The organism is Brevibacillus sp. BC25 (assembly GCF_000282075.1).
Classification (GTDB): Bacteria; Bacillota; Bacilli; order Brevibacillales; family Brevibacillaceae; genus Brevibacillus.
In genome coordinates, this window is the sequence record NZ_AKIX01000110.1 from 57,672 (window position 1) to 115,342 (window position 57,671).

Sequence of the window (57,671 nt, forward strand, 5' to 3'; positions counted from 1 at the left end):
CATCAAACCGGCCTTATCTCTGGACTTGTGCGTGATTACGGGGTTGATGAATTCAAGAACAATGTTCTGGCTTTAGCAAAGACCGCGAAATTTTTCAATTTGCCTGTCATTCTTACCACGAGCTTCGAGAGTGGTCCAAACGGTCCATTGATCAGGGAACTCGTCGAACTCTTTCCAGACGCGTCTAAGATTGCTCGTCCAGGACAGATCAATGCGTGGGATAATGAGGATTTTGTAAAAGCGATCCAGGCAACTGGCAAGAAGCAACTTATCATTGCTGGTGTGGTTACCGATGTCTGCGTAAGCTTCCCCGCACTTTCCGCTCTTCATGCAGGATATGAAGCATTTGTCGTCACCGACGCTTCTGGCACTTTCAGCAAACAGGTAGCGGAAGCCTCGTTAATGCGCATGGCACATGCAGGCGCGCAGCTTATGAACTGGTTTAGTGTAGCGTGCGAGCTACAACGGGATTGGCGCAACGACGTCGAAGGTTTTGGTGCTTTACTGGCTGCCCACCTTCCCGGCTATCAAAATGTAATCGAAAGTTATCAAGCGCAGAACGAACTTGTCAAATAGAACCCACTTAGGGGTACCTCCATATTATTGGCGGTACCCCTTGCTATTACTTGCGTCCCTCATCCACCAAAAAGAAAGACGACAGAAGCAAATTTGAAAATTCTACCTGTATCGTCGCATTCTACATCCCAATTCATACCGTTAACCTTTGAGTGACTTAGGTATGACGGTAAAAAAATCCCCCACCATTTTGCCAATGTGGTGGCAGTACGGTGGGGGGAGCTGCTACTTCTTATCATTCATGCGCAATACAGCCATAAATGCTTCTTGTTGACCCAACGCATCATAATGCATCGTATCAAATCGAAGCGTATTCTGTAAACGTTGATGTGACAAGAATTTGTGAAGGCTTCAACATCATAGTGTATTTTTGCATATCGAGTCAATCCGTCATCTATCCACCAGAAACGGTGGCTGTAGGGTGGACAGATATTTTCAGCTATACTATATATATATAGATAGATTAATGAAGGAATAAAAACAACCCGCCCAGAAAAATGAGGCGGGTTGTTTGCTGCTATAATCCCTCTGTTCAGTTTATGCACGCCCGTTCGCCTGCTGCTTTGCACTGTATAGAAAATCGTAAGCCTTACCTAACATTCAGTTTTTAAATGATGCACATTGTAGACGCACTCTTCCTACCGGCCTCGAACAGTCACAAGGACACGGTATAAAAAACCAACAGGTGACTGTTGAGAGTGTATCTTGCCCCCGAACCGCCCGAACCAGCTCCGGTACTCATGGTGTTTCCGCTCTACCCACATCGAAACCATATCGAGCAGTATGCAAGTTGACGAGTTTGGTCAACAGTTCGTCAACAAATCGTCAACTTGCAACGAGCTCCGGCACACTTAACTGGCGCCTTTACTATGTTCACTAGTTAATGTTGTTTCATGACTAATTTGCTCATCTTTTTTTACTACCTCTTCCGTGTTTTTCTTCTGTACTTTTTTTAACTCAAGCACTTGGTCAAAAGCTACTAGATGGGGGCCAATTTCTTTTTCATATTTCCTTTGAGGGGCACGCTTATAGAGTCCCCATCCAATTAGTGTTAGTATCCCTACCATTATCAGAATAGAAAAAGCAATCCTTACTGAGTTGTCCATTATAAGTTTATAAGCTTCATTTATCATCTTATAGTCTTTTGAAACATTAACAGACCATCCAAATGCCAATATAGTAGCAGTAACAAACCAGCCTGCCAGATTACTTACTGTGGTCAACAATCCACTCATTAAAAATGAAATATCGAGTTCAAAATTGGTTTCTTTCTTATATATGTAATGTGCGCGCATAACCCAAAATTCTTCCTGATTTCTGTCGTACATTTCACTGTACTTTGAGATTAACTCTCTAAAGGTTTCTTGGTTTACATTTTTTATTTTCTGATTGGTCACATTATCCCCCTATTGAATGTATCAGTCTTTTTAATTGTAATGTTATAGTAAATATAGATACTTTTAACTATTATAAGTTCTTTCTCATTCTATTGGGTGGCTTGTTTGGTAATTTAATAAGGCGTCTTATTCAAATTTCGACCACTATTAAATGATTATAAAATTCTGATTTTTTCAATTACTTCATGCATTTACTTTTGTAATTCCATCAATAGAATCCACTTGCTATCTTCATCATTTACTAGTTTAATCCGCCCGCCTTGCTGATCACTCCATTCCACTACTACCCACATGCTACAGGTGTTTCCGATCCCGCTTTTTACAGGCCCCACCCTGTTACTGTAATTGCGTAATCCTCTCGAGCGGAATCCCGGATAATATAATGAAAGGATTCCAACTCATCCTGCTCTATATCTGGCACAGAGATCAGTTTCTCATCCTCTTTCATCTGTAGATACAATTCCCGTTGTTCCGGCAATACAAACCTCATTGACAGCGGACTTGTTTGCCATCTACCCGGCTCCTTTCTCTCCCATGCTTCAAGAACGGCCATGGTGTCAGGTTCAGAACGCTGCCCTTCAATGTAATCCTCTTTAGCTAGAACCTCCAACACAGTCATAATCCCTCCACGATTCCGTCCCGTCTTGGATGCACAATTCATCCACAGTTGGAGTCCTGCGCCGACCAGCCGAATAATTGGCGATTACACGCAAGATTTTTCGCTCGATATCAGACAGCCCGCTTCGGTCACCACCAGTTCAACAGCAATGATGTTTTCGATGGCAAAAACCCTTGGCGCTCTCCGGGTTAAACAATAAGCTTTCAGCCGATCCTCTAAAATCTCCAGTGTAAGCAAGAGTTGTTTCGTTGTTTGGCCCTGGCTACCCAGGTAAATGATTTGGATGTTTTTCTGTTATGTTATAGCACGTTGTATCTCCCAAACCACTTCGTTCGCCTCTGAGACCAGAACATTTGTTCCTGTTTTATATAGGAAGTAGCAACGTGCAAATAAAAAAACCTGGCTTGTCGTAAGCCAGGTCTGAATCATACAATTTATTCGAAGAAATGTACCATTGCGAAGTCTTGAGATTGATCATTCTTAGCTCCCAAATCCAGCCGCAATAACTCTAAAACGTATTCTGCAAAGTGGTCTTTATGATTTCCCTCACCTTGCTTTGGATGGTTTAGTACCCGTGAAATACATCCAGTGTACAGGTCTGCCATCTGGATGTATACGTTTTGGAATGAGGGAACCGAGTTAAAGAGGTCAAGGGTTAGCTGATCATCGAATGCCAATCGAAACTGGGAATGCAAATGTTGCTTTAGTTTTGTTTCATATAATGCTTCTTGACCATCTTCTTCATCCTTGAAGAAGTTTACGATTCGCGGCAAAGCAAGACGGCCATTACTTACTTCATGTTCAATGCCTTGATGGACAACTTGGTAATGCAAGTCCATTATTATCTCATCAATCGGTCTTTTTATTTTCGTTTTATCTACAACAACAGCTTTAAAGCCTAGTGCGTCAGAGTTCTTTATCACCTCATCGAAGAACTCCTTATACAAGTCTAATTGATGCTTTTTCATTTCTGTAAAATGAAATTCATCTTTTGCAGAAAGACCTTTCTCGGTTTTCCATTTTGAGAAATGGTCCCTTACTTGTGTTTGCCTTGCCTTATTGATAACCCAAAGACTTCCGACAATAGCAAAATTGCCTGTTTTTCCACTTTCATCACAGTACATTGAAATAAGCGGAATTTCCGGTTTTGTTGCTAATTGAATTTCTTTTTCTGTTTCTTGTCTACTGCGACGAGATACTTGAACTTCTTCGTCAGCTAAGAACATTTTGAATTCGTTTTGGATTTTTGCTCGGGCTCTTGCAATTGATGTGAGCCTCTCAAGCTTATACATATCTTTTGGATCAATTACTGACCCGTTGTATATATCACTCTGGAATACTTCCCAGTACCGAGTTTGTAAAGTGATATCTGAATTCCGAGTTTCCTGGTAATGGTTTAATACGGAAGCAACCCGCGTAAGAAGATGATCCATATTACCTTGTGCCAGTTTCGAAACAAGGTGTTTCCTTTCTTTTTCTCGTTTTTCAAACTTTTTCTTCTCCTGTTCACTTACCTTGTTGTCTTCACTGTGCGCTTCAACTTCTTGTTCAATCGGTTCCGCTAATGTTACATCATTTGGAGTAGATTCTTTGGTCAACTGGCACAGCCTCCAATCTGGTGTAAATACACAGTTTTACATATTATAGCACTATTTTCCTACAAGAAAAGACAAAAACTAATGATTGGGGGCTGTTGACAAAGACTGCTTGATAAATATTTATCTTTCTTTAATCTGGTTATAGAAAACCTACTTCATTATTTCAGGATGCCTGCGGTTTCTCGCAAATCATAAGCTGCGAAATGCGCCGTTCTACACGCGGGTCATCCTCCAAGTGAAGCCCTTGAATGCGTCCAGCCTCGCGGTCAACCTCCGGTGATAGGACAGCTCCTCACCAGATTTGTATGCCTGTAAAGCCTCCGCCCATATCTGGCCAATTTCATACTCAGTCAAATCGGCGAAGACGCTTTTTGTCCGCTTGTCCGGCTCCACGTTAACGGGCCAGAAGCGTCTATTCCCGGTCGGGTCCTTCAAGAAGTTCCAGTTATTTGTCGTTCCGAAAAACACGCACTTTCGCGGGAAATCCGCAATAACACGATCATAGGCAACCCGGTATTTATCGCTGCGCTTGGTAATGAACTGCTTGATCTCGTCTACCTCTGTTTTGTACATTCCGGCCAATTCCCCGAACTCAAACACCCATGCCGACTGTAGATGCTCTCCTGCCTCTTTGGTGTCAAAGGTTTTCAATGAGTCACTGAACCAGCGCAGCGCCAGGATTTGAATGATCGTGCTTTACCGAATCGTTGGGGGCCAACCAAAACCAGCATAAAATCGAATTTGCACCCAGGTTCATACAAGCGCTTAACGGCTGCAATCATCATTTTGCGGGTCACTTCGCGCACATACGGCGTATCAGCAGACCCGAGGTACTCCACAAAAATCCGGTCAAGACGCGATACTCCGTCCCACTTCTACGCCTCCAAATATTCGATAATCGGATGAAAACGGTTGATATGCGCCACCTCCGTAAAAGCATTTTTCAATGTTGTACCTGACTTGATTTCATACGTTTTGCCGAATCAGTGTTCAAGCCTACGGTCATCGGCACCAAGCCATGGCTCATAGTCTTCATATGGCCGTTCCCGTCCTCGCCAGGGTAATGCCTTTCGGATGACCTCCGTATTACCGAAAGCGTAGTATGCCAGCACGCCTTTAAATGGGCCATGGCTCAGGATGATGTCTCCGCTTTCTTGGCCGTTGGCAACAGAAGTCCGGTCTTCTCATGAGTTTTCAGCTTTCCTATCCAATCAGCCTCCGGCTCCTTGTCGTTCTGCCTCTGTTCCAGCAAAATCGTCCGATAGCTCCGCCAAGCCCTCACGTTTCACTTGCGTATCCTGTGTGGCAAATACGGTCATAGCTGTAAAACTCGGAAGCTTACTCACATTGGTTTTTTCACTGGCCTTGTCATCCAGCTTGCCGAACTTGTGTAGCCTTACAAGGTCAAAAGCGTTTATCTCTCGACCACTACACGGGTCACTTTCATGGTGGGCTGGTCGTATATGGCAAAGGTATCTTCGCCATATACGACCAGCCCACTATAACTCTGGAGCCAACAAAGGTAAAGCGAGACAAGCTGTCATCCGCTGGTTCGTATGCGTCTGGCAGAAAGGTTGCTATCGCCTCGCTGATCGAATAGCATCGGCAAAATGCCCCTATAACGCCTTGCTTTGATCGCGGGTCTTCCATCCGCTTTGCCGTCTGTCCCTGTGCCTTATCATCTTCACAGAGTGGTGATCACACCAATCGTCGTATTGAGCCAGCACGGCATCTACATTAACAGGATCGCCCTCGTAAACTTCTAATACTGGTTCAGCATCTATGGAACACGACGGTAGATACATCAAACGGTGGACATCAAATGTCGTCTTGTCGAAGTCTGCTAAGCCAATTTGCTCTGCCAGCTTGCGACTCACGGCAGCGTATTCGTCCGGGCTCATTGCACGATCAAACGGTACTTTGGCTTTTTGGGTCGGTGGCTGTGTGTGGAGTAGACAACATAAGCTAAACCACCAAGCACGAGCTCCATAGTGAACAGAAAGTCCTCGTTGGCATGATCGACGTCCAATGTATCAGGCTGCGAGTGTCGACGTTCTCTTTTTTCCGACGACAGCCCCGGACAAGCCCGCCCACAAAAGCAGGCCCGTCTTTAATCTTGCCACGGTCAATGTTGTGCATCTTGTTGTACTGAGCCATCGTCTCAGACGTCCGGCGCACCTCTCGCAGACGGTCAACGAACTCTACCCACGTCAGGTATTCCGGCTTCCAATTCGTGTCCGCACGATGCTTGCCGAATGATATATCAAGTTCGATGTCGTGCATTGGAGGTTCACCCTTTCTTGCAAATTATTTGAAACTGTTTTATTATTTAACTAGTACAAGGTTGCCACCGGCGTTGGTTCGATTCCAGCACTCTCCTGCCTTGCGGCTCTAATGCAAAGCAACTGGTTCCTCGCAAACTTTTATTCAGGTTTGCTCGGAGCTTCAATTGCAAACATCTTCTCTCTTTTACCAAAGAAAGGAATGGTGCTTATGAGCGCATTGATTACCTTGTTGTCCCTGGTGGCTTGTGGAGAGTTAGTGTAATTGGAAGCACGGGTTAACATAAGAAACTCAGGGGCAACACCAAACGCTATGCCGTCCATTATGGGCGGCTTATTTTTTTGTAACGCAGCAATTCGTCACAATAATGCTGACATTTCACTTCACATCAACTCCTTAATTGAAGATTGAAATATTTTTAAAAAATGAGTAATATTAGGTCGAAAGGAGTTATCCAAATATGTCTTTACAGCCACTTTTTAATCCCGATTGTCAGGTAGTTCTGATTGTCACCAACCAATAATGATTCCCAACTTAGTTCTAACTGTCCACCAGATTGTAACTTACCGAATCCAGAATTCCCGCCATCGAATGAAGTCCCTCATCCCCCAACTCCTGTACCACTGCCCCCAATCAATCCACATCCACCAGCGATACCACCTGTAACCAATCATCCCCAACCACCACATCCTTGGTGATCACTCGATCCTCCCCAAGGTCGAGTTTTCATGTCACCAGAACGGAATATGCCTAAAAGAAAGACGACAGAAGCAGATTTGAAAATTCTGCCTGCGTCGTCGCATTTTATATCCCATTTCATGCCGTTAACCTTCGAGTAACTTATGTATGAAAAAAAATAAATCCCCCACCATTTCGCCCATTGGTGGCTTTTTGGTGGGAGGAGAGCTGCTACTTCTTATCATCCATGCGCAATACAGCCATAAACGCCTCTTGTGGTACCTCTACGGAACCGACAGACTTCATGCGCTTCTTTCCTTCTTTTTGCTTTTCGAGCAACTTGCGCTTACGTGAGATGTCCCCGCCGTAACATTTAGCAAGAACGTTTTTACGCAACGCACTGATCGTTTCACGAGCGACAACCTTTTGTCCGATGGTCGCTTGAATCGGCACCTCGAATTGCTGACGTGGAATCAGTTCTTTCAGCTTTTCGCAGATGACTTTTCCACGAGGATAAGCCGTGTCTTTGTGTACGATAAACGACAGAGCATCCACCACTTCGCTGTTGAGGAGAATATCCATTTTCACCAGCTTGGAAGCCTTGTACCCTGCTAGCTCGTAGTCAAAGGATGCGTAGCCTTTTGTCCCCGACTTCAGCATGTCAAAGAAATCGTAAACGATCTCCGACAAAGGCATGTCGTACTTCAGCTGCACACGGGTCTCACCCATATACTGCATGTCAAGAAACTCACCGCGTTTACCTTGGCACAACTGCATAACATCACCGACGTATTCTTTCGGCACCATGACTGTCGCCGTAACGTAAGGCTCCTCGACCATTTCGATCTTTTGCGCTTCCGGCATTTTGGACGGGTTGTCGATCTCGAATACTTCGCCGTTCGTTTTGGTAATGCGGTAAATAACGCTCGGCGCGGTAGTAATCAAATTAATGTTGAATTCCCGTTCGATCCGCTCCTGGATGATCTCCATGTGCAGAAGTCCCAAGAAACCACAACGGAAACCAAAGCCAAGTGCTTGGGAAGTCTCCGGCTCAAACTGCAAGGACGCATCGTTTAGCTGGAGCTTTTCCAATGCATCGCGCAGATCGTTGTACTCGTTTGTTTCGATTGGGTACAAACCACAGAAAACCATCGGGTTGATCTTGCGGTAACCAGGTAGCGGCTCAGAAGCAGGGCGACTTGCATCTGTAATGGTATCCCCCACACTGGTGTCTCCCACTGTTTTAATGGAAGCAGCTACGTAGCCTACATCTCCAACCGTCAATTCTTCTACTTGCGTTTGGCGTGGAGTAGATGTACCAATTTCGGTTACCTCAAACGACTTGCCAGTCGCCATCATCTTGATCTTCATACCCTTTTTCAAGGTTCCGTTGATGACACGAATGGAGGCAATAACGCCACGATACGCATCAAAATAGGAGTCGAAAATCAAAGCTTGGAGAGGTGCATCCGGGTCTCCCTCTGGAGCAGGTACTTTTTGCACAACGGCTTCCAGTACTTCTTTAATCCCGATACCCGCTTTGGCAGAAGTCAGAACCGCATCGCTGGCATCCAGACCGATCACGTCTTCAACCTCTTGCTTCACGCGCTCAGGCTCTGCACTCGGCAGGTCGATCTTGTTCACAACTGGAATGATCTCCAGGTTGCTGTCCAACGCTAAATACACGTTAGCCAAAGTCTGCGCTTCGATCCCTTGTGCCGCATCCACGACGAGGATAGCCCCTTCACAGGCAGCCAAACTGCGGGATACTTCATACGTAAAGTCGACGTGTCCAGGGGTGTCAATCAGGTGGAGAATGTATTCCTCACCGTCATCTGCTTTATAGTTCAAACGCACGGCATTCAGCTTAATCGTAATCCCGCGCTCTTTTTCCAGCTCCATCGTGTCAAGAAACTGGGCTTCCATCTCACGTGCAGTCAAAGCACCGGTCAGCTCCAAAATGCGGTCTGCCAGCGTCGACTTACCATGGTCAATGTGGGCGATGATGGAAAAATTTCGTATCCTTTTTTGTCTTTCACGACGATCCATGTGTTGTTCGTTCCCTCCCACGCGAATCCATTCAAACGTTCAGATTGCGCCTCGCAAAAAATACACTAACAGTAATTATAACAAACCGATGATATAAAGAGCAACCAAAGAGAATCGGGCATTTGCCTCCTTTTTCTCGTATCCAAACTTTTCCTGTGCTAAAGTGGTAAATAGTATGGGGTGGTTGGAGTTACCATTTGTCAAAACGACGGTGCTTTCAACGAGCTGAATCATTTTCATATGCATGTCATCCCACGATTTCATCATGACGGGTTCGCGTGGAGTGATCCTATGAACACAAAGAAAGAAAGAAACGGAGAATGATCAAAGTGAATAGCGTTGACTCTTGCTTGCATTCCTTAACGATATCGGATATTCCCGGACTCATTGCCTTATCTGATTCCGTAGGCTGGGATTACGACGAATCGGAAATTCGCACAATTCTGTCTATCGGCACCGTATTCGGTCACAAAGATGCGAGTGGCACCCTACTTTCAAGTGCGGCTATCATCCCGTACGATGACAAGCTTATGAGCATCGGTATGGTGATTGTCCATCCCTCGTCGCAAGGCAAAGGATTTGGCCGCCAACTCATGCAGGCGTGCATGACGTCTGTTTCTACCGATACTACGATCATGCTCATTGCAACTCCAGAAGGAGAGCCATTGTACAAAAACCTTGGGTTCCAGACAGTGGATCATATTCGAAAGTTTATAGCTGAACGCTTTGTGCCTGAAGCATCACTGGAAAACGAAGCTAATGATGAGTTTAAAATTGTACCAATGGAGTTGGACGATCTCTCGAGCATGGTTGAATTGGACAAAGCAGCACTAGGAAGCAGACGCTCTCATTTTCTCGAGACACGTATGAGACAAGCTACTACCTGTCTGGTAGCTAAAAATCGCTCCGGCAAGGTTATCGGATATGGCTTCGCCGTTCAAGGCCCGGCCAATCTTATCGCCGGGCCGATCGTCGCAGAAAATGCCAGCATGGCTGAACACATCCTGTACAAGCTGACACAACATCATACCGGACGTGTGCGGATAGACGTACCGGATGAGCAATCAGCGTTTCACACTTATTTGGAGCAAAACGGCTTCACACAGGTTTCTCATCCGCCAGTGATGATCGCGAATGCTGAAAGCCTGCCACGCCGCGCTGGGACGTACTGGGCGATAGGTGCTCAAATATACGGATAGACATGAAAAGCAAAAAACGGACCTTCTTTTAGGCAAAGGTCCGTTTTGTCATTCTTACTTTGTTTTTGATCGATTGTGAACTTGCTCCAGCACTTTAGGTGGAAATAGTTTTTGCAGGCTGCTCTGGTAGTTGCTGCCACCCTCGGGCATTTCGAAGTCAGTTACCCGATAATCATTTCCATTGTAGACGATTTGAAAGGCCATCGGTGCACTGAGCGCAGAAGAATTGCTACCCGTTATTTTCACCCATGCGTATACGGTTCGCTTCGCAGCATCTGGCGCTTCCACACCGAGGAGCTCGACGTTAATCTCGCGATGTTTTCCCAGCCATCCCAGCTTGACGCTTTCCGTCTCCAAATACTGCTGAATGATAGGCCCAACCAGTTGACGGTTCGCAGGTGCTATCCCTTTTTTTACCTCGACAAAAACTTGTCCGAGATGTTTGCCTCCCGATCTTACTTCCAGCTTCCATTTTCCCGGTTCAGGTAACACGATCCCTGATGGAAAATGACCATCTGCATCGTATAACGGGTCCATAACCTCGTAACTGCCTAATGACAGACGGGTCCCATCGGTGTTGTAAGCAGTGATCTCTACTTTTTGTGCATAGTCCCCATTCAACAGCCATATCACGCGCTGCGTCTGCCCTTCGTAGAAACCGTCCTGATCTGTCATGATGCGGACAGGCTTTTCTCCCAAATAAGAAAAGGACTGATTGTCGTAAGTGGAAGACAAAGAAGGCGATAACTTCCACAAATCCGCTTCGACGATTTGGCCCCCTGGCAACAAGGAGGGTACTTGTGTCTCTTGTTGTGAAGGTCTCTCCTCATGCTGTGCAGATTGTCTCTCCTCCTGAATAGGGAGCCCGAACCACAATAGCAAGCCCATCGTCAGCACAACGCCCGGCAAGGCTAGCTTCTTCCAGCCAGTCATCCACCCAGTTCTGTGCCTCACCCTCTGCCGCACTCGCTCTTCCATCGATGCAGTGAACTGTACCTCACGAAAAATGGTCTGATCTGCCCGTTCCTTTAAGTCCGTGAGCCATCGGCTTTCGTCCATTCCCAGTCCCTCCCCTCTCCCATACTCTGCCGTAGCTGCTGTCTGGCCCTATGCAACCGGGTTCTGACTGTTCCTTCCGTTACCCCAAGCACATCCGCCACCTCTCCGATGGATAAATCCGCATAGTAATGAAGGACAATCACTTGACGATAGAGCGAAGGAAGCTGCAACACTTCTGTTACGAGCTGGTCCCTCTCGGCTTGATCGAGCACAAGACTTTCTGTAGAAAGCTCCCCATCCTGTCTAATCCACGAGCGGGGAAGGATATGGCGAAACGACCAAGAACGCAAATAACCTTTGCACTCATTAACCGCGATTCGATACAACCACGTGTGCACACTGCTCTCCTGCCGAAAGCGGGGAAGATGCCGATACACCTTAACGAATACATCTTGGGTAATATCCTCTGCCAAGCTACGATCTTTGACCAGAAAAGTGACGAATCGAAGCACGCGGGTCCCATATTCCCTCATGATTTGTTCAAACGCAGCATCTGTCGTTGGCTGCAATTTTTCCAAGGGCGCGACCTCCTTCACTCGTCTTAATACTGGTTAGATGCAGCAGCAGACGTTTTGTTACAAAGTGGAGGAAGATATTTTTTTCGCCAAAATCGTCCAGCGAGTAGCTCCAACCGGTGTCCCTACAGGTTCAGCGAATGGATACCCTCCATGCTGCCAACGATCCATATCATAACCCTCGTCCGCTTGAATCGGCTCGAAGTCTTTCTTGTGGAATACATTCTCTTTGCTATAAGTGACGTGAAAGCCTGATCCTTCCAATAACAGCTCAAGCTCTGTAGGCAAAAGCAGTGCCATCTCGCGCTCTACACGATACCTCGGCTGCTCAATCTGATCAAGAAAAGTCTCATAAGTAAGCGTGTAGCGGAACTTTTGATCCAAGAGCGAGGTTTCACCCTCTACCTTTTGATATACCATACGGTCCGGGAAAACGAATTTGCGTTGCATCGTTGTCCATTGATTTTTTACTGGCGGCAAGAGTAAGTCAATTGCCAAGGTTCCGTCCTCCGTTATGTAATCGTGGATGACCGAAAGCAATTGACGTTGCTTGTCTCTACAGGTGGCCTGCTGAAAAATCCCTTCTGGGAGAAGCACATGCGTAAATTGCCGATCAAGCTCCAGCTCCCACATATTTTGTTCTACCAGCTCCAGCAGTTCTTCTTTCCCTTTTAACATGCGCCGTTTCTTTTTGGAGGCCATCTCCAGCATATCCGGGCTCCAATCGATCCCGCAGACTGACAAGTCATTCCGTGCCAGCTCAATGGCAATTCTCCCTGTTCCGACACCCAGCTCCAGTACGGAGACTGGTGATTGCTCCGCTTCTCGCAGCAACCAGTTTCGATAAAAAGCGATGCTGGCCTTCCCGGCAAATTGATCGTAATAGGTAGCTTCTACGCTTGTGTACTTCGTTTCAGGAAGCGGCAAGTGCCGACCTTCCTCGTTCATCCCACAATCGGTACACACAGAGCCTGCTAAATGAGGAAAAGGCACCCCGGGCGGGACGCCATTTTTCGTATCACCTAGCCACTCGTCGTAACGGAACTTGCATATTCTGCAACTGTAAATAGTCATAATGCTTTAGATACCTCCTGAAGATTGCTTGCTTCCCCCAGAACGCAAGAGAGGGAGCTTGATATGACTCGGATACTGGCTGTCATGATAGACACGTTGCGAGGCGATGAGCGTCTCGGTTTCCGTTGCCAGATCGTTGCCTGTATTCGGATTGGGGAATGAGAAGTTCTCGGCGCCAGAAGTAACCGAGACGCGAATGCAGTGACCTTTTCGGAAGACATTGGCGATCTTAGTCATGCGAATCTCATAGCATTCGATTTGCCCAGGAACAAGTAACTCGGGCTCTTCGAATGAGTGACGATAGCGTGCGCAAATAATCCCGTCCGATAGACGAATCGAATTGCCTTCCTCATCTACATCACACAGCCGGACCAGCCAATCTGTATCACGCGCTGAGCTGGATGCATAGATAACAGCTGAGATTTCTCCCGCGATGACGACTTCCTCTTCCAATGGCTCTGAGGTGTAGACAAGGACATCTGCCCGTTCTTCCACATCACGATAGTTTTCAGGAACGCTATTTTCATTCTCGGACAAATCCAGCAGATACGGTGTTGCGTCTAGCGGGTCATAGCCATATGTATCCACCGCCTGTTCACCTGGGATAGACAGGGTCAGTGTTCCATCTCCGCTGCTCGTATTGGCGTTTCCCCCACTGCTCAGATACAGATTCGTCAGCGTCGTCTCCTCTGGCGGCCAAGTCTGCGAGGTCTTCCATTCGTTTTCTCCCACCATGTAGTACTCAACACGCGGCTCTTGATCGACGCCATTTTCTATTCCTTTTAAATAGCGGTCAAACCAGCGGAGCTGTGTCACATCCAGATCGTAGCGGATTGCGTTGTTTCCAAAGGGCACATGATGGATTTCTCGTGTCGTATTCGCCTTGTGATACCACGGCCCCAAGATGAGTCTGGCATGCCCTGGCACATTTCGGGAGACAACTTCCCACGATTCGCTCGTCCCCATCCCGTTGTCGTCATACCAGCCGGATACGAGAAGTGCAGGTACGTTTACCTGATCGGCATGCCGTTTCCAGTCTGACATAGCCCAGAACTCGTCTCCGTCCGGATGTTCCATCCACTTTGTCCAAAACGGGATTTCTTTCCCCAGCACTTTTTGCGGGATTTCCTTAATCGGGCGCACCTTGATGACCTCACTCCAGTCATCCCGAGAGAGAGCCGCGACATTTCGACGCTTCTCTGCCATCATGAAAATCCATGACAAACCACCAAGAATCGTTCCCCCTTTGCGTGGGATGTCCACGTATGGTGTCCCTACTGTCACGTAGCTGAAAATTGCCTTCAGATGTGGATTTCCACTTGCGGCCGCAGCCCACTGCACATACCCGACATACGAGCCGCCGAGCATCCCGATGTTTCCATCCGACCACTTCTGGCTCGCGATCCAGTTGAGGCTGTCGTCTCCATCATTGCGCTCGTGAACGAGTGGAATCCACTCTCCCTCGGAATCTTCACGTCCCCGCGTATCCTGAACAACCAGCGCATATCCGCGAGCTACAAAGGGTAAACGGCGAAAAATGCCATCCATTCGTCCATATGGAGTGCGCATAAAAATAGTTGGAACTCGCTGTCCTTCCGTCAAACCTGCGGGTAGCCAAACCTCGGTCGCCAGACGAATGCCATCTCTCATCTCTATATCATGCCTACCCAAATGATGTACACCGTAGTTAACTTCGGACAGCTGAGGGTCCTGCCACATCCTGAGCGGCGTCAAATCCTCCCACCCTGTTTTAGCCAATACAACGCTATCGCCACGACCTGTCAGCACAAAAGCGATGACTTCGTTCTCACAAATGATCAAGTCAATTGGCTGCGCTGCTTCGCGCACCGCCCAGATCCACGCTTGCTTTTGCCCTGAGGGACCTGTTCCTTCGATGGACAGGTGGCGTTGGTAGTGCCCTCCACTTTCCGGAAACACGACTTGATCGCTCTCCCAGTCGATTTGCTCCCATTCGAGCAGCTTTTGTGCCAGGGTGAGGAGAGGCAACTCATAGGCTGCTTCCCGTTCAGCCAGTTGTGCAAACAGACCTTCAGCGGCACCACCCGTATCCCAACCTGTGCCCCGATGCCAAACTTCCCCATCCTCAAAGCGTATATCAGCTACCTTGATGCCGGATTGATAATAGCCAAATGAAGCTTGTTTGTGCCCAGTCTGTGCCATCCGTCATTCCTCCTGTTATCTGATCTACTTCCACACTTCCTGATACACTCTAAGGAAATTACCACCCAAGATTCCTTCGATTTCTGCATCCGTGTACCCGCGCTTCATCAGCTCACGCGTAATTTCCGGAAGTGACGCATGGCCTTTCACTACATCAAATGGCATTTCTTTTGTTTTGGCAATCTTGTCCAAGGGCAAATATTTCGTCAAATCATCGCACAGATCTAAGCCAATACCGATGTGCCTTGCACCGACAAGCTTTTTCATATAGTCAACATGATCAATCAGTCTCTCGATAGTTGCGTCAGCGCTGTTAGTGGCTGTGAACATGCTAAACGCATTCAGCCCGACAAGCCCATCCTTTTCCGCAATCGCTTTGATCTGCTCATCTGTCAAATTGCGCATCGCCGGCACGACTGTTCGGCTGTTGGAATGAGAAGCAATCACTGGCTTTCTAGCGATTTCCATCACGTCCCAGAACCCTTCGTCATTCAAATGGCTCACATCGATGACGATGCCCAGCTTTTCCGCTTCCTCGATGAGACGAACACCGAAATCGGTGATGCCCCCTTTTTTCCCTTCGCGCACCGGTGCAAAAAAGCTGCCATCCCCAACGAAGTTGCGCCGACTCCAAACCAGCCCCATCATCCGTACTCCGAGCTTATAAAAGACACGCAAGAGACTCAAGTCGTTATGTAGTGGCTCTGCCCCTTCCAACGACAGGATGAACGATACTTTTTGCTCTACTCTTGCCCGTTGCAAATCATCCAGATTTTTGGCGATGACGATATGCTCGGGAGACTCTGCCACCTCTGCGTGCAGAGCGCTGATCTGGTTGAGCGCCTTGCGCAGACTCATCTCTGGTACAAACGCATCCTCTACGAACACGGCTGCCACGATGGAATGCACGCCACCCTTCTGGAACCGTGGCAAATACTCCGTCTCGATCATTTTGGTTCGACCGTATCCACGCTGAATCTCCACATCCATCAGCAGATCAAAATGCCCATCTAGAACGTGAGCACCGTCATGAAATTTGCGCGCCTGTTCTCTCGTTACTTCCGTCATACGGGTCATCTCCCATCTTGTTCTATGGATTTTTCTTATCGAGATAGTTGTAAACCGTGAATTTGGATATATCCAACAAATCCGCGACGTATTGCACGGCTCCTTTGATCAAAAAGAGACCCATTTCATCCAGCTGGTGGATAAATTGAATTTTCTCTTCTTTTTGCATCAGGGCGATTGGTTTGCCTGTCCGTTTCAGGCAGTCCTCTATCATTTGCTCCATTAAAGTCCCGACAGTCGGAGCGAAGCTCTCTTCCGCTTTTTCTGCCTCACGCTTGTCTTGGATCACCATCATCGATTCGATGAATGATTGCGCCATTGCGAGATGAGTAATATCAAGATTGATGCACAGACTGCCAATGACTTCTCCTTGTTCATCCTTGATGTAAATGGAGCTCGATTTGATCTGTTTACCTTTGATGGTATCGTTGCGGTAGTTGAGGTCAAAAGCTTCTTCACTGACCTTCGCCGTACATAAAGCTTGCAGTGCCAGATTCGTTACCGGTGAACCGATCTTCCTGCCACTGACATGGCCGTTGGAAATAGCAATGATCGATGAGGAAATATCGCCTGTCAGATCATGTAACACCACTTCACAATGCTCGCCAAATGTACGTGCCAGTCCCTCTACTACCGGAATGTAGCTTGCTAATATCGGATGTACGTTTTTCATATTACCCCTCGTTCACTTCCACAATCATCTCAATTTCGATTGGGTTGTTAAACGGAAGAACAGATGTCCCAGCTGCTGCTCTCGCATGCTTGCCCACTTCACCAAAAATTTCGATGAGAAAATCAGAAGCCCCATTAATCACTCGCGGCTGCTCGTAGAAATCAGGGGCGCTGCTGACGAGTGCGAACAGCTTGACAATCCGTGTGATTCGATCCAAATCACCAATCTCGCTTTTCAAAATTGCTAGCAGATTAAGAACCGTGACCTTTGCAGCCTCATAGCCCTGCTCGATCGTCACATCCGCTCCCAGCCTACCCAGATACATCGGGCTCCCATTTACGTAGCACCCCGCACCAGATGTATAAATGACATTGCCAGTCTGTACACATGACACATAATTCGCCATGGTTGGAGGAACTGGCGGCAACTCATACCCTAACTCTTTTAATCGTTGTTCCACTTTGGACATAAGGCCATCACCTCATCATCAATTGCATACCTTTCTTTAAACATACTATTCTGCAAATTCATCTTCAACAATTTTTTGTATGATAAAAAATTATTTGAAAACCTTATGCCGTCCGCTTAACAAAAAAGGACGCCGACTAGGCATCCCCTCTTATGAAAATCAAAGATACTCAACTCGACCCTATCAGTTGACCCCACTCATTACCTTCTGGATAGATGGCTTCACACGGATCGCTTCCGAGTAGAAATACACATGTTTTTTGCCTGTAATGGGATGCGTCGTCACTTCTGTCTCTACTCCGAAAACATCCCGTATCAGATTGGGTGTCAAGACTTCCTCTGGCGTCCCCGATGTAACGATTTCCCCCTCACAGATCACGTACAGCCGATCACAGTACATCGCTGCGATATTGAGATCATGCAACGAGGACAAGACCGTAATCCCAAGATTTTTGACCAGATCCATCACCTGCAACTGGTATCGAACATCCAAATGATTCGTCGGTTCATCAAGGACAAGAAACTGGGCTTGCTGCACCAAAGCTCTGGCAATCAGTACTCGCTGTTTCTCCCCACCCGATAAACTGAAAAAACTGCGATCAGCGTATGTATGCATCCCTACCCGCTGAAGTGCTTCTTCACAAATTCGAACGTCTTCTGCGTTATCGGACTGAAACAGCCGTTTATGCGGAGCACGTCCCATATTCACGATTTCGGTTACCGAAAAATCGAATTCAACAGAGGTCTCCTGCCGTACTGCCGCCATGCGCTGAGCGTTTTGACGTGAGGTTAACTTATACACGTCATCGCCATCAAGTGAGATCCATCCCAAACGTGGCTTCAATACGCGATAAATGCTTTTTAGCAACGTGGACTTCCCGCTGCCATTCGGCCCGATCAGCCCCACAAACTCTCCGGAGCGTACCTCCAGACTGACGTTTCGAAGGATTCCCTTTTTCTCCAGTTCGACCGATATATTCTCGACCAACAAATTCATCGTCCGCTACCTCCAAAGGAATAAGAACTCCGCAACATCAACCAGATAAAGAATGGACCTCCACACAGCGCTGTCAAAATACCAATCGGCAGCTCTTCCGGTGCAAATGCGAGCCTGGCGACTACATCAACCCAGATGAGAAATATCGCGCCAAACAAAGCGCTGACAGGCAGGACACGTCTGTGATCTGATCCGACCATCACACGGACGATGTGGGGCATCATTAATCCAACAAAACCGATTGATCCCGCAATGGACACGATCACCCCCGTGAGCAGTGCAGTGATCACCAGGAGAAGCTTGCGGAATTGTACCGTATTAACCCCCAATGTCCCAGCTGACTCCTCGCCCATCAGCATCGCATTGAGCGAGCGGTATTGGGCCATTAAAATGATGAGACAGATGACGACAATCAATGTAGGGATCGTCAGGTACTCCCATTTCCCGCCTGCCAAACTACCACTTAACCAAAACAGGACCGTCCCAATTCCATGCTCATTCGGCGCTGAAAAAACAAGGAGACTGGTAATGGCCGACAAGATCGCAGATATCGCAATTCCAGCCATAAGCAGGCGTACCGTCGAGTTTTGTCCTCCAATACGGGATAGCGTAAAAATAAGAATGATTGACACAAGGGAGCCTGTAAAAGCGCCAAAAGATAGCGCATACTGCCCGTACATGCTGAATGCTCCGAATATAATCACCGAGGTAGCTCCAACCGAAGCACCTGAAGATACTCCTAACACATACGGGTCAGCCAGGGAGTTGCGAACCAACGACTGGATCGCTACTCCCACGACAGACAGACCTGCGCCGACGATCGCCCCCAAAAGTACACGCGGAAAGCGAATATCCCAAATAATCGTTTGCTCCCCTTTGGACCAATCCACCTCAATCCACTGGGTCAACATCGGAATTTTTGATAAGGCGATTTTCCATACCGTTGTCGGCTTAATCTCCACTGATCCCAAGGTAACTGCGAACGTAATGGAGAGGAAGAGTCCGACCAGTAGAGTAATGATGATATAAGGTAACTTGATCTGTTGCAGTGCTATTCCCTCCCTTAAAAGGGGCGTACTTTATTTGAATTTATCCGGGTAGAGTCCTTCCGCCAAAATTTTCAGCGCAATCGGTGCTCGAACGCCTTCAGAAGCCGCAGACAATGGCAATACCATTAGTTGTTGATTTTTAATCGCCGGGATATCCGCCAGTTCTTTTTTGGACAAAAGAAAATTACGTTTTTGCTCAACGGTTCTATCACCGTAGTCTACGATAATAATTACGTCTGGATTGCGACTCACTACTTGTTCCCAACTAACCTCTGCCCAACCCTTTTGAATGTCATCAAAAATGTTCTTACCGCCAGCAGTCTTGATTAAGGACGTCATGTAGTTGTTGGCTGCTGTGAATGGTTTATCTTCCCCGTTGTCGTACACGAACACCTTAAGTGGCTCGTCCACCTTGCCAATTTTACTAAGCGTTTGGTCCATTTCACTCTTCATTTTGTTGATCAAATCATTGGCTTTGTCTTCCACACGGAAAATGCGTCCAATATTCGTAATGTCTGCAAACACATCGTCGATTGTCGGTCCAGGAATGCTAGATGACGCTTGCAGGTAAGATTTGATGCCGAGCTTTTCCAAATCCTGCATCGATCCTACACCTTTTTCTCCGAATCCACTTTTCCATCCGGCGTACACGAAGTCTGGGTTCGCTGCCATCAACACTTCTTTGGTTGGATACTTATCAGACAGTACCGGAATCTTGTCGTAATCTGCTTTTAACTCTGGAAGGATTTCATCGTCTAGGTAAGCGGTTCCGACCATTTTATCAGCAAGGCCCAATGTCAGCATAATTTCGGTGACGTGTTGGTTCAATGTCACGGCACGCTCAGGTGCTGTTGGATAGGTCATTTCGATACCATTATTGGTGAGTGTTACTGGCTTGCCTTCTGCTGCTGGAGCAGCTGTTTGTTCTATTTTGGCTGGAGCTTGTGTTGTCGTAGTGGAGCCGCATGCCGAAACCAAAAGCATGGCAGCTGTCATGATACCGAAAGCTAGTCCTTTCATTACTGTATGTGATTTGTTTGCCTTAAACACCTGAAATCCCCTTTTCTGTATGTATATGATGGGTTGAACGAAATCCTCTACAAAAAAAGCACCCCCCATTTCAATCGGGAGGTGCATGACAAACGTAGATGTAGCTATAAGCAGGCACAAAGTGCCCTTTCATAGACTGCTTCCACATCTGCCCCATCCTCGTGGGTCGATTGTAAATGATCGCATGGCAGGTCTCCTGGCTTACGGATCAACACACCCAGCTACCTTCCCATTTTTCGTCTCGCAAAAAACAGTGGCTACACGCTAGGCGCTCCTCGTTACAGTGGCGGGACCGCGCCGGCTTCTCACCGGACTTCCCTTTTAAGCTGACGGCATATGCCATCCAGCACCATTCGATACGTATTCAATTTTTACGATTTATTCATTAGTTGATAGAAGTCAGTTTTTTCGGGAACTGCGTGAGAATTTCAACGCCCGTTTCCGTAACCAATACATCGTCTTCAATCCGCACTCCGCCTACACCTGGCAGATAGATGCCTGGCTCGATCGTAAAGACCATCCCTGGACGAAGCACTTCTTGGTTCTGGCTGTGAACAGATGGATATTCATGTACATCCATCCCAAGTCCATGCCCCAGACGGTGCATGAAGTATTCTCCGTAGCCTTTTGCAGTGATGACATCGCGAGCAGTTTTATCCAAATGCGCAAAGGTCACACCCGGACGAATCTCAGCAATTGCCGCTTCGTTGGCAGCCAATACCGTCTCGTAAATTTCTTGTAGCTGGGCACTGATCTCTCCTACAGCAAAGGTACGAGTAATATCGGATACATATCCGTTCGCTGCTACCCCGATATCAAACAAAAGCAAGTCGCCTTCTTGGACCTGGCGCGTTCCTGGTTTCCCGTGTGGCAGTGCCGACTTCTCCCCTGCCAATACCATGGATGTAAAGGATGGACCTTCCGCACCCAAGCGCTTCATCTGGAATTCCAGCTCAGCTACGATTTCCGTCTCGGTCATACCTGTCTTGACTTTTTTCAGGGTCTCCCGCAAGGAATCTTCGACCAACTGAACAGCATGCTTCAGACGATCCACTTCATCCGCGGATTTGATCAAACGCATTTCACGAAGTGGCTCTTCCACGTCCACATAGCTCGACGCCAGAACAACTTGTCCAAGTGCTTCATAGCGCTCGACAGTCATATGACTTTTCTCAATACCGAGCTTCGTCAAGTTCGCTGGCAATACTTGCTTGAGGATTTCATACGGGTTTTGGATATCCGTATGTGTATGGATATCTTGAACGAACGAAGCCTCTGCCGCTGCCTCACGATCAAGAGCAGGTACAATTAAAGAAGGTTTGCCCTCAGCAGGAATAACGAGACCCATAAAACGTTCATGCGGGTCTGTAAAAAATCCGGTCAAATAGTAGACGTGCTTGGGAGAGGTAATCAACACCGCGTTCAGCTCTTGCTCTGTCAAAAACGTGTGGAGCTTCGAAATGCGCTCTTGAAACAACTTCTTCACCCTGCTTTCACCAATTATTCTATTGCGAGAATACCACTTCCCCATCAAAAAAAGAAGACTTCAATTGAAAAATCTACATCGTATCGGACAACCTAAGGGTGGGGTGAAAACGAAAATGGAACAAATACTCGTTCATCAGGATGGCAAGCAGTTTGCTTTTCACATATCGGGAAAAGGCAAGCCGTTATTGTGTATCCATGCGCCATGTATCGGCTCTCTCAATTTTGTTTATCAGCAAACACTCGCAGATACATATCAGCTCATTGTCCCTGATTTGCCCGGACACGGCGACAGTTCACCGATGGAGAAGCCCTTTTCCATTGGTGAGCTGGCAGAACAGCTCCATAAGCTGATCCCGTCGCTCGGCATTGAACGTCCCTTTATTTTGGGGTACTCCCAAGGTGCTTCTATCGCCCTTGAATATTGTCTTCGATTTCCTGATCATGCACAAGGCGGTATACTCGTGAGCGGTTTTTCCGAAGTGAATGACCTGTATTTACATGGACGGTTTTGGATGGGGCAGGCGTTGTCGATGCTTCACGGAGTTCCTCTTCTTGCCCGTTCGATTGCTTCCTCACATGTCAATGACCCAGAAATGCGTGAAAAATGGACGGCTCACGCCTCCAAAACTGATCCCACTAACCTGAAATACCTTTACGCTGCCGGACATCATTATCGATGTACGGAGCGTCTGGGCAACATCCAGCTCCCGATTTTACTTGCCTATGGCGAACAAGATCAACGGATGCACCATTATGCGCAGATGCTTACCATGAAATTACCAAAAGCAAAACTCGAGATGATTCCTAACGTGAAGCATCAGGTCATCACAAAAGCTGCTCCTGCTTTCAATCAGTTGTGCCGCACCTTCATAGAAGAAGGGTAAAACAAGAAAAGACAGAAGGCCGGGCACCTCCACCCCCTTCTGTCTTTTTGCGATTGGACTAGCTCTTCATCCGCGGGTCTAGTGCATCGCGCAAGCCGTCCCCGATTAAGTTAAAGCCGAGAACTGTCAGCATGATAGAGAGCCCCGGAAAAATAACAGTCCATGGTGCTTTCTGAATGTACTGACGTGAATCAGCAAGCATTTTTCCCCATTCCGGTTCTGGCGCTTGTGCTCCCAGTCCGAGAAAGCCAAGTGCAGCTGCTTCGATAATCGCTGTGGCGATCCCCATCGTCCCAGTCACAATGATTGGTGCAAGGCTGTTCGGCAAAATATGCTGCATGATAATCCGGGAATTTTTCATCCCGATTGCCCGTGCGGCCATGACGAATTCTTCTTCCTTCAAGCTCAATACGCGGGCACGTACCAAGCGACCAAATGTCGGAATGTTAATAATCGCAATCGCAATCAAGGCGTTTTGCAAAGAAGGCCCCAAGATGGCAACAACGGCAATCGCCAAAAGAATACTCGGAAAGGCAAGCATAATATCAAAGAGACGCGAAATGATCGTATCGATCCATCTGCCATAATATCCTGCCAAAAGACCGAGCAAGGTCCCTGCGAGAACGGAGCCAATGACGGAGAACGTCCCTACCCACAAGGAGATTTGTGCCCCATAAATAACGCGACTAAACACATCGCGCCCATTGTAATCTGTTCCAAACCAATGCTCTTCGGAAGGTGGCTTGTTTTTCATTACGAGCTGGCCTTCGTCGTACGGATACGGAGCGATCCATGGAGCTAAAACCGCCACAACAATGAAAAACAAAATAATCCCGAAGCCCACCAGCGCCAGCTTGTTTTTTCGTAGCGTCCTCCATGCATCCTTCCAAGGAGAGACTACTTCTTCTTGCTTCACTTTTAAAGGTACTACCTGTGCTTGTGGTTGTAATTGTGGTTGTGCCATCTCTCTTCGTCCCTCCTTAGCGATATTTGATGCGTGGATCGATATAGGCGTACAGAAGGTCGACCAAGAGGTTGATCAGGACGAAAATCGTCGCGATCACAAGGATACCGGATTGGATAACCGGATAGTCACGGTTTCCAATGGCGGTCACAATATAACGACCGACACCTGGCCATCCGAAGATCGTCTCTGTCAAAACGGCTCCACCCAACAGCAATCCGGTTTGCAAACCAATTACCGTCAAGACAGGGATCATCGCATTTTTCAGCGCATGCTTGTACACGACCCAAAACTGTGTCAGACCTTTTGCACGAGCGGTTCTGACATAGTCGGCACGCATGACTTCCAGCATGCTCGAACGAGTGATGCGCGCAATAATCGCCATTGGAATCGTACCTAACGCGATTCCTGGCAGGATCAAATGCTTGATGACTTCCCATAGCTGATCCCACTGACCAGCGATCATCGTATCCAGTATATAAAAGTGCGTAATGGCCTCTACGGGATTACGCGAATTGTCGCGACCAACTGATGGCAGCCATTTCAGTTCTTGGGCAAACACCCACTGCTCCATCAAACCTAGCCAAAAAATTGGCATGGATACACCAACCAAGGCGATCAACATCGCACTGTAGTCAAACCAGGAGTTTTGCTTCCACGCAGAAAGAATCCCTGCATTTACACCGATAAACACCGCAATCAGCATGCTCACAATTGTAAGTTCAGTCGTCGCCGCCAAATAAGGCATGATTTCATCTGAAATCGGCGCATTCGTTTGCAATGATTCCCCAAGATTTCCGCTCAAAATATTTTTCATATAATCGAAATACTGTATGTACCACGGATTATTCAATCCCAATGCTTCTCGTATGTCTGCAATCGCTTGTGGTGTTGCCTTTTCTCCCAAAATCGTCAAAGCCGGATCACCAGGGATGGCACGAATAATGGAAAAAACGATGATTGACATGCCCACTAAGACAGGAATGAGCATTAAAATTCTTCGAATGCTGTAAGCTAGCAATGCCATCTCCTCGCCTTCCTGCATAAAATAATCGCTAGATAATGAAAGGAGGGTAAGAAGAGGTATGCACTCCTCTTACCCTTTTACTATGAATCAGCTTACTTGAAATCTACCTTTTCCAAACTTTCAGTCCCTTTTGGATGCGGGTTGTAATCTACGATATTCGCTTTTCCTGCCAATGCTGGTGTAGAGTGTGCCAGCGGAACCATTGGCACGTCTTTGAAAATGATCTCTTGTACTTGTTTGTACATTTTTTCACGCTCTGCTTGCACTGGAGTGGACTGAGCTTTCATCATCAATTGAGAAGCTTCGTCGTTTGCCCAGCGTGTATAGTTGTTGCTGCCAATGCTGTTTTTGTCGAGCAAAACAGCCAAGAAGTTGTCAGGGTCACCATTGTCACCTGTCCAACCAAGCATGAACATTTCTTGTTCACCCAAACGAGTCTTTTCCAAGTACGTTGCCCATTCCATCGTCACGATCTCAGCATCAATCCCGATTTTCTTCAGGTCTTGCTGGATTGCTTCTGCAATCTTCACACCTTCTGGCATGTACGGACGTGGAACTGGCATTGCCCAGAACTTGATTTTGAAACCGTTTGGATGTCCTGCTTCCGCCAGCAATTGTTTCGCTTTATCGAGGTTGAACTCACGATCTTTAATATCGTTGTTATGTCCCCACATGGTTTTTGGCATTGGGTTGACTGCTGGTTCTCCAACCCCATCGAAGAAGGCTGTTACGATTTCAGGTTTGTTAATTGCATAAGCAATGGCTTCACGAACTTTTGGATTGTCGAGTGGCTTCTTCTCTACGTTAAAGCCAATGTACCCAATGTTATTAGTAGGACGCAGGAAGAGTTGCAGGTCTTTGTTGTCTTTGACTGCTGGGATATCATCTGTGTTCAGACCATCCATCATGTCGATCTCACCAGATGCCAAAGCAGTCAGACGTGCCGTATTTTCCGGAATGACCTTAAATACCAATTTATCCAGCTTCGGATATCCTTGGTTCCAGTAATCAGGGTTTTTCTCGAGCGTGATCGTGTCGTTGCGCTTCCACTCTACGAATTTGAAAGGCCCTGTACCGATTGGGTGCTCATTGAATTTCTTAACATCCTTTTTCAATGCTTCAGGAGAACCAATCGCGAAAGGAGACATCGCAAGGTTAGCAAGGAATGGAGCCAATGGACGAGTCAAGGTGAATTTTACAGTGGTAGGATCGACTGCTTCCACAGATTTGATAATGTGGTTCGCGTCACCTTTGTATCCACCGAATTGGCTGATGTAATACTCGAAGCCCTCTGGTGAATGCTGTGGATGGCTCTTGTCGCTCCAGCGCTCAAAGTTGTATTTGACCGCCTCTGCATTGAAATCCGTTCCATCGTGGAATTTCACACCTGATTTCAGTGTCAGCGTATAAACGAGACCATCAGGAGATACTTCCCATTTATCAGCCAACGATGGAGCAAGCTCTGTTGAACCATCCGCGAAGCCAATCAATGTATCCATAACGTTCTCTGTTACCTTAAATGTCTCACCATCTGTTTGCGTGATTGGGTCAAGCCCTTTTGTGTCTGCACCGCGACCGACGATTAATTGCTTCGGTCCAGTTTTTGCAGGCTCAGTTGCAGGTGCCGGAGTTTCTGTCTTTGGTTGTTCTGCCGGCGCTTGTGTCGTAGTGCTAGAGCATCCAGCAATCAGCATGGCCAGCGCTACTAGGCTGGTCATGGTTGCGGAGAGAACCCTCTTCTTCATGAAAACATCCCCCTTTTTCTAATAATGTTCGCATGTTCCTTTTTGGTAGATGGTCGGTCGATACAATACCTCCTGCTTTGCATCCCCCCTTTACAAGACTCCCTTTTGTCGATTAGGACTTGTATAAGTGACAAGCAACAAAGTGACTGTCGCCTGTGTCCGCAAATTCTGGTCGCACAGTACGGCACTCCTCTGTTACATGGGGACACCTCGTATGGAATGTACAGCCACTTGGAGGTTTGGCAGGGCTCGGCACATCTCCCTGGAGGATAACTCTTTCTCGTACCGCATCAGGGTCTGGCGAAGGTACCGCCGACAGTAGTGCTTTCGTATACGGATGGAGCGGATTGGAATACAATTGGCTACTCGTCGTCAGCTCGACAATTCTGCCCAGGTACATCACGCCTACCCGATCACTGATATGACGCACTACACTCAAATCGTGGGCAATGAACAAGTATGTAAGGCCGAATTCGCGTTGCAAATCCTGCATGAGATTGAGCACCTGCGACTGAATGGACACGTCCAGTGCAGACACAGGCTCATCCGCAACGATCAATTTGGGCTTGAGCATCAGCGCTCTCGCAATGCCGATCCGCTGTCTTTGTCCTCCGCTGAATTGATGCGGATAGCGGCTCGCGTGATAGCTGCTCAGTCCAACGATCTCCAACATTTCCTGCACGCGCTTTTTTCGCTCTGCCGAAGAACCCAAACCATGTACAATCAAGGGCTCTTCCAAAATTTTCTCAATATTATGTCTAGGGTTAAGTGAAGCAAACGGGTCCTGAAAGACAATTTGCATGTCACGTCGCATCTTTCTCATCGCATCTGTGGAAAGCGACATGACATCTGTCCCGTCAAAGTTGATTTCACCGGAAGTTGGTTCAATCAGCCGTAGCAAGGAACGTCCCGTCGTGGACTTTCCACAGCCGCTCTCACCTACCAGCCCCAAAGTTTCTCCACTCTTAACGGTAAACGATACATCATCTACCGCCTTTACTACACCTACTTCCCCTCCAAGAACACCGCCTGTGATTGGGTAGTATTTTTTCAAATTTTTTACGATCAGAAGATCTTCAGCCACCTGCATGCTCCTCTCGGGTTATTCGGTCAGCCAGCAGCGGGAAAGGTGATTGTCCCCTACCACTTTTAATTCTGGCATCTCACTGCGGCATCGGTCTGATACTTTATCGCATCTAGGTGCAAAACGGCATCCGACAGTAAGCGAACCCGGAATCGGGACGTTGCCTGGAATTGAATAGAGACGCTCCTGTGATTCTTCCAGCTTCGGCAACGAATTCAACAAGCCGATCGTATAAGGATGCTTCGGATTTTTTAAGATCGTACGAACATCGCCTTGTTCAATCACGTTGCCTGCGTACATCACCACGACGCGATGACACATTTCCGCAACAACCCCAAGGTCGTGGGTAATGAGGAGAATGGCTGTGTCTGCTTCCCGGTTGAGTTGACGCATCAGGTCCAAAATCTGCGCTTGAATCGTCACGTCGAGCGCGGTAGTAGGCTCGTCTGCAATCAAAAGCGCTGGATTGCAAGCCATTGCCATCGCAATCATGACACGCTGCCTCATGCCCCCGGAAAGCTGGTGCGGGTATTCATCGACGATGGCTTCCGCTCGAGGAATTCCGACTTTTTTCAACATCTCAATGGCACGTGCTCTTGCGTCCTTTTTGCTCGCCTTCGTATGTAATCGGACTGATTCTCCTATCTGGTCTCCAATCGTAAACACCGGATTTAACGACGTCATCGGCTCCTGAAAGATCATCGCAATTTCATTCCCGCGGATGTCTCTCATTCGCTTTTCATCGACAGATACGAGGTCCTCCCCCTTGAATTTAATCGAACCTCCCACGATTCTCCCTGGGGGATTGGGTACTAGCTTCATAACGGAAAGGGAGGTAACGCTCTTTCCGCAGCCGGATTCGCCTACGATACCGACTACTTCTCCTTTTTGTACCGTGATCGTCACGCCATCAACGGCAGGGATTTGGCCGCGGTCCGTGAAAAAGTGCGTTTGCAGGTTTTCAATTTGTAGGACAGGATGTGACACGTGGCTCACCTCTCTCACCGATATATACTTCCAAAATAGACCTTTACGTAGACATTATGACATTTATTCAATTTTTTCGCAACACAATAAATTCAAACTATTACCTCTTTACTGATTAAAAAGAATATTTGACTCCCGTTTAAAAATTATGTAAAAGAAATTTATGATAGCCCTTTCATTGTTGATGTAGCCTCACTTGCACTGTTTAAGCAGATTGAGTGAAACATCTGTGGTCGCATGCAAAAGACCCGCTTGTACGGGTCTTTTGTCACTGGGGCTTTCTGCACCCCTTCTTTTTGCGCATAAACCATTTTCACGGTTCAAAAAAACTCCCAACCCAATCGACAAAACTCTGCGCCCCACTTTTAATGCTTCCCCCCAAAGTCAACCCAATCCGACTGACGTAGTTGACCATTTCCTTCGGGTTGGCTGTCTGAACCTGCTTGCCCATTACCGCGATCTCTACTTGCCCTTGGTCCACTTTTTTGATGGAAAAGGTTTGCGCCTGCCCCTCAGGCACTCCACTCACTTTGGATATTCCACGCTCAGCCGTTTGCAATCCCAAAACTACCCCGACCAGCAAGATGATTAACAGTCCAGTCAGCTTCATCGTCACGTTCATGCCCGTCACCTCTTTGCAGGCTCGTCAGAAACTGTTTTGCCTACTTTTTCAGCTTGCTGATAATAGGCTGCGAAAACATCAGCCAATGCTTCTGCCGTATTCTTGCTTTCCTGCACGCTGTTTTCCGTACCACCTATTTCTATTAACAGGCTTCCCGGGGAGAGGGACTGATTATACTCGCCATGATCCGTTTTTGCGCCTTTTTCCATCACGCCACGTGAAAGCTCTGGGTACATTTTTTCCATCAACTCATGAAGCTCTGTTGCAAATGCCTCATTTTTTTCGTAGCTTTTGTTTCTTTTTCCGATGACGAACAATACTCTTCCATACGTTTTTCCTTTGATCGTGACCGTCGTACGATCTCTTGGCGCTGTGTCTCGATGTAGATCGAAGAAGTAGTACAGTTCCTTGTTTTTCTCCGTTGCGGCTTTGACCACTTGCAAAGATTCCGCGTAGGAGAAGGAGTAATGCATTTTTTTGTTCAACAGCTCCTGATAGATGTCGTCGGTGCTCACGTCTGAACCAATTCCTCTGTCATTCAACGCTTCTGATAAATACTTGCTGATTAACGATATATTTCTCGTAGGATGATCGACGGAGGTTCCTACTGGCTTCGTCTCACTAAACCACGATTCCCGATTGTGCGAATTGTAGACGTAAACGATTTTTTTGCCATTCGTAACTGAATTGGGCACAGGAGCTGGCTTTGTTTCGCCTGACTTCGTGGTATCCTCCGGCTTTGGCTCTACGATCGGAACTACTTGCGATTGATCCGCTACCTGTCTCGGATGGGCGGGATACTCCAAATAAAAATCTGCGAGAGAAGCTCCTTTTCCCTGTACGACAAACCTGGCATCCTCTGTCGTCACCATCCCTGGGAGCTCCCTGCCTAGCAAGCTGCGCAAGTCTCCCGGCTGTATATTGGTTGCCAATCGAAAGAGAAAACCCGTTACGCTATTCGTGCGATCATCAGCCTGTGCTTGCACCGTTTCGGACAAAACCGGAATTTCCTGCCCCATCCACCCCAAAATCGCCAGACTGGAAATATGAGAAGCGGCCTGTTGAATGGCGGAGGAAGAAATTGCGATTCGGTTCCCGCCGAGCGAAAGCACTCCTGTCATGACAAACAGGAAGGCAGTTATAAAGGAAAGAACAACGAATTGGCGTTGAATGAGGGTCGCCATCTGTCTCACTCCTCTAGCAGTTGCATGGTTGCACGTCGGGAGAACTTCCCCTCGCGCTTGTCTATGCTTTAGCTTATGAGGCTCATAGAGACGATAGAACCCTTTTCTAGCTTTTCTCTCTCACTCTAGCTTTTCACGACTTAGTGGGTATATGAGCCGCTATTTTCTTCATTTACGGCACTGTGCAAGGCGCGATTCAGACCTGTTGCGATCACATTCGCCACACCTTCAATAAAATCATCAATTTCTTTTGGAGTGACAACCAGATCCTGTCCCAGCGGTCGAAGGACCTCATGAATCAGTTGCCGTTTCTCTTCTTCCGGCAGGGAACCTACCAATCCCATAAATGTCTTGCGGGATTCCAAGTCAGGCAAATCCTCTTCCGTGTACGGTTCCTTACGCTCCGGCAGCGTACTCAATGCCAGTTTGTTAAACGCCCGCTTGCTCTCCACCATCGATTGTCCAAAATGCCCCAGCAAATACGTAATCGCATCATTTACAATCGTGGAGGCAAAAACGACCGTAGGGACTCCTATCGCAATCACAGGTACACCAAGTGTCGCCTGATCAATCGCTTTGCGCTTGTTTCCGACCCCTGATCCAGGGTGAATCCCAGTATCCGATATTTGAATCGTTGTGTTGACCCTGTGCAAAGCGCGGGACGCAAGGGCATCGATACAAATGACAAAATCGGGTTTGCTTTTTTCCACGACACCAAAAATGATCTCACTCGTTTCTATCCCCGTAATCCCAAGGACACCCGGTGATAACCCACTAACTTCCCGATACCCTTCTCCGACAGTTTCAGGCGCCAGTGTGTACAGATGGCGTGTAATCAACAAATTTTCCACAACCATCGGTCCCAGCGCATCTGGGGTCACATTCCAGTTGCCGAGACCAACTACGAGAGCCTTTTTGTCCTCAGTGATTCCCAGCTGTTTGAGAAACATCGCAAATTCGACAGAGAATCGCTTGGCCACCTGCTCCTCAATCGATGTATCATTATCCCGCAGCTTGGGCACTTCAATCGTAAGGTAATGCCCCGGGAGCTTGCCGATTTCCTTCCCCGCTTCCTCTGTTTCCACATGTAATCTCGTTACTTTCACATTGGGCTCGCTGTCGTCAGCTTGCAGCCAAACGCCCTCAATGCCGCTCTCATTCTGCTGCTGGGCAAGCTCGTGGGCCTCTAAGGCCAGATCCGTACGAATGGAATAACCAGATAAATCAATGTTATGTGCCATGTTCATCAGCTCCTTTGATCCGAAGTGAAAAAAGTACTGACCATTTTGTTCCTGCTACTAGCTTGCTTGAATCCTTCATTTTTATTCCGAATCCTTTCTTGCAAATGGGTTCGCCCCATGCTAGAATTACTTTGTTGTATGACTGTATGTCTATGGTCGTATTAAGGAGGTGACACACATGCCAAACATTAAATCCGCGATTAAACGCACCAAAACAATCGAAAAGCGTCGCGCACACCGTGCTTCTCAAAAGTCTGATCTGCGTACTTCTATCAAGAACTATGAGAAAGCTGTCGCTGCTTCCGATGTAGCATTGGCGAAATCTACTCTTCTGGTGGCTGTGAAAAAGCTGGACAAGGCCGCTTCGAAAGGTCTCATTCATAAAAACGCAGCAAACCGTCAAAAGTCTCGTTTGATGAAAAAGCTTAACGTTCTGAGCGCTCCTGTAGCGTAAGAGACCAAGCGCCAAAAAACCCCGTGAACATCTTGTTCTAGGGGTTTTTTACTGTAAAAATCGTCACGACCGTTTTGTTCGTTCGTCATGTGCACGTGCAATGAATAATTCGAGGGCGAGACGCTTGTCCACTTGCCCTGACTTCATCCGAAAATCTTCTTCCGCCAGAATGCCCAGCAGTTTTTTCAACGACTCCTCAGAAAAATGACGCGCTTGCTCCATTGCTTTTTTCACCGCGTAAGGATGCATTTTTATCGTGCCTGCCATCTGTTGCTGCGAATAACCACGCGGAGCCAATTGCTTCACATGCAACAGCATGCGGAACTGCCTCGCCAAGAGAGCCAGCAGCTTGATCGGCTCCTCTCCTGTTTTCATGCAGTCGTACATCATCCTGAGTGCCTTGTCCAATCTCCCCGTAGCGACCTGTTCAATCAGCGCGAATACATCCTGCTCCAGCGTACGTGCTCCGAGCAACTCGATGACCTCGTCCGTGATGCTTTCACCCACCCCGACAAACAGGGCCATCTTTTCGATTTCCTTGTTCAGTAGGCGCAGCTCTGCTCCCACTCGCTCCACAAGCTTCATGGCTTGCTGACGATCGATTTTCGCCTCATATTTACCCGCTTGCCGCTCAACCCAACCGTACAAATCTCCGTCTTTTAGCAACGGAAAAGGGATCACTTTCGCCTTTTGCTGCAGCGTTTTGACCAGCTTTTTTCGTTCATCGAGCTTGTCAGCTTCTGTATGTAGAATAAGCGTGGTGTAGGGAGGCGGATTTTGCAAATAATCGAGCAGAGCATCCGGGTCGCTTTCTACCTTAGTTGAAGGCTTACTTCCTGTTAAAAAGTAGGCTTGTCTGGCAATCACCAATCGATGCTCGCCCATAAACGGCAAGGTTTCCGCATCCTGCAGAATTTCACTCAATCCTGTTTCGGTACAATCATACACGCTCATATTCAAATCCATAAATTCTGGATCAATCATTTCTTTACGAGCCAACGCCAAAAAATCTTCGGCCAGAAAAGACTCTGGACCGTATAAGACATAGATCGGCGAGAATTGTTTTTGCCGTATTTCGCGAATAGCCGATAGGAGTGGCATACGTTTTCTCCCCTTTCCTTCTTCTTACCTGCGTTATTATAGCACATGTTGATCAGAGCAAAGCGAAAAAAAACCGCCACCAGTGAATCGGTAGCGGTTTTTTATCCGTTGGCACCTCTATGTAAACGTTTAGGGAAAAGCCCCGGGATTCCTCCTCCCCAAACGGTAAGCAGGGGGTGCTTGATAATGTACTATACGCAAAATCCCCGCAAGCGGTGCCGGTCCATACGCGGAAAAAAGTTAGTCATTATCTTTATTTTTTTTCTTCTCTTTATTTTTTCCCTTGTCTTTCTCCTCTTGCTTGTCCCCGCCGTCGTCCTTATCGTCATTAGCAGGTTCTTTGTCTTCTCTGTCCGGATTCTCCTCCAGTCCGATCGGCCAGCCCGATGGTTGATCATCTGTCATTACTGGCGTTGGAGGTACAGCTTTCTTTGGTGGCTGTGTCGGATTCGTTTTCTTCGGTGGCGTCGTTTTCTTTTGAACGTTCTTTGCCGGTGGCTTTTTACTCTTCGTCTGAGTAGCCGATCCAGTAGACTTTTTAGCCTTGTCCTCTTCCTCTTTTGAATTCGATGATATTGGATTATTGCTTGGAGGAGTGGGAGTATCTGGCCCAGACGTTTTAGGTTGTTCCACGGCCGCTGGCGTCATGTCCGTTCCGTTCTGGAACGAATCGACTTCTTGCTTCTTACCATCACCGCCCGAGAACAGCATGCCAATCAATAGGCTTGCAGCGACGGCCGTACTACCAAGACTAGCCATCCACACTTTCATCCGCTTCCACTTTTTTGATTCCGGCAGCGAAGACGACTCGCGCTTAACTTCCAGAGTGGGCAGGATTTCCTCGTTCACCGTAGATTTCACCGCAGCAGGCTTTGCAGCGGCTGACTCCAGCTTGGGCAGGATAGAATCTACGATGCTGAACGGAGGTACGACAGGGGGCAGATGTTCTAATTGTTGTGACACATCTTTCAAACGGTTGTACATAAGGTGCAGTTCAGCATCTTTCTCGATCATCCGATAGAGCAGTTGCTGCTCTGACTCCGAAAGATCTCCATCCAGATCCCGCTGCATGAGTTCAAAAATCTCTTCGTTGGTCATCAACCGATCCCCCCTTTCTGGTAGTCGTATAACAGCTCCTGTAACTGTTGCCTAGCCCGAAATAAATACGACTTTACCGTGTTAAGCGGCAAATCTAGTGCCTCCGCTATTTCTTGATAGGACAAATCTTCTAGATAGCGGAGTACTACAACCATCCGGTATTGCTTTGGCAATCTTCCGATGGCTTCCTGGATGTCATTCGACAGCCCGGTGAGAAGGATTTCTTCTTCTACGTTGTTACGATCAGGAATGATCAACTCGTGCTCGTCAATTGAGACCGTTTCCTTCTTCGCGCGAAATTTATCCATACAGACGTTGCTGACAATGCGTTGTACCCAGGTTGAGAACTTTGCTTTTTCCTGATAGGTGTCCAACTTTCGATAAATTCGAATGAGGACTTCCTGGGATGCATCCAGCGCGTCTTGTTCGTTCCCTAGAATGTAATAAGCGCTTCGGTAAACGGAGGTCTCAATAGATCGAAGCAGTTCGACTAGCGCGTCATGATCCCCGGATTGCGCCATCCTGATCAACTCTGCTTCTGGCATATTCTCTTCTCCCCCCTACAGACGGTTCGCTCATTGAAAAAGTTGCAAACAGATTATGTATCCAATATTTGGGCCTGCCAATATAATCCTGCAGGTGTAATAACCAGCGTAATCGCTCCATGAGCATCAGTCCTGTACACGACGGAACCCGATTTTTTTAAGCGATACAGTACTTCGGACGATGGATGCCCGTACCGATTTTTCACCCCAGCAGAGATTACAGCAACTTTTGGTGCTGTGACTGCCAGGAGTTCTTCGGTGCTCGAGGTATTGCTTCCATGATGGGCTACTTTCAAAACATCCACAGAAGTCAAACCGTTTTGAACAAGCTGACTTTCCCCATCCTTTTCAATGTCACCCGTAAACAATACAGTCTTGTTGAAAGCAGTCAGCTGGAGTACTACTGATGCATCATTTCCTGAGAAGGTCGATTCACCCGGATGCAGCCACTTCCACTCGATTCCCGGCCCATCTGACCAAGATTGACCCGGGAGCCCGGTTAAAATCGGAACCCCTTCTTGTTGGAAAAGCTGGACAATCTCGCCCTCTAATTTGGAAGGTGCTGTTCCATTCACCAATACCTCTCCAAAAGAAAAATGAGGAATGAGCGATTTTATCCCCCCGATGTGATCCAGATCGCCATGCGTCATGATGACACGATCGATTTCCTCGATTCCTCTGGCCATCAGAAACGGCAGAACGACGTCTTTCCCCACCTCAAATGGGTCACGCTTTTCCATCCATGGTTCAGCAGCTGGGAACCGCATTGTCCCACCCGCATCCATTAAGTATACCTTCTGATCACCAATTTCGACAACGATGGAATCCCCTTGTCCGACATCAAGGAAGGTAATTCGCACTTCTTCGACTCCGGAAAACGGCTGTCTGGCCGCTACAATGAACAACAGAAATATAACGAAAGTAAGCATTATATCACGCTTTCGATGATAGCCCAACTTCCACAAAATGGGTAGGACACCTAAAAAGCAGGTATACAAAACAAGCCACCACCACGAAGGATGCGGCCAATATGTGAAGGGGAGCCTCATTTTTTCAATAGCAAACAGCGGGAGATGAATCCATTTCAGCATAGCCGTCGATACCCAAACAGGGATCACCGCCAAAAACGGATGGACGAAATCGAGGACAACCGCAATATACCCGAACGGTAGCGCTATAGCCGAGAGAATCGGCGTCACTACCAAATTGACCAGCCAAGACACAGGTGAAAACAAATGAAAATGGTAGATGAGAAACGGAAAAGAAACGAGCTGGGCTGACATAGTAACCGCCACGAGAGTACGAATCCAGACGGGTACTCGCACAAACACATGCAAGCTGTATGGCACAAAAATAATCAGACCAAGTGTCACCGCAAAGGAAAGCTGAAAACCGACATGCCACAGCTGATAAGGATTCACCACCAGCATCAGAATAAGTGCCCCTGCCCAAACGTCCTTGCCGTCCAACCTCTTTCCAAATACCTGACAGAGAAGACCCACACTCCCCATCAGCCCGGATCGGATCGCGGACGCGCTGGCTCCCACCAGGAGTACATACCCAATCAAGAACAAAATCGTTACGACAAATGCGAGTCTGCGTCTGATTCCAATCCGTTCCAAACACCACATAAACATGGAGCTAACCAATGTCACATGCAAACCGGAAATTGCGAGGATATGACTTAAGCCCAAATTCGAATACATGGACGCAAGCTCAGGATTCACCTCTTGTCCAAGACCAAGCAGCAGCGACTTCATGTAACCCGCTGTTTCTGTTTCTGTAAATAATGATTCAATTCGCTTGGCACCCGAGTCCTGCCATTCTTGAAAGCTCGCCGACACGGAAAAAGCAGGTGTCAGATCAACCGCTTGATAGCTTGTTTCCCCTGTGACATGGACACCTTGCCAATACAAATAGCTGGCGTAGTCGAAGGCATGGGGATTGCGCGCAGTAGCTGGTAAGGATAGTCGAATCGGAGCCACGATCACACTGCCACTTCTCCACTGCTCTATTTGTGATGCTTCTTGGAAAGAAGCAAGCTTAACACGAAGCGCGATTTTTTCGAGAGACCGATGCTCATTCTGATCAGGCTGATTTTCACCCCAGGATGTTATCGTGACAAAAAATCTTGCTACATCCCCATCCCTTCTCACAGGTGAATCAATGACACCTTCTATCCAGATCCTCTGCTCCCTTTCTGCCAATGGTTTTACTTCAGAGCTGTAGAGATTCTCGTACCCATAAAAAAAGAGACCTGCTAGAATAGAAATCAGCGAGTAGCATGCAGCGTATTTGCGGTAAGGTAACGGGATACATGCAACAAGTGCCCATGATACGCCTGCAGCCAACAGGAGCCAAGCAGGATGCAAATAGGCGGAGAAAATGAGGCCGATCATCATCGCTAGGCTTGCTATCCATACTGACACTGCAATCCCCCTGTCTGGTTCTTTCATGAGCCGTTTTGTCGAACGATTCATGGTCTCCTAGGGGAGTATATCTAACCGAATGGGGACAAAAATAGAAAAGAAGAAAGGCTAATTCCCTTGTAGAATCAGCGTTTTCGAGGTCAATCACTGGCACTCATAAGAGATTGCGCTGATGGTCGATACATGATAGAGTTAGCAGGAGCAATCCAGTGAGAGGAAGAGTCATTTCTTATGTGCGGAATCGTATCACTCTATAACAAGCGGCAAGTGCCTGTTCAACAAGAAGCGATTAGTGCAATGACGGGTGTCATCCTGCACCGTGGTCCAGATGACGATGGTTTTCACCTTGAAGACAACATCGCCCTGGGCTTTCGTCGTTTAAGCATCATTGACGTGGAAGGCGGACATCAACCGCTGTTTAACGAAACACGTGACATCTGGATTATTGGTAACGGTGAAATCTACAATTACAAAGAGTTACAGCAATGGTTAAAGGACATCGGTCACGTTTTCCATACCGATTCTGATATTGAAACCATCCTCCACCTTTATGAAGAGGTAGGAACAGATGCACCGAAGCATTTGCGCGGGATGTTTGGCTTTACGATCTACGACTCCCGTAAAAAACGTATGTTTGGTGCACGCGACCATTTTGGAATCAAGCCGCTCTACTATGTCGAGACGAATGATTCAATCGGGGTTGCCAGCGAGATTAAAAGCTTGCTGGAGATACCAGGATTCAAGCGCGAAGTGAATCCAACCGCTTTCTATCACTATTTGACGTTCCAATATGTACCTGATCCTGATACGATGTTTGCTGGCATTTATCGTATACCGCCTGCGCACTCGTTCGTGATTGAAAACGACCAGATCAAGCTGGAAAGGTACTGGGATGTAGAATTCAAGCCTGATGAAAGCAAACCGTTCTCTTATTTTGTTGAGGGTACGCGCAGTGTCATGCTCGAATCTGTCGACAAACACCGGATTAGCGAGGTTTCGCGTGGAGCCTTCTTGTCTAGTGGTGTTGACTCTAGCAGTATCGTTGGGATGTTGCGCACATTCGAGCCAGTTAAATCTTTTTCTGTCGGTTCAGATATTCCTGGTTACAGCGAGCTCGATTATGCGAAGCGAACCGCCGCGTATTTGGGATCGGAGCATTTCGAGCGCGTGATAAACGCCAAACAGTACATGGATGAATTGCCGCGACTGATCTGGCATCAGGATGAACCGGTAGCAGACCCATCTGCCATCCTGCTCTATTTCGTAGCGCAGATGGCGAGTGAACACGTGACCGTTGTATTGTCCGGTGAAGGTGCAGATGAATTTTTTGGCGGATACAATATTTACAGAGAGCCACATTCACTCAAAATGTTTTCCGGGATGCCTGGCTGGATGCGCCAATCCATCGGATACATGGCTGAACGCCTCCCTGATCAGGTAAAAGGGAAAAACTTCCTTATCCGCGGATCGAAAACGGTTGAGCAACGCTTTTTCGGAAACGCACTGATTTTCAGTGAAGAGATGAAAAAACGTGTCGTCATGGAAGATATTACCCGTTCGGAAGCGTATGTATCTCCTTTCACCATTACAGAAGAGATTTACAAACGTGCTTCCGAATATGACGATGTGACCAAGATGCAATACTTGGACATTCACACTTGGCTCAGAGGCAACATTTTGATGAAGGCCGACAAGATGACGATGGCCAATTCTTTGGAGCTGCGAGTGCCTTTCATTGATCTGAAGGTATTTGAATTCGCCGCTACCATTCCAACGAAGTACAAAATTGCCAACGGCACGACCAAACACGTGCTTCGTGAAGCAATGAAAGACTTTTTACCACCTGAGATCCAAACGAGAAAGAAGCTGGGCTTCCCTGTTCCAACTCGTCATTGGCTCAAAAACGAATTTTACAAATGGGCAAAAGAGATCATTTTCGAATCCAAGGTGGATAATTTGATCAATAAGGCCTATGTGCTGTACATGCTCGATGAACACCGCGAAGGCAATGCGGATTACAGTCGCAAAATCTGGACGATCCTGGTCTTCATGCTGTGGCATCAAATCTTCATTGAGCAAAAGCACAATTTTGAGCCTTATGTCAGCCCGAATGTAGACCATCGCCGCAAAAAAAATTCGCTGCTGCATATTGGCTAAAAGCGAAAACGCAATAAATAGATTTGCAGACCCTCTCTTACTTTTCGTAGCATCGTTGATAGAGAACAAGTTCACTCTATGAACGTATCGCTATGTGAAGGACGGGAGGGTTTTTTGTTATGGTGCTGGAATGGTGGGAGCGTTATCGTCGTTTCATCTTGCTGACTGCGGCTGTTCTGTTTGTCGGTTGTAGCTATTGGTTATATCAACGCGACCAATCGCATAAGACTGACGAACTACCGTTGCATGCTCCTGCTTATGCTGCATCGAATGTTGAAACAAAAGAACGGCCAGATGATTCAGGAACTGCTCAACCTGCCAAGCCTATAAAAACGACACCGGAAAAAGATAAAGAAAAGGAACCACTCCCCCCTCCGCTTTATGTCGATGTGAAAGGGCAAGTGAAAAATCCCGGTTTATACCAATTCGAACCAGGTACCCGTGTCGCAAATGCCATCGAAAAAGCAGGAGGAGCACTGCCTGATGCTGACCTTGTCCAGATCAATTTGGCAGCGCCGCTCACAGATGGAGCTGCTCTTGTCATCCCGGCTAAAGGGGCAGCCGCGCCAGTCTCCGCATCCATTGGCCTTGTACAATCTACTACCAGCTTATCCACCACTGGTGCCTCCTCAGCGATTAATCTCAACACAGCAACTGTCGAACAGCTCATGAGCCTTCCCGGGATTGGAGAAACACGTGCCAAGGCAATCGTGGATTACAGGTCAAAACAAGGGCCATTTCGTTCAGCGGATGACCTGAAACAGATTGAGGGAATTGGCGAGAAGATGTTTGCACGGATAAAGGATCGGCTCTTGGTTCAATGAGTGCTCAGCATCCGGTCATGATCATCGGCACTCCTACATAGAATGGGAAAAGAATATCGGAGGGAGGTATGCCCATGAATAGAATTGGGTTCATTGGTACGGGCAGCATGGGCAGTATCTTGATTGAATCACTGCTGTCAGCCAAGGCGCTGACTCCTAGTCATGTCATTATCAGCAACAGAACCCTTTCAAAGGCGCAGCAACTGGCAGAAAAACATCCCGGGCTCATTGTCGCGCACAGCAATGCCGATTTGGTCAAAGAAGCTACAACGATCGTGCTGTGCGTCAAGCCACTGGAATATAGTGTGATGCTCGAACAAATTGCTCCTGCCTTAACGCAAGACCACCTATTGATTACGATCACCAGTCCGATCAAGCTTGCGGATTTGGAGTCTCAAGTTCCTTGTGCGGTTGCCAGAGTCGTTCCTTCTATAACAAATGCCGTAAGGAGTGGTGTCAGCTTATGTGAATTCGGATCACGAATTCAAGAGGAACAACGTCATTTAATACGAAGTCTGTTTGCCCACATTAGCTCCCCTATAGAAATTTCCGAGCCCTTTTTACGAATTACTTCTGACATTGTCAGTTGCGGGCCAGCGTTTATCAGCTATATTTTGCAGCAAATGATTCAAGAAGCTGTTGAAGAAACTGGCATTTCCGCAGAAGCTGCTACCTACATGACTACGCAAATGCTAATTGGGATCGCAGATCTTTTACGCGAAGAAGCGTTCACCCTACCTACACTGCAAAAGAGGGTCTGCGTGCCCGGAGGAATTACTGGGGAAGGACTAATTCCTTTGCAAGACGGTATTCCCGGTCTTTTCGCCCAAGTATTTCGTCGCACACAAGCGAAGTTTGCCGAGGACCAGGAACTGGTTGCACGAAATTTAAATAATCAGCCGCATTAGTGCAAGACGAAGAAGCTTTGATTTACGAAAAAAAGGAGTGGAAACCTGTCGCTCACAGGCTCCACTCCTCTTCTTATTTCTGACGTCCTTTTCTTAACGAACGACGATATTCACCAGTTTGCCTGGAACAGCGATGACTTTGACGATCGTTTTTCCTTCGATCAGTTCGCTAATCATCTCGTTGTTTTTCGCCATCTCTTCCATCTGTTCTTTCGTCGAATCAGAAGCGATGAGCAGCTTTTCTTTGTTTTTGCCGTTAATTTGCAGGACGATTTCTACCTCGTCTTCAACCAGCTTCGCTTCGTCATACGTAGGCCATGCTGCGTATGCCACGCCCTCGCTGTGACCGAGTTTTTCCCACAGCTCTTCACCCAAGTGCGGAGCGATTGGAGACAGCATTTTTACAAAGTCCTCCATGAATTTCTTCGGCAGAACTTCTGCTTTGTACGCTTCGTTTACGAATACCATCAACTGAGAGATACCTGTATTGAAACGCAGGCCCTCGTAGTCTTCTGTTACTTTTTTCACAGTTTGGTGGTACACGCGCTCCATGCCAGCCACGTTGGAGGTTTCCACGATTTTTTCGTTCAGCTCACCGTTGTCACCCACAAACAGACGATATACGCGATCCAGGAAGCGGCGTGCGCCATCCAAGCCTTTTGTCGACCAAGCGATCGAAGCATCCAGTGGTCCCATGAACATTTCGTATATGCGCAGTGTGTCGGCACCATGGCTGGTGATGATATCGTCTGGGTTTACGACGTTGCCTTTGGACTTACTCATCTTCTCGTTGTTTTCACCCAGGATCATTCCTTGGTTATACAGCTTTTGGAATGGTTCCTTGGTTGGTACGACACCGATATCGTACAGGAACTTGTGCCAGAAACGAGAGTAGAGCAAGTGCAGCACCGCATGCTCTGCACCACCAATGTAAATGTCGATTGGCAGCCATTCTTTCAGTTTGTCTGGATCAGCCAATGCCTTGTCATTGTGTGGATCGATGAAGCGCAGGAAGTACCAGCAGCTACCCGCCCATTGCGGCATCGTGTTTGTCTCACGACGTGCTTTCATGCCTGTTTCCGGATCGACAGTATTTACCCACTCCGAGATGTTTGCCAATGGCGATTCACCTGTACCGGATGGTTTGATTTCTTTTGTTTTAGGCAATACGATTGGCAGTTCGGATTCTGGAACGACTTTCATCGTGCCGTCTTCCAGATGGAGAATCGGAATTGGTTCACCCCAGTAGCGTTGACGGCTGAACAGCCAGTCGCGCAGACGGTACGTTACTTTGCGATTTCCTTTGCCTTCCGCTTCCAGCCACTCGATCATTTTGCTGATAGCCTCTTCTTTGTTCAAACCATCGAGCATGCCGGAGTTGATGTGCTCTCCGTCGCCTGCATACGCCTCTTTGGAGATATCTCCACCAGCGATTACTTGCTTGATTGGCAGATCGAATGTTTTCGCGAACTCATAGTCGCGTTCATCGTGGGCTGGAACCGCCATGATAGAGCCTGTTCCGTAGCTGATCAGCACGTAATCTGCAATCCAGATTGGCAGACGCTCGCCGTTAACCGGGTTGATCGCATACGCTCCGGTAAATACTCCTGTCTTTTCTTTCGCCAGATCGGTACGCTCCAGATCGCTCTTGTGCTTCGCTTGATCCAGATACGCTTCCACTGCTTCTTTTTGAGCTGGTACGGTAATTTGCTCAACCAGCTTGTGCTCAGGAGCCAATACCGCATAGGTTGCTCCGTAGAGAGTGTCTGGACGAGTCGTAAAGACAGTGAAGGATTCGTCATGACCTTCGATACCAAAGGTTACTTCTGCCCCTTCAGAACGACCGATCCAGTTGCGTTGCATTTCCTTGATGCTCTCTGGCCAATCCAGTTCATCCAGATCAGCGATCAGTCTTTCCGCGTACGCAGTAATTTTCAAGACCCATTGCTTCATTGGGCGGCGTTCTACTGGGTGTCCGCCACGCTCACTTTTTCCGTCAATAACTTCTTCGTTCGCCAAAACCGTTCCCAAAGCAGGGCACCAGTTTACAGCTACCTCGTCAATATAAGCCAAGCCGTTCTCATACAGCTTCGTAAAAATCCATTGTGTCCACTTGTAGTAATTCTGATCGGTCGTATTGATTTCGCGATCCCAGTCGTAGGAAAATCCGAGTGACTTAATTTGGCGACGGAACGTGTTGATATTGTGCTCGGTGAATTCTGCCGGATCGTTTCCTGTATCGAGCGCGTATTGCTCCGCTGGCAAACCAAACGCATCCCACCCCATTGGATGGAGAACGTTATATCCTTGCATCCGCTTCATGCGGGACAAAATATCAGTAGCCGTATAGCCTTCTGGATGTCCTACGTGCAGGCCAGCTCCAGATGGATACGGGAACATGTCGAGTGCGTAAAACTTTTTCTTGCCCTCATCCTCGGAGGTTTTGAAGGTCTTGTTCTGCTCCCAATATTGCTGCCACTTCTTTTCGACATTTTGATGACTGAATACCATGGTAAAGCACTCCCATCTTAAAATAGGTGAAAATACGAAAACCTCTATCGAGGATTGCTCAAAGATGAGCGACCGCGTATTAACGGAATGTTTTCCGTAATATCGGGAAGAAACCCGAAGAAGTTTATACTTTCCGATATTATAAAGAAAACCTCACATCCCAGATCGCTATTGCGAAAGGGACGAGAGGTTATTTACATTCCCGCGGTACCACCCAGATTGGCAAATGACAAGCATTCACCCACTTGTTTCATCCGTATCGGGGATAAGCCGCTCACCCTTACGCAGTCATTGCTTGAATGACCTTGGGGGCAAGTGCTGGGAGGTGAGTTCAGATAGATCCGGGTTGACTTGCACCATCCGTCAACTCTCTGTGAATGCTCGAATCCAATTCCTACTATTCCTCTTAAACGCGTCGAAATCTGTAGTTATAACGCCATTATAGTCAATCTGAACCAATCATGTCAAACGTTTCGGCTTGCGGGCTGAAAAAAATAGGCGCTCACTCGCTTCTTGTGGCGGCATATCCGAGTAATCAGCGGTGATGACAATGTCTGTGAAGCCAGCATCTGTCAGCCAGCGCATCAGTTGGACAGGCTGATAAGCCCGTTGCCAATGCTCCTCTTCCATCCGCTCGTACAATCCGTTTGGCTGACGAATGAAAAACGTTAACTGATGCTCTACCTCCAGTCGCAGCGGGTCGCAAAAACATTGCCAAATATACGAAACTTCATCCTCTACATGTGTGAACGTCTCGTCTCCGAAAATGTGCAGCATCTTGTACGGGCTGTGCACATCAAACAGAAAGCTCCCACCGGGCGCGAGATGAGCGAAAACGCGCTTGAACGTTTCCTGCACATCCGCTTCCTCTGTAAGATAGCTCAATGAATCACACAAGGAGATGACCGCATCCGCTTCGGGCAAGGACAGCTCCCGCATATCCTGCTCTACCCACGCTACATCCACTTGTTCCTGCCTCATTTTGTCATAGGCGATCGCAAGCATTTCTGTTGAGAGATCCACTCCAGTAACACGGTATCCCCGCTTGGCGAGTGGGATCGCAATCGTGCCAGTCCCACAGCCAAGATCAATGACCCGCACAGGCTTCTCTCCCTTTGTCCAATGACGCTCGACCCAATCGAGCCACTGGTCATAAGGAGTATCCGCCATCAGCCTGTCATATACAGCGGCCATATGTGCGTATGCCATTTGTCCTTACCCTTGCGCGCTGAAGGAAACTTCCTCTGCATCCTTCCACAGGCGCTCCAGGTTGTAAAACTCGCGATCTTCGCGATGGAAAACGTGAATGACGATATCGCCCAGATCAACCAGTACCCAGCGACCTTCATCCGCTCCCTCGATGCCACGGACATCATAGCCGTTTTTGTGGGCTTGATCACGGATTTCGCGAACAATTGCCTGTACTTGACGCTCGTTGTTTCCGTGGCAAATCATGAAATAGTCTGCGATCACGGACAGCTTTTTAATATCGAGCACCTTCAAGTTCTCTGCTTTCTTGTCCTCTACTGCCTTCACAACCAACTGTGCCAAATCTTCTACTGTTTTAACCACTAAAACCCTCCTTCTCTCCCTTTGCGGGAAACCAAATCGTTATATGCAGTCAATGTCAACGGGAAAACCGTCTTTTGCTTCTCTATCAAAAATTGAATCGTGCCTCCCAAGGCGAGTGCCAGGGCGGCATCCAAATCGTGCATGGCTTTGGCGCGAATAAAATCAACACCAGGGTAAACCCGGTTTGGTTCTATATAGTCTGCCACACAGACTACTTTTTCTAACAGGGACATGCCAGCACGACCCGTTGTATGGTAGCGAACAGCTTGTAAAATATCTGCATCCGTTACACCTAGATCAGTCTGGATCACAATGGCTGCTGCAAAGGCGTGCCACAGCTCTTTTTCCCCTTCCAAAAGCTCTGTAGGCATATCGTGGCGAACGAGAATTTCGAACATTTTTTCCACAGGCCAGCACTTACAGTAATCGTGCAACAGTCCAGCAAGCTCGGCTTTGTCTGGATCAGCCCCGAATCTCTCTGCCAGCTCGCGAGCCGACGCAGCCACCCCTAGCGTGTGATTGTAGCGTTTTTCATGCATTTGTTGCCGTACGCGAACGAGAAGCTCTTCCCGATTATCCAAAAGTCTCATAGATTCGGTTCTCCTTTATATAGCGCTCCACGGCATCAGGTACAAGATAACGGATGCTTTTCCTGGTAGCTGCCTTCTCGCGAACCATCGTAGAAGAAATGTCCCAAACAGGCATCTCCACAAATGTGACGTCCTCGCTCGATTTCAGGTCCAGTTCGGTTCCTGGCCTCGCTAGACCTATAAAGCGTACCATATGAATCAGCTCTTGGTACTGGTACCATTTGGGCAAGATTTTTACCATATCTCCTCCCATGATAAAGGAAAACCGGCAATCCGGGAACTGCCTGACGAGCTGAACCATCGTGTCATAGGTGTACGATGGACCTTCTCTTGCGAACTCCACATCTGTTACACGAAACACCTCGTGATCAGACACGGCGAGCTGAACCATTTGCAAGCGGTGATGCGCCAGCGTCAGACTCTCTCTCTTTTTGTGCGGTGGAACGTGTGTAGGCATAAACCAGACTTCGTCCAGGCCCGCTTGCTCTCTGGCTTGTTCGGCCGCCAACAAGTGCCCACAATGAATCGGGTCAAACGTTCCTCCCATGATCCCTACTTGCTTGATTTGCTGTCTCATCGCATGCAGGTCTCTTATGGAAGCTTGATCGTCTTGTTCTCCCGGGACTCTTTGTACAAGACAACCGTATGGCCAATCAACTGCACAAGCTCTGCTCCAGCACCTGCTGCCAGATCTTCTGCCACTTGATGTTTATCGTCATTATTGTTTTGCAAGATCGCTACCTTGATCAATTCACGTACTTCCAACGCTTCTTTGATCTGAGTGATCATGTTTTCGTTTACCCCGCCTTTTCCTACTTGGAAAATGGGGGTGAGATGATGTGCTTCTGCGCGCAAAAAGCGCTTTTGCTTGCCAGTCAACATCGGCAATGCCTCCTTTTACATCCTGCCTATCAGGTTGTTTTCTTTAATTGTTGCAAGACGACCTCACGCATAACCCCAGTTGGTGCTCGTTCGCCCGTCCACAGTTCAAAAGCCAGTGCACCTTGATTCACGAACATGCCGATTCCGGAATGAACAGTGGCACCGATAGCACGCGCTTCTTTGAGCAGACGCGTTTCGAGCGGGTTATAAATCAGATCGCTAACGGTTAAACCAGAATGAAGCCATTCTGCTGGCACAGGTGTCTCCTGTACGTTTGGCAGCATTCCGATCGATGTCGTATTGATCAACAGCGAAGAATCTGCGATGGCAGCTGCCCCTTCGCCCTGTTCTACGATTTTCGTTGGTACAATCGTCCCGACATGCTCAGCCAATACTGCGGCTCTTTCCCGGGAACGATTGATGATGCGAATTTCCCTGACTCCTTGTTCAGCCAAGGTAAACGCCACTGCACGCGCAGCGCCTCCAGCCCCTACCATGGTTACCACTTGCTTTTCAAGAACGATTCCCGTCTCTTCCACAAGCGAACGAACATAGCCCATACCATCTGTGTTGTAGCCAATCAAGCGTCCATCACGAGAAACGACGGTATTGACAGCCCCGATTCGTTTAGCAAGCGGATCGATTTCATCCAGCATCGGCATGATAGCGACCTTGTGGGGGATCGTGACGTTAATCCCTTTCAAGCCTAAGGCGCGAATACCCGCGACTGCATCTTCCAGATTTTCCGGTTCAACATCGAACGCCGCATAGGCAAATCCCAACCCGGTCTCTGAAAAAGCTGTATTGTGCATCATCGGTGATTGCGAGTGGGAAACTGGATGTCCAAACAAGCCAACCAGTTTTGTTTTGCTTGTAATCATGGAGCTTTTCCTCCCCGGACGTCTCTCTATAGCATATGGCAAGGGGCAAGGCTAACTCGACTTTTCTTGCTTAAGCTAGATCAGCCCTTTGCGCATCCCAACACTTACGCCTTTAGGTGCATGCACGACAACACTCGCTTCGTGTTTTCCTTGGATGCTGACCCAGCCCAAACCGGAAATTACGATGTCAGTCGTCATGGTGGACTTGTTGATTTTAAAGGTGTGCTTCACAAATGGTGGAAGTGCTTTCGCAGCTTCCTCCCCTGTTGGTGGTACCAGCAAGGTTCCGTGATGCTTTTCCATCACTTCATCCGCTTTTTCCAGCTTCGTCCGATGAATGTACAGGTCGTTATCCGCATAGACGATTAACGGCTGTCTCTCTCCGCGTACGAAGTCGATACGGGCTAGGCCACCCAAAAAGAGTGATTGACCATCGTCAAGCTGATATACCTTGGAGTTGATACGGCTGGTCGGTGTAATCTTTCGGAGGTCAGTCGGGGATACCATGTGTCCGATCTGATCACGATTGATAATTCCTGGCGTATCGAAAATGGAGCGGCCGTCCTCGAGTGGAATCTCGATTTTGTCCAGCGTCGTACCTGGGAATGGCGATGTGGTAATCTCCAGCTCAGCCGCACCGTAGTCATGCAAGATGCGGTTGATCATGGTTGATTTTCCTACGTTGGTCACACCGACAATGTAAACATCTCGGCCTTTGCGCAGCTCTCCAATACGATTCAACAGTTCATCGATATGAAGTCCTTTTTGCGCGCTGATAAGTACGACATCCTCCGGGCGCAATCCGCGTTCCTTCGCTTCGTGCTGCATCCAGTTGCGTACGCGGTTTAGATTGATATTTTTTGGCAGCAGATCAACTTTGTTACCTACGAGCAAGATCGGGTTTTTCCCGACAAAGCGCGGCAACCCTTTGAGCCAGGAGCCTTGGAAATCAAAAATATCGACAACCATCACAACAAGCGCCTGCGTAGACCCGATGCCGTCCAAGATCTTAAGGAAGTCGTCATCGCCCATTCCTACGGGAGCAACTTCATTATAATGCTTGATGCGATAACAACGCTGGCAAATGACTACCTTTCTGCCAAGCGCGGATTCAGGTGCATAGCCAGGCTTTTTTGCATCTGCTGTTTGAATGGCAATCCCACATCCAGCACAAGAGCCATGCATTTGTTCCGTCATGCTTTTCTCCTCCACGAAACCATTCCTTTCCTCTCCATCCAAATAAGGGCCACACGCTCCATCTGACGATTAAAGCGCGTCCAAAAACCATCCGTCTGGGCCACAGGAACAACCAGGATCGTATGAAATCCTAATCGATTTCCTCCCAGCACATCGGTAAACAATTGATCGCCAATGACAACAGTCTCAGCGATGGTTACATTCATTTGCCGCACTGCCTGTAAAAAGGCACGGTTTGTCGGCTTTTTGGCCGCATAAATAAACCCGAGATTTAATGGGGCACAGAAGCGGTCTACACGCTCCTTGTTGTTGTTGGAGACAACAGTGACCTGTATGCCTGCCTCATGCATGCGAGCAAGCCAGTTGATGACCTCCTCTGTTGCATGTTGCCTGTCCCATTCTACCAAGGTATTATCCAAGTCTGTAATCACCGCACGGATGTTATTTCGTTTCAATTGATCTATGTCAATGTGATGGATTGATTCGACGAACTGACTAGGCATCAGCTTCTCTAAAAACACGGGGCACCTCCAAATGATGTGAAGCAATCAACCGCGATTTCGGCACCTACTATACCATAATCGACCACTTGGTTGCAAAACAAAAAGCATGATCACCACTTGCATTGCTCTGTCATCCTGTGTAAAATGGCGTTACTGAGAAAACTGTTTTTGTTTTTATAGTTTTCTGCTATGTTGTTTTGGCTGGGGGTTGATTGCAATTAAAAACCGGATCATGAAAGGTTTTATTGAAGAGATTCGCGATAAAGGCATGAAATTTTCCATGGATGATTTGGCGAAGCGGCTCGGGATCAGCAAACGGACGTTATACGAGCACTTCTCATCTAAGGTAGAAATTCTGGAAACAATCATTCAGCAATCCTTTGAAGAGGGCGATGAAAAAACACAGCAAATTCTCGCAGACGACAATCTCTCTCTTATCGATAAAATCAAAGGCGTCATGATGGTTTTACCGACACACTATGAATTTTATGATTTGCGCATCCTCGAACAGATGAAACGATATTATCCTGAGCAATATGCCCAAGTCGAGGCTTCTCTATCCGAGGATTGGCAAACGCTTCGCGTACTCATCGAACAGGGTATTCGAGAAGGACAAATCGTCAATATGAACGTTACACTCATGTTGAAGGTGATTGTCGATGCCCTCAATTCCACACTTGATCTGCGTTTTTACACGAAAAACCAGATTACAGTCTCAGAGGCGCTTTCCGCCATTGTAGATGTCCTCTTATTCGGATTGGTGCCAACGGATAAAAGGTAACATATGACTCGTGGTCATTCCACTAACTTTGGAAAGACCACGATATCGTATTTTGCAAGAAAACCAATAAAACAAAAATAGTTTTTATAGTTAAGAGGTGTTCCATTATGTCCATTTTTACACAAATGACCAAACAACAACGAATAGGACTTTTGTTTGTCATCCTGATCCTTTTTATCGACATGCTGCTGTACAGCTTGTTGATTCCGATTGTTCCTTATTTTACGGAAATGCTTGCGCCCTCCTCCACCATGATGGGCGTGCTGTTTAGCAGCTATGCGGTCGCGATGCTCATTGCCACCCCTATTTTCGGGCCGATATCCGATCGGGTCGGCAGACGGGCCATGCTTTTGATCGGCTTGCTCGGTCTCGCCGCTTCCACGTTATTGTTTGCTTTCTCTGAGACAATGGCCTTGTTGATTACAGCTCGTTTTGTTCAAGGTATTGCTGCTGCGGCTACATGGCCAACTGCGCTTGCCCTCTTGGCGGATTTGTTCCCATCCAAAATGCGTGGAGCTGTAATGGGAATTGCATTGACGGCGATTTCCACCGGTACATTGCTCGGAGCGCCGATTGGCGGATGGTTGTTTGAAATCAGTGACCATCGCATGCCTTTCCTGGCAGCAGCAGCCTTTACCGTGATTAATATTGTGCTAGTCTACTTGTTCTTGAAGGAAGACACGACGAGAACTGTCAGTGAAAAGCTTCATGTCGGTGGATTCATCCGCAATCCGCAAGTCATCTTTATCGCTGGAATCGTCCTGTTGGCTGAGATTTCCCTTTGCTTGCTGGAACCGACGTTGCCCGTATTTTTTACAGAGAAACTCAGCATGACGCCGACAACGATTGGTCTTTTGTTTGGGGTGATGACACTTGCGTATGGACTGATCGCCCCAGTTGCTGGCTCCCTTTCCAGCCGCATGAATCCGTATAAACTCATGTTTGGCGGGATCATTACGCTGGCTGTGTTTCTGCCATTTTTGGCCTGGGCAGACTCCCTCTGGCAGGCAATGCTCGCAATGGCCTTGGTCGGGGCTAGTATTGGCTTTACCTTATCGCCAACCTTGGGTACGCTGGGGGCCATCATTGACCAAGGAGGAAGCGGCGCATACGGCACGGCATACTCTCTCTTTAATATGTTTCACGGAATCGGAATGGTTGCAGGCCCACTCGCAGGGGGAATTTTGACGGATATACTTCCAGTATCCTCTGCCCTCCTGATCGTGGCAGCGTCCATCCTTGGCTTCAGCATTTTACTTTTTGTCCAATTAAAAGCAAGCAAATCCGCCCGTCTCAGCACCATTGAAAGCGAGATGAAATTTTGAGCTTGTCTATTCGTGAAATTACGAAAGAAAATTGGCGCCAAATTGCCTGCTTGACTGTAACGGAAGGTCAACACTCCTTTATCGAGAGCAACGCTTTTTCCATCGCCCAGTCAGGTTTTGAACCGGAATGGATATCATGCGGTCTGTATGACAAGGACATCGCTGTCGGTTATGCCATGCATGGAATCGAAGCAGAAAATGGCCGAATTTGGCTGGATCGCTTTATGATTGATGCTCGCCAGCAGGGTAAGGGGTACGCCAAAAAGTTTCTACGCATGCTCGTTGATGAAATGTGCAGACGCTACAGCTGTACGCGAATTTACTTGAGTATTCATCCTGAAAACGAGTTCGCTCGCAAGCTGTATGAGTCTTTCGGCTTTACCTCAAATGGCGAAATGGATGGTCCGGAGGAAGTGATGGTCCTCGACCTGATAAATGAATAGAAAAGGCACCCCCTCTGTCGATACTGACGAAGGGGGTGCCTCTTTTTGTCGCTATCATTGGCTTTTACGTGCTTCCATCAGTCGCTTGACCTTCTCTGTCGGAGTCCAGCATTGGAATCGATAGTCCGGACGTGTCTCATAGGTCAGACGAGAACATCGATAGCTGACTCCTCCCGTACCTTTCTCCACGCGAAAATGAATACAGGTCGCACAGCAATGAAAGGCATTCTCTGTCTCCACCGTTCTCCCTCCCTTACTTCCCCAGCTTCCACGAAAACATTGAGAGCTGTTCGTACCGCTCCCCTTGTTGCTCGGCAAAATTCGAAAAGCCTACGCCCACCAATCGAACACCTGCTGTGTAGTCAAAGGCGTCGAGCAAATCGTCCAACAACTCCTGCCAATTGGCCCCGGCCACAGCCTTGTGCTGCTTGGTCCTCTGGGTAAAGTCAGCGTACTTGATTTTGAGCGTTATCGTCTGGGGCTCGACCCCTTCCTCGCGAATGTCCTCTTCAACCTCACGCAAGAGGGAGGTGGCAATCGGAGCAATCGCATCCCTGTCAAACAAATCAAAGGGGAGTGTCGTTTCACGGCTCGATGATTTCGGAGCGCGATCCATTTCGATTTCGCGATTGTCTTCTCCCCTCGCCCGGTAATAGAGGGAACGACCGAACTTCCCAAATAATGTAGTGGCCTCATCGAGTGAAAGCCGCCAAAAATCCTCTACCGTCTCAATCCCCTTTTTCGCGAGCAGCTCTTGCGACTTTTTGCCGACTCCATGCAAGGTGCCAATTGGCAGCGACCGCAGCACATCCAAAGCCTGCTCAGGTCGGATGATTACAAAGGCATCCGGCTTTTTCAAGTCACTGGCAATCTTAGCCAACGACATATTGTAGGAAAGTCCGATGCTACAAGTAAGTCCGGTCTCCCGTTTGATTCGCCGCTTAATATCGCGGGCGATGGGTACCGCATTCTCATAATGGGACACGTCTAAATAAGCCTCGTCTAGACCCACTGTTTGATAACTTTCTGTATAAGAAGTAAATATTTGTCTGACCTCAGCAGATTTTTCGATATAACGGCTATAGCGGACAGGCAAATAAAAGCCTTGCGGACATTTTTTCCTCGCCATGGCGACAGGCATTGCCGAGCGAACACCGTATTTGCGCGCCTCGTAGCTGCAGGTAGATACGACACCGCGATTGCCAGTTCCCCCGACAATGACCGGCTTCCCCCGCAATTCGGGACGATCTAACTGCTCTACACTCGCGAAAAATGCGTCAATATCCAAGTGAAGTATTTTTTTCATAGGGATACCCACCAAACATACATTCTCATTTCTATTATCCCTGTTTTGTTCCATTGACGCAAGCGAGAACGTCCTAGACTTGGCTTTCGATTACCTGTAGCAGCTCTGATACTGGAGGATTCCCTTTTTTGGCGTAGATGATAGTTCCGTTTTTGCCTATGATGTACACGATTCGTTGCTGGAAAAACAGTCCGAGAACCTTGCCGACATCATATGCTTTTCGAATCGTTTCGTCTTCATCCACGATTAATGGAAATTCATAACGGAACTTATCTGCAAATGAGCGCTTCTTGTCCATGCCGCCGGGATTGACGCCAAAAACGGCTGTGTTTGCTTGTTCGATTTTGGTGTAGTGATCCTGAACCGCACATAGCTGCTTCGTACAAATCGGGGTATCATCTCCCGGATAGAAGATGAGGACGATAGTTTCCTTGCCGATGTGATCCCTAAGATCTATGCTTCCTTTTGTGCTCGCCGCCGTAAAGACGGGAGCCGAGTCTCCGACCTTTAACATTTCACTCACCTCTATGCTTAGTTTACTGGGGCTACCGGAATTTCAAATTTCATTTTCCCATCCCGATACGTTCTGAACGGATCGTCCTCCTCCCCCATAATCCATACCTTTTCTTCCCATACATGTACGGTTTCAGCATATTGAAATTTTTGTCCATCATGCTCAACTTCAAGCTTCATTTCAAGAAAGGCGGTATGCCCATCTTCGTATCTAATCTTTTTGATCTCATAATCGTTCAGTTTGTAATGATGAGCTTTTAAGAAAGCGATCTTTTTCATGTAAAATTCTTTCGCTTCCTGGTCACTTAACGTTGTGCCATCAGTTGGATGCTTACCCTCCGCAACATCATAAAGATAAAGGGTGTGGAATGCTTTTTCATAGTCTTCATCGATAAGCGCTTGATAATAGTTTGTGGTTATCATTTTCATTTCGCGTTCAGCAAAAAACTCTGCGAAGAGGAACCGTGGAAAAACAAGTAGAAAAAGCAAAAAAACAACAAATATTTTCTTCAAGAACTCACCTCACGAAAATCCATTCTCTTACGTGAAGTTCGATTCTACCTATCATTTATCCTTGTTTTACTACACTTCTACCATTGGCATGAGCAACCGCACGGGGAAGCCCTCCCACACGCAAAAAACCGCTCTGGGCAATCCCAGAACGGTTTCTCTCAATTCTATTCTAGTTAGTCGCTTGCAGCTTCAACTGCTTTACCCGAGCAACAAATGCCTCGGCAATCTTCAACATGTCGTCGTCGTGTGCCCACATCCGTTCTGGATGCCACTGTACGCCTACATGTAGCCCGTCGAGGCTTTCCATCGCCTCAATCACACCGTCAGCCGCGCATCCTGTGACTTTGAAGCCCGGTGCTATGTCTTTGACTGCTTGGTGGTGAGAGGTGTTTACGAGCACCTCTGTCTTTCCGAGGGCATCCGCTACAAAGCCAGGTTGCAGCGTAATCTTGTGCGCCCCGTATTGCCGTGAACCCTTCTGCGCATGCTGTAATGCTCCTGGTACTTGGCTCGGGATATCTTGAATGAGGGTGCCGCCACACGCCACATTCAAAATTTGCATCCCGCGGCAAATGCCCAGGATTGGCTTTTTCAGCTCCAGCGCAATCTTGATAATCTCAAGCTCTGTGATGTCTCTTTCGTAATTGATATCACCCAGCCCTTGCAGCGGGTCTTCGCCGTACAAATGCGGTGCAGGATCTTCACCGCCGGACAGAATCAAGCCGTCCAAGGATTCGATCATCTCACGAAACGGAGCATCCTGAATCGTCAACAGAGGCAAGATCAATGGAGTACCGCCACTGCGCGCAATTCCGTTCACATAGCCTGAACCTACATAGAAAAACTGGTCGAGATCGTTCTTCGGAAAATACATTTTCGTACATGCCACACCAATGATCGGACGCACGCCAGTCACTCCCTCATAAACTCATGATTACTTTTGATTGGAAGCGTACTTGAAGTCGATGAACCCGAGTGCATCTACTACCACATCTTTTACGCTATCTTGCTTCACCCACGCATAGGTGAAATAGTAGATTGGCAACGCAGGCATTTCATCCATGACGATTTGTTCTGCTTTCTTAAGGATCTCCTTGCGCTTCGCTACATCCCCTTCTTTGGCAGACTGCGCGAGCAAATCGAGGAACTCCTTGTTTTCCCATTTGGATGTATTCAGTCCACCCTTGAAGACTTCCAAGAAGTTGATCGGATCGTTGAAATCGCCAATCCAGCTACCACGACCGATAGTGAAGTTTCCTTGCTTCATGTCCTCACGGTGAACCTTGTTCTCTTTGTTTACCAGTTTGACTTCGATGCCAAATGCTTTGCGCCATTGATCCTGAATGACTGTCGCAATACGTGAATTAACCTCTGACGTATTGTATGCAATCGTGATCGGTGGCAACTCTTTGATCCCCGCTTCTTTCATGCCTTCCGCCAAGAGCTTCTTCGCGGTTTCTACATCGCCGTCTTTGATATAGCCCTCTGGTGTGAGTGCCATGGTTGGTGGGAGAATACCCGTCGCTGGTGTGCTCTTGTATGGTACGACATTATCGGAGATTTCCTGACGATTGACTGCCGTAGCAAATGCCTGACGAATCTTTTTGTTGTCAAACGGCTTTTGCGTCGTATTGAAAATGTACCAGTACGTACCCGCTGTCGCTTGTGATTGCATCTTTCCGGATTCCTTCAGAGCATCCAGCGCATCCAGTGGCAAATCGCCCAGTGGTGAGCCTGCCCAATCCAGATCACCTTTTTCAAACATCGACAGCTCCGTATTGGCATCCTCGATCATGTTCAAGGTCAGCTTGGACAATTTGACAGCGTCCTTATCCCAGTAAGAATCGCTCTTTTCGAATTCGATCTTTGATTTGTGCTCCCAATTTTTCAAGCTGAATGGCCCGTTTGTCATGTACGTCTCTGGCTTCGAAGCCCATTCTTTGTTGCCCTCAACCGCTTTTTTGTTAACCGGGAAATAGGTAACAGATGCAACCAGTTCCGGGAAAAACGGTGCCGGATTTTCCAGTGTAACAACCAGTGTCTTGTCGTCAGTTGCCTTCACGCCGACATCTTCGGCTTTGGCTTTGTTGGCGTTAAAAGCTTGCCCATTTTTCAAGTAGTACATCTGATACGCGTAACCGGATGCGGTTTTCGGGTCGAGAACCCGTTTCCATGCGTACTCGAAGTCATGAGCAGTAACCGGATCTCCATTGGTCCATTTGGACTCCCGCAGATGGAAGGTGTACGTGAGACCATCAGCGGAAACCTCGTACTTCTCTGCGACCGCCTCTTTCAGCTCGCCTTTTTCATTCAAGCGCAAGAGGCCATCAAATGCTGCACGGGCAACAGACATCGAAGGGATATCTTCTGCCAGTCCAGGGTCGATCGTGCTTGGCTCACCAGAATTCAGGTTGACCTGCATCGTTTGGGGGGCGCTACTCTGCTCCTGCTTCGCACCTGTCGTCTCCCCCGTGGTGCTTGCTTGTGGTGTTCCACAACCAGCGAATGCTAAACTGGTTAACAGAACAGCACAAAATGATAGTTTCTTCCACTTATGCAACAGCAAAACCCCCATCTTAGGAATAATTCTTCTTGATTGTTAGGAGCATGACTAAATAATATTATCTTGAGAAAATTTTGTCTACATCGAAACAAAAGGAGATGGGTCTACATGTTATCCAGTCTTTTTGCCCAAATATCCAGCCTGATCAAGGACGCTGGCGGGGAATGGGGAATCTTTTTCGAAGATTTGCAAACCGGTGAAACATTCTCCTTCAACGAAGATCAACGCTTTTATGCAGCCAGTGTGATCAAAGTCCCGATCATGACAGCCGTTTTTGCAGAGGCGTACGCAGGCAAGTTTGCCTTGGAGGACAAGATCAAGCTGCGTGAAGAGGATCTCGTTGGCGGTGCAGGTGTTCTACAGCATATGACTCCCGGCACTGAATTTACGATTCGCGACCTGGTTACCCTGATGATCATCCAAAGCGACAATACGGCGACGAACATGATGATTGATCTCGTCGGAACAGAGAGCATTCGCAACGCAATGCAAAAAACAGAAATGACAAACAGTCACTTCTACAACAAGCTCATGGTCGTCCCAGCTGAATTGGAAGGATACAATGAGGTGACGGCAAAAGACATGGGACGCCACCTCCGATATTTGGCAACAGGAAAAGTGATCTCCTACGACAGCTGTTTGAAAATGGTCGCCATCTTGAAGACTCAGCAGCACCGTGACCGCATCCCCTTCCTTTTGCCTAACCCAGACGGTGATGTGATCGGCATGATTCCGAAATGGGAATTCGCCAACAAGACTGGGTCTGTGACCAAAATCACGCATGATGTTGGCATCCTCTTCATCGGTTCTCATGCA

The 57,671-nt window shown here is 47.7% G+C and carries 55 protein-coding genes, 1 pseudogene and 1 riboswitch (2 of these 57 cut by a window edge); of the genes and pseudogenes, 11 read left to right on the top strand and 45 right to left on the bottom strand.

Features of this window, described 5'->3' with window-relative positions; genetic code table 11:
• Window positions 1-576, top strand: partial view of an isochorismate family cysteine hydrolase YcaC gene (gene ycaC, locus PMI05_RS24445; protein WP_007727682.1) — the 3' portion only. Its footprint begins 57 nt before the window's first position; the window shows 576 of its 633 coding nt (coding positions 58-633); its start codon lies off the left edge, out of view; it ends in the stop codon at window positions 574-576.
• 851 nt (window positions 577-1,427) lie between these two features.
• Here ycaC and PMI05_RS24450 read toward each other — a convergent pair.
• From PMI05_RS24450 to PMI05_RS30805, 7 genes and pseudogenes are all read right to left on the bottom strand, one after another.
• Window positions 1,428-1,973 carry a hypothetical protein gene (locus tag PMI05_RS24450; RefSeq protein ID WP_007727684.1) on the bottom strand — a complete coding sequence of 182 codons (546 nt, stop codon included), beginning with the start codon at window positions 1,971-1,973 and terminating at the stop codon, window positions 1,428-1,430.
• Window positions 1,974-2,292: 319 nt separating this feature from the next.
• A complete protein-coding gene (locus tag PMI05_RS31455; RefSeq protein ID WP_238543351.1) occupies window positions 2,293-2,592 on the bottom strand; it encodes a YolD-like family protein in 300 nt (99 codons plus the stop codon).
• 434 nt (window positions 2,593-3,026) lie between these two features.
• Window positions 3,027-4,190 carry a DUF3800 domain-containing protein gene (locus PMI05_RS29660; RefSeq protein WP_007727688.1) on the bottom strand — a complete coding sequence of 388 codons (1,164 nt, stop codon included), beginning with the start codon at window positions 4,188-4,190 and terminating at the stop codon, window positions 3,027-3,029.
• Window positions 4,191-4,403: 213 nt separating this feature from the next.
• Window positions 4,404-5,029, bottom strand: a pseudogene (locus tag PMI05_RS31460) (virulence-associated E family protein).
• A gap of 372 nt (window positions 5,030-5,401) precedes the next feature.
• Window positions 5,402-5,536 carry a hypothetical protein gene (locus tag PMI05_RS31690; RefSeq protein WP_255344522.1) on the bottom strand — a complete coding sequence of 45 codons (135 nt, stop codon included), beginning with the start codon at window positions 5,534-5,536 and terminating at the stop codon, window positions 5,402-5,404.
• Window positions 5,537-7,382: 1,846 nt separating this feature from the next.
• Complete coding sequence (gene lepA, locus PMI05_RS24470; RefSeq protein ID WP_007727695.1) at window positions 7,383-9,200, bottom strand: translation elongation factor 4; 1,818 nt, start codon at window positions 9,198-9,200, stop codon at window positions 7,383-7,385.
• A gap of 75 nt (window positions 9,201-9,275) precedes the next feature.
• The gene (locus tag PMI05_RS30805; protein WP_157230963.1) at window positions 9,276-9,440 is read right to left on the bottom strand and encodes a hypothetical protein; all 165 of its coding nucleotides are present in this window, start codon (window positions 9,438-9,440) and stop codon (window positions 9,276-9,278) included.
• An 80-nt stretch (window positions 9,441-9,520) separates the two neighbouring features.
• On the opposite strand from PMI05_RS30805, the gene PMI05_RS24475 reads away from it, so the two are divergent.
• Window positions 9,521-10,399, top strand: a complete 879-nt coding sequence (locus tag PMI05_RS24475; protein WP_039961299.1) for a GNAT family N-acetyltransferase — start codon at window positions 9,521-9,523, stop codon at window positions 10,397-10,399.
• 54 nt (window positions 10,400-10,453) lie between these two features.
• On the opposite strand, the gene PMI05_RS24480 is transcribed toward PMI05_RS24475, so the two are convergent.
• The 11 genes from PMI05_RS24480 to PMI05_RS24530 form a co-directional block, all read right to left on the bottom strand.
• Entirely contained in the window at window positions 10,454-11,458 is a 1,005-nt protein-coding gene (locus tag PMI05_RS24480; RefSeq protein WP_007727697.1) for a hypothetical protein, read from the bottom strand.
• The gene (locus PMI05_RS24485) at window positions 11,428-11,976 is read right to left on the bottom strand and encodes a sigma-70 family RNA polymerase sigma factor (RefSeq protein WP_007727700.1); all 549 of its coding nucleotides are present in this window, start codon (window positions 11,974-11,976) and stop codon (window positions 11,428-11,430) included. The genes PMI05_RS24480 and PMI05_RS24485 overlap by 31 nt, the downstream gene beginning before the upstream one ends.
• A gap of 57 nt (window positions 11,977-12,033) precedes the next feature.
• Window positions 12,034-13,047, bottom strand: coding sequence for a methyltransferase domain-containing protein (locus PMI05_RS24490; RefSeq protein WP_007727704.1), 1,014 nt, complete (start codon window positions 13,045-13,047; stop codon window positions 12,034-12,036).
• Window positions 13,048-13,053: 6 nt separating this feature from the next.
• Window positions 13,054-15,228, bottom strand: coding sequence for a CocE/NonD family hydrolase (locus tag PMI05_RS24495; protein ID WP_007727708.1), 2,175 nt, complete (start codon window positions 15,226-15,228; stop codon window positions 13,054-13,056).
• A 24-nt stretch (window positions 15,229-15,252) separates the two neighbouring features.
• Window positions 15,253-16,296: a dipeptidase gene (locus PMI05_RS24500; protein ID WP_007727709.1), complete on the bottom strand. Its 1,044-nt coding sequence runs from the start codon at window positions 16,294-16,296 to the stop codon at window positions 15,253-15,255.
• A 22-nt stretch (window positions 16,297-16,318) separates the two neighbouring features.
• Window positions 16,319-16,969 carry a transcriptional regulator gene (locus PMI05_RS24505; RefSeq protein ID WP_007727712.1) on the bottom strand — a complete coding sequence of 217 codons (651 nt, stop codon included), beginning with the start codon at window positions 16,967-16,969 and terminating at the stop codon, window positions 16,319-16,321.
• A gap of 1 nt (window position 16,970) precedes the next feature.
• On the bottom strand, window positions 16,971-17,438 hold the full coding sequence (locus PMI05_RS24510; protein WP_007727714.1) for a RidA family protein: 468 nt from the start codon (window positions 17,436-17,438) through the stop codon (window positions 16,971-16,973).
• A 183-nt stretch (window positions 17,439-17,621) separates the two neighbouring features.
• Window positions 17,622-18,434, bottom strand: a complete 813-nt coding sequence (locus PMI05_RS24515; RefSeq protein ID WP_007727716.1) for an ABC transporter ATP-binding protein — start codon at window positions 18,432-18,434, stop codon at window positions 17,622-17,624.
• Window positions 18,431-19,444, bottom strand: a complete 1,014-nt coding sequence (locus tag PMI05_RS24520) for an iron ABC transporter permease (RefSeq protein WP_039961300.1) — start codon at window positions 19,442-19,444, stop codon at window positions 18,431-18,433. The genes PMI05_RS24515 and PMI05_RS24520 overlap by 4 nt, the downstream gene beginning before the upstream one ends.
• Window positions 19,445-19,513: 69 nt before the next feature.
• Window positions 19,514-20,533 (bottom strand): ABC transporter substrate-binding protein, encoded by a 1,020-nt coding sequence (locus tag PMI05_RS24525; RefSeq protein WP_193375279.1) that lies wholly within the window; start codon window positions 20,531-20,533, stop codon window positions 19,514-19,516.
• Between the two features lie 168 nt (window positions 20,534-20,701).
• Window positions 20,702-20,902, bottom strand: a riboswitch (cobalamin riboswitch).
• A gap of 16 nt (window positions 20,903-20,918) precedes the next feature.
• The gene (locus tag PMI05_RS24530) at window positions 20,919-22,010 is read right to left on the bottom strand and encodes a Xaa-Pro peptidase family protein (RefSeq protein WP_007727724.1); all 1,092 of its coding nucleotides are present in this window, start codon (window positions 22,008-22,010) and stop codon (window positions 20,919-20,921) included.
• A 124-nt stretch (window positions 22,011-22,134) separates the two neighbouring features.
• On the opposite strand from PMI05_RS24530, the gene PMI05_RS24535 reads away from it, so the two are divergent.
• On the top strand, window positions 22,135-22,905 hold the full coding sequence (locus tag PMI05_RS24535) for an alpha/beta fold hydrolase (RefSeq protein ID WP_039961325.1): 771 nt from the start codon (window positions 22,135-22,137) through the stop codon (window positions 22,903-22,905).
• 58 nt (window positions 22,906-22,963) lie between these two features.
• Here PMI05_RS24535 and PMI05_RS24540 read toward each other — a convergent pair whose 3' ends face one another.
• The 8 genes from PMI05_RS24540 to gpr all read right to left on the bottom strand — a co-directional run bounded on the left by PMI05_RS24540 (window position 22,964) and on the right by gpr (window position 31,759).
• A complete protein-coding gene (locus PMI05_RS24540) occupies window positions 22,964-23,869 on the bottom strand; it encodes an ABC transporter permease (protein ID WP_007727729.1) in 906 nt (301 codons plus the stop codon).
• A 16-nt stretch (window positions 23,870-23,885) separates the two neighbouring features.
• A complete protein-coding gene (locus PMI05_RS24545) occupies window positions 23,886-24,896 on the bottom strand; it encodes an ABC transporter permease (protein ID WP_007727732.1) in 1,011 nt (336 codons plus the stop codon).
• Window positions 24,897-24,988: 92 nt separating this feature from the next.
• Window positions 24,989-26,641 (bottom strand): ABC transporter substrate-binding protein, encoded by a 1,653-nt coding sequence (locus tag PMI05_RS24550; RefSeq protein WP_007727734.1) that lies wholly within the window; start codon window positions 26,639-26,641, stop codon window positions 24,989-24,991.
• 112 nt (window positions 26,642-26,753) lie between these two features.
• The gene (locus PMI05_RS24555) at window positions 26,754-27,725 is read right to left on the bottom strand and encodes an ABC transporter ATP-binding protein (protein ID WP_007727736.1); all 972 of its coding nucleotides are present in this window, start codon (window positions 27,723-27,725) and stop codon (window positions 26,754-26,756) included.
• A gap of 18 nt (window positions 27,726-27,743) precedes the next feature.
• Complete coding sequence (locus PMI05_RS24560; protein WP_007727737.1) at window positions 27,744-28,712, bottom strand: ABC transporter ATP-binding protein; 969 nt, start codon at window positions 28,710-28,712, stop codon at window positions 27,744-27,746.
• 313 nt (window positions 28,713-29,025) lie between these two features.
• Entirely contained in the window at window positions 29,026-29,334 is a 309-nt protein-coding gene (locus tag PMI05_RS24565; protein WP_007727739.1) for a YqxA family protein, read from the bottom strand.
• A 5-nt stretch (window positions 29,335-29,339) separates the two neighbouring features.
• Window positions 29,340-30,518 carry a stage II sporulation protein P gene (gene spoIIP, locus PMI05_RS24570; protein ID WP_007727742.1) on the bottom strand — a complete coding sequence of 393 codons (1,179 nt, stop codon included), beginning with the start codon at window positions 30,516-30,518 and terminating at the stop codon, window positions 29,340-29,342.
• 140 nt (window positions 30,519-30,658) lie between these two features.
• On the bottom strand, window positions 30,659-31,759 hold the full coding sequence (gpr, locus tag PMI05_RS24575) for a GPR endopeptidase (RefSeq protein WP_007727750.1): 1,101 nt from the start codon (window positions 31,757-31,759) through the stop codon (window positions 30,659-30,661).
• A 178-nt stretch (window positions 31,760-31,937) separates the two neighbouring features.
• Here gpr and rpsT point away from each other — a divergent pair, with 178 nt between their 5' ends.
• On the top strand, window positions 31,938-32,213 hold the full coding sequence (gene rpsT / locus PMI05_RS24580; RefSeq protein WP_007727753.1) for a 30S ribosomal protein S20: 276 nt from the start codon (window positions 31,938-31,940) through the stop codon (window positions 32,211-32,213).
• Between the two features lie 63 nt (window positions 32,214-32,276).
• Here rpsT and holA read toward each other — a convergent pair whose 3' ends face one another.
• From holA to PMI05_RS24600, 4 genes are all read right to left on the bottom strand, one after another.
• The gene (gene holA, locus PMI05_RS24585) at window positions 32,277-33,314 is read right to left on the bottom strand and encodes a DNA polymerase III subunit delta (protein ID WP_007727755.1); all 1,038 of its coding nucleotides are present in this window, start codon (window positions 33,312-33,314) and stop codon (window positions 32,277-32,279) included.
• Window positions 33,315-33,554: 240 nt separating this feature from the next.
• Window positions 33,555-34,412 (bottom strand): anti-sigma factor, encoded by an 858-nt coding sequence (locus tag PMI05_RS24590; protein ID WP_007727756.1) that lies wholly within the window; start codon window positions 34,410-34,412, stop codon window positions 33,555-33,557.
• Window positions 34,412-34,957 (bottom strand): RNA polymerase sigma factor, encoded by a 546-nt coding sequence (locus tag PMI05_RS24595; RefSeq protein ID WP_007727758.1) that lies wholly within the window; start codon window positions 34,955-34,957, stop codon window positions 34,412-34,414. The genes PMI05_RS24590 and PMI05_RS24595 overlap by 1 nt, the downstream gene beginning before the upstream one ends.
• A gap of 53 nt (window positions 34,958-35,010) precedes the next feature.
• Window positions 35,011-37,413, bottom strand: coding sequence for a DNA internalization-related competence protein ComEC/Rec2 (locus PMI05_RS24600; RefSeq protein WP_039961327.1), 2,403 nt, complete (start codon window positions 37,411-37,413; stop codon window positions 35,011-35,013).
• A 204-nt stretch (window positions 37,414-37,617) separates the two neighbouring features.
• On the opposite strand from PMI05_RS24600, the gene asnB reads away from it, so the two are divergent.
• From asnB to comER, 3 genes are all read left to right on the top strand, one after another.
• Window positions 37,618-39,543 carry an asparagine synthase (glutamine-hydrolyzing) gene (asnB, locus tag PMI05_RS24605; RefSeq protein WP_007727760.1) on the top strand — a complete coding sequence of 642 codons (1,926 nt, stop codon included), beginning with the start codon at window positions 37,618-37,620 and terminating at the stop codon, window positions 39,541-39,543.
• A gap of 119 nt (window positions 39,544-39,662) precedes the next feature.
• A complete protein-coding gene (locus PMI05_RS24610) occupies window positions 39,663-40,367 on the top strand; it encodes a helix-hairpin-helix domain-containing protein (RefSeq protein WP_007727761.1) in 705 nt (234 codons plus the stop codon).
• A 74-nt stretch (window positions 40,368-40,441) separates the two neighbouring features.
• The gene (comER, locus tag PMI05_RS24615) at window positions 40,442-41,275 is read left to right on the top strand and encodes a late competence protein ComER (RefSeq protein WP_007727765.1); all 834 of its coding nucleotides are present in this window, start codon (window positions 40,442-40,444) and stop codon (window positions 41,273-41,275) included.
• Window positions 41,276-41,368: 93 nt separating this feature from the next.
• On the opposite strand, the gene leuS is transcribed toward comER, so the two are convergent.
• The 9 genes from leuS to PMI05_RS24660 all read right to left on the bottom strand — a co-directional run bounded on the left by leuS (window position 41,369) and on the right by PMI05_RS24660 (window position 49,429).
• The gene (gene leuS / locus PMI05_RS24620) at window positions 41,369-43,786 is read right to left on the bottom strand and encodes a leucine--tRNA ligase (protein ID WP_007727769.1); all 2,418 of its coding nucleotides are present in this window, start codon (window positions 43,784-43,786) and stop codon (window positions 41,369-41,371) included.
• Between the two features lie 459 nt (window positions 43,787-44,245).
• Window positions 44,246-44,995 (bottom strand): class I SAM-dependent methyltransferase, encoded by a 750-nt coding sequence (locus PMI05_RS24625; RefSeq protein ID WP_007727771.1) that lies wholly within the window; start codon window positions 44,993-44,995, stop codon window positions 44,246-44,248.
• Between the two features lie 6 nt (window positions 44,996-45,001).
• Complete coding sequence (gene rsfS, locus PMI05_RS24630) at window positions 45,002-45,358, bottom strand: ribosome silencing factor (protein ID WP_007727773.1); 357 nt, start codon at window positions 45,356-45,358, stop codon at window positions 45,002-45,004.
• A complete protein-coding gene (yqeK, locus tag PMI05_RS24635; protein WP_007727774.1) occupies window positions 45,358-45,948 on the bottom strand; it encodes a bis(5'-nucleosyl)-tetraphosphatase (symmetrical) YqeK in 591 nt (196 codons plus the stop codon). The genes rsfS and yqeK overlap by 1 nt, the downstream gene beginning before the upstream one ends.
• Complete coding sequence (locus PMI05_RS24640; protein WP_007727775.1) at window positions 45,932-46,525, bottom strand: nicotinate-nucleotide adenylyltransferase; 594 nt, start codon at window positions 46,523-46,525, stop codon at window positions 45,932-45,934. Before PMI05_RS24640 ends, yqeK begins: the two co-directional genes overlap by 17 nt.
• 14 nt (window positions 46,526-46,539) lie before the next feature.
• Window positions 46,540-46,830 carry a ribosome assembly RNA-binding protein YhbY gene (yhbY, locus tag PMI05_RS24645; protein WP_007727776.1) on the bottom strand — a complete coding sequence of 97 codons (291 nt, stop codon included), beginning with the start codon at window positions 46,828-46,830 and terminating at the stop codon, window positions 46,540-46,542.
• A gap of 29 nt (window positions 46,831-46,859) precedes the next feature.
• Entirely contained in the window at window positions 46,860-47,711 is an 852-nt protein-coding gene (locus tag PMI05_RS24650) for a shikimate dehydrogenase (RefSeq protein ID WP_007727777.1), read from the bottom strand.
• Window positions 47,712-47,786: 75 nt separating this feature from the next.
• Window positions 47,787-48,908 (bottom strand): ribosome biogenesis GTPase YqeH, encoded by a 1,122-nt coding sequence (gene yqeH, locus PMI05_RS24655; RefSeq protein ID WP_007727778.1) that lies wholly within the window; start codon window positions 48,906-48,908, stop codon window positions 47,787-47,789.
• A complete protein-coding gene (locus tag PMI05_RS24660) occupies window positions 48,905-49,429 on the bottom strand; it encodes a YqeG family HAD IIIA-type phosphatase (protein WP_007727780.1) in 525 nt (174 codons plus the stop codon). Before PMI05_RS24660 ends, yqeH begins: the two co-directional genes overlap by 4 nt.
• A gap of 199 nt (window positions 49,430-49,628) precedes the next feature.
• On the opposite strand from PMI05_RS24660, the gene PMI05_RS24665 reads away from it, so the two are divergent.
• The 3 genes from PMI05_RS24665 to PMI05_RS24675 all read left to right on the top strand — a co-directional run bounded on the left by PMI05_RS24665 (window position 49,629) and on the right by PMI05_RS24675 (window position 51,960).
• Window positions 49,629-50,192 carry a TetR/AcrR family transcriptional regulator gene (locus PMI05_RS24665; RefSeq protein ID WP_039961329.1) on the top strand — a complete coding sequence of 188 codons (564 nt, stop codon included), beginning with the start codon at window positions 49,629-49,631 and terminating at the stop codon, window positions 50,190-50,192.
• 107 nt (window positions 50,193-50,299) lie between these two features.
• Complete coding sequence (locus PMI05_RS24670) at window positions 50,300-51,517, top strand: MFS transporter (RefSeq protein ID WP_007727782.1); 1,218 nt, start codon at window positions 50,300-50,302, stop codon at window positions 51,515-51,517.
• The gene (locus PMI05_RS24675) at window positions 51,514-51,960 is read left to right on the top strand and encodes an N-acetyltransferase (RefSeq protein ID WP_007727788.1); all 447 of its coding nucleotides are present in this window, start codon (window positions 51,514-51,516) and stop codon (window positions 51,958-51,960) included. The genes PMI05_RS24670 and PMI05_RS24675 overlap by 4 nt, the downstream gene beginning before the upstream one ends.
• Window positions 51,961-52,014: 54 nt before the next feature.
• On the opposite strand, the gene PMI05_RS24680 is transcribed toward PMI05_RS24675, so the two are convergent.
• The 6 genes from PMI05_RS24680 to PMI05_RS24705 form a co-directional block, all read right to left on the bottom strand.
• Complete coding sequence (locus PMI05_RS24680; RefSeq protein WP_007727789.1) at window positions 52,015-52,200, bottom strand: hypothetical protein; 186 nt, start codon at window positions 52,198-52,200, stop codon at window positions 52,015-52,017.
• A gap of 13 nt (window positions 52,201-52,213) precedes the next feature.
• Window positions 52,214-53,266 carry a DNA polymerase IV gene (locus tag PMI05_RS24685; protein WP_007727790.1) on the bottom strand — a complete coding sequence of 351 codons (1,053 nt, stop codon included), beginning with the start codon at window positions 53,264-53,266 and terminating at the stop codon, window positions 52,214-52,216.
• A 73-nt stretch (window positions 53,267-53,339) separates the two neighbouring features.
• Window positions 53,340-53,780 carry a peroxiredoxin gene (locus PMI05_RS24690; protein WP_007727791.1) on the bottom strand — a complete coding sequence of 147 codons (441 nt, stop codon included), beginning with the start codon at window positions 53,778-53,780 and terminating at the stop codon, window positions 53,340-53,342.
• A 17-nt stretch (window positions 53,781-53,797) separates the two neighbouring features.
• Window positions 53,798-54,292: a nuclear transport factor 2 family protein gene (locus tag PMI05_RS24695; RefSeq protein ID WP_007727792.1), complete on the bottom strand. Its 495-nt coding sequence runs from the start codon at window positions 54,290-54,292 to the stop codon at window positions 53,798-53,800.
• A gap of 169 nt (window positions 54,293-54,461) precedes the next feature.
• Window positions 54,462-55,199, bottom strand: coding sequence for a gamma-glutamyl-gamma-aminobutyrate hydrolase family protein (locus tag PMI05_RS24700; protein ID WP_007727794.1), 738 nt, complete (start codon window positions 55,197-55,199; stop codon window positions 54,462-54,464).
• A gap of 27 nt (window positions 55,200-55,226) precedes the next feature.
• Window positions 55,227-56,852, bottom strand: a complete 1,626-nt coding sequence (locus PMI05_RS24705; protein WP_007727795.1) for a peptide ABC transporter substrate-binding protein — start codon at window positions 56,850-56,852, stop codon at window positions 55,227-55,229.
• A 111-nt stretch (window positions 56,853-56,963) separates the two neighbouring features.
• Between PMI05_RS24705 and PMI05_RS24710 the strand changes: the two genes are divergently transcribed.
• Window positions 56,964-57,671: the 5' portion of a serine hydrolase gene (locus PMI05_RS24710; RefSeq protein ID WP_007727796.1), read on the top strand. It continues 105 nt past the right edge of the window; 708 of the gene's 813 nt are visible here — the first part of the coding sequence; its start codon is at window positions 56,964-56,966; the stop codon falls past the right edge of the window.

Coding starts and splice junctions, on each gene's coding strand:
- PMI05_RS24480 (WP_007727697.1), bottom strand. CDS start 11,458: ATGGACGAAAGCCGATGGCTCACGGACTTAAAGGAACGGGCAGATCAG.
- PMI05_RS24535 (WP_039961325.1), top strand. CDS start 22,135: ATGGAACAAATACTCGTTCATCAGGATGGCAAGCAGTTTGCTTTTCAC.
- holA (WP_007727755.1), bottom strand. CDS start 33,314: ATGCCACTCCTATCGGCTATTCGCGAAATACGGCAAAAACAATTCTCG.
- PMI05_RS24600 (WP_039961327.1), bottom strand. CDS start 37,413: ATGAAAGAACCAGACAGGGGGATTGCAGTGTCAGTATGGATAGCAAGC.
- PMI05_RS24490 (WP_007727704.1), bottom strand. CDS start 13,047: ATGACTATTTACAGTTGCAGAATATGCAAGTTCCGTTACGACGAGTGG.
- PMI05_RS24475 (WP_039961299.1), top strand. CDS start 9,521: ATGATCAAAGTGAATAGCGTTGACTCTTGCTTGCATTCCTTAACGATA.
- gpr (WP_007727750.1), bottom strand. CDS start 31,759: ATGGCACATAACATTGATTTATCTGGTTATTCCATTCGTACGGATCTG.
- PMI05_RS24495 (WP_007727708.1), bottom strand. CDS start 15,228: ATGGCACAGACTGGGCACAAACAAGCTTCATTTGGCTATTATCAATCC.
- PMI05_RS24650 (WP_007727777.1), bottom strand. CDS start 47,711: ATGATTACAAGCAAAACAAAACTGGTTGGCTTGTTTGGACATCCAGTT.
- PMI05_RS24510 (WP_007727714.1), bottom strand. CDS start 17,438: ATGTCCAAAGTGGAACAACGATTAAAAGAGTTAGGGTATGAGTTGCCG.
- PMI05_RS24545 (WP_007727732.1), bottom strand. CDS start 24,896: ATGGCATTGCTAGCTTACAGCATTCGAAGAATTTTAATGCTCATTCCT.
- PMI05_RS24500 (WP_007727709.1), bottom strand. CDS start 16,296: ATGACGGAAGTAACGAGAGAACAGGCGCGCAAATTTCATGACGGTGCT.
- yqeK (WP_007727774.1), bottom strand. CDS start 45,948: ATGAGACTTTTGGATAATCGGGAAGAGCTTCTCGTTCGCGTACGGCAA.
- PMI05_RS24640 (WP_007727775.1), bottom strand. CDS start 46,525: ATGAGACAGCAAATCAAGCAAGTAGGGATCATGGGAGGAACGTTTGAC.
- PMI05_RS24540 (WP_007727729.1), bottom strand. CDS start 23,869: ATGGCACAACCACAATTACAACCACAAGCACAGGTAGTACCTTTAAAA.
- lepA (WP_007727695.1), bottom strand. CDS start 9,200: ATGGATCGTCGTGAAAGACAAAAAAGGATACGAAATTTTTCCATCATC.
- spoIIP (WP_007727742.1), bottom strand. CDS start 30,518: ATGGCGACCCTCATTCAACGCCAATTCGTTGTTCTTTCCTTTATAACT.
- PMI05_RS24670 (WP_007727782.1), top strand. CDS start 50,300: ATGTCCATTTTTACACAAATGACCAAACAACAACGAATAGGACTTTTG.
- PMI05_RS24565 (WP_007727739.1), bottom strand. CDS start 29,334: ATGAACGTGACGATGAAGCTGACTGGACTGTTAATCATCTTGCTGGTC.
- PMI05_RS30805 (WP_157230963.1), bottom strand. CDS start 9,440: ATGAAAATGATTCAGCTCGTTGAAAGCACCGTCGTTTTGACAAATGGT.
- PMI05_RS24505 (WP_007727712.1), bottom strand. CDS start 16,969: ATGAAAAACGTACATCCGATATTAGCAAGCTACATTCCGGTAGTAGAG.
- PMI05_RS24515 (WP_007727716.1), bottom strand. CDS start 18,434: ATGAATTTGTTGGTCGAGAATATATCGGTCGAACTGGAGAAAAAGGGA.
- asnB (WP_007727760.1), top strand. CDS start 37,618: ATGTGCGGAATCGTATCACTCTATAACAAGCGGCAAGTGCCTGTTCAA.
- PMI05_RS24550 (WP_007727734.1), bottom strand. CDS start 26,641: ATGAAGAAGAGGGTTCTCTCCGCAACCATGACCAGCCTAGTAGCGCTG.
- PMI05_RS24625 (WP_007727771.1), bottom strand. CDS start 44,995: ATGGCATACGCACATATGGCCGCTGTATATGACAGGCTGATGGCGGAT.
- PMI05_RS24590 (WP_007727756.1), bottom strand. CDS start 34,412: ATGACCAACGAAGAGATTTTTGAACTCATGCAGCGGGATCTGGATGGA.
- PMI05_RS24690 (WP_007727791.1), bottom strand. CDS start 53,780: ATGTTAAAGGTCGGAGACTCGGCTCCCGTCTTTACGGCGGCGAGCACA.
- yhbY (WP_007727776.1), bottom strand. CDS start 46,830: ATGTTGACTGGCAAGCAAAAGCGCTTTTTGCGCGCAGAAGCACATCAT.
- PMI05_RS24595 (WP_007727758.1), bottom strand. CDS start 34,957: ATGCCAGAAGCAGAGTTGATCAGGATGGCGCAATCCGGGGATCATGAC.
- comER (WP_007727765.1), top strand. CDS start 40,442: ATGAATAGAATTGGGTTCATTGGTACGGGCAGCATGGGCAGTATCTTG.
- PMI05_RS31455 (WP_238543351.1), bottom strand. CDS start 2,592: ATGACTGTGTTGGAGGTTCTAGCTAAAGAGGATTACATTGAAGGGCAG.
- leuS (WP_007727769.1), bottom strand. CDS start 43,786: ATGGTATTCAGTCATCAAAATGTCGAAAAGAAGTGGCAGCAATATTGG.
- rpsT (WP_007727753.1), top strand. CDS start 31,938: ATGCCAAACATTAAATCCGCGATTAAACGCACCAAAACAATCGAAAAG.
- yqeH (WP_007727778.1), bottom strand. CDS start 48,908: ATGACGGAACAAATGCATGGCTCTTGTGCTGGATGTGGGATTGCCATT.
- PMI05_RS24685 (WP_007727790.1), bottom strand. CDS start 53,266: ATGAAAAAAATACTTCACTTGGATATTGACGCATTTTTCGCGAGTGTA.
- PMI05_RS24610 (WP_007727761.1), top strand. CDS start 39,663: ATGGTGCTGGAATGGTGGGAGCGTTATCGTCGTTTCATCTTGCTGACT.